General features: G+C 71.2%; 66 protein-coding genes and 1 pseudogene (2 of these 67 only partly in view). 32 read left to right on the forward strand and 35 right to left on the reverse strand.

Going from position 1 to position 52,971, the window contains the following annotated elements:
- The 11 genes from ACFYOJ_RS28145 to ACFYOJ_RS28195 form a co-directional block, all read right to left on the reverse strand.
- Positions 1-588, reverse strand: partial view of a DNA cytosine methyltransferase gene (locus ACFYOJ_RS28145; RefSeq protein WP_356555781.1) — the 5' portion only. Its footprint begins 738 nt before the window's first position; only the first 588 of its 1,326 coding nucleotides appear in the window; its start codon is at positions 586-588; the stop codon falls past the left edge of the window.
- 190 nt (positions 589-778) lie between these two features.
- Complete coding sequence (locus ACFYOJ_RS28150) at positions 779-1,309, reverse strand: hypothetical protein (protein WP_356555783.1); 531 nt, start codon at positions 1,307-1,309, stop codon at positions 779-781.
- A 27-nt stretch (positions 1,310-1,336) separates the two neighbouring features.
- A complete protein-coding gene (locus ACFYOJ_RS28155; protein ID WP_356555784.1) occupies positions 1,337-2,227 on the reverse strand; it encodes a hypothetical protein in 891 nt (296 codons plus the stop codon).
- Between the two features lie 67 nt (positions 2,228-2,294).
- Positions 2,295-3,131 carry a hypothetical protein gene (locus tag ACFYOJ_RS28160; RefSeq protein ID WP_356555785.1) on the reverse strand — a complete coding sequence of 279 codons (837 nt, stop codon included), beginning with the start codon at positions 3,129-3,131 and terminating at the stop codon, positions 2,295-2,297.
- Positions 3,132-3,250: 119 nt separating this feature from the next.
- The gene (locus tag ACFYOJ_RS28165; protein WP_356555787.1) at positions 3,251-3,508 is read right to left on the reverse strand and encodes a hypothetical protein; all 258 of its coding nucleotides are present in this window, start codon (positions 3,506-3,508) and stop codon (positions 3,251-3,253) included.
- Between the two features lie 89 nt (positions 3,509-3,597).
- Positions 3,598-4,047 (reverse strand): hypothetical protein, encoded by a 450-nt coding sequence (locus ACFYOJ_RS28170; protein WP_356555789.1) that lies wholly within the window; start codon positions 4,045-4,047, stop codon positions 3,598-3,600.
- A 94-nt stretch (positions 4,048-4,141) separates the two neighbouring features.
- On the reverse strand, positions 4,142-4,651 hold the full coding sequence (locus ACFYOJ_RS28175; RefSeq protein WP_356555791.1) for a hypothetical protein: 510 nt from the start codon (positions 4,649-4,651) through the stop codon (positions 4,142-4,144).
- Positions 4,652-4,729: 78 nt separating this feature from the next.
- Positions 4,730-5,167 carry a hypothetical protein gene (locus ACFYOJ_RS28180; protein WP_356555792.1) on the reverse strand — a complete coding sequence of 146 codons (438 nt, stop codon included), beginning with the start codon at positions 5,165-5,167 and terminating at the stop codon, positions 4,730-4,732.
- 176 nt (positions 5,168-5,343) lie between these two features.
- Positions 5,344-5,997: a hypothetical protein gene (locus tag ACFYOJ_RS28185; RefSeq protein ID WP_356555794.1), complete on the reverse strand. Its 654-nt coding sequence runs from the start codon at positions 5,995-5,997 to the stop codon at positions 5,344-5,346.
- Positions 5,998-6,043: 46 nt separating this feature from the next.
- Positions 6,044-6,313 (reverse strand): hypothetical protein, encoded by a 270-nt coding sequence (locus ACFYOJ_RS28190; protein ID WP_356555795.1) that lies wholly within the window; start codon positions 6,311-6,313, stop codon positions 6,044-6,046.
- Positions 6,314-6,399: 86 nt separating this feature from the next.
- Positions 6,400-6,984 (reverse strand): hypothetical protein, encoded by a 585-nt coding sequence (locus tag ACFYOJ_RS28195; RefSeq protein WP_356555796.1) that lies wholly within the window; start codon positions 6,982-6,984, stop codon positions 6,400-6,402.
- Positions 6,985-7,247: 263 nt separating this feature from the next.
- Here ACFYOJ_RS28195 and ACFYOJ_RS28200 point away from each other — a divergent pair, with 263 nt between their 5' ends.
- The 19 genes from ACFYOJ_RS28200 (at position 7,248) to ACFYOJ_RS28290 (ending at position 18,117) form a co-directional block, all read left to right on the forward strand.
- Entirely contained in the window at positions 7,248-7,559 is a 312-nt protein-coding gene (locus tag ACFYOJ_RS28200; RefSeq protein WP_356555798.1) for a hypothetical protein, read from the forward strand.
- Between the two features lie 139 nt (positions 7,560-7,698).
- Positions 7,699-8,148, forward strand: a complete 450-nt coding sequence (locus tag ACFYOJ_RS28205) for a hypothetical protein (protein ID WP_388598165.1) — start codon at positions 7,699-7,701, stop codon at positions 8,146-8,148.
- Positions 8,149-8,327: 179 nt separating this feature from the next.
- Complete coding sequence (locus tag ACFYOJ_RS28210) at positions 8,328-8,687, forward strand: hypothetical protein (protein WP_356555557.1); 360 nt, start codon at positions 8,328-8,330, stop codon at positions 8,685-8,687.
- 89 nt (positions 8,688-8,776) lie between these two features.
- A complete protein-coding gene (locus ACFYOJ_RS28215; RefSeq protein WP_356555558.1) occupies positions 8,777-9,727 on the forward strand; it encodes a hypothetical protein in 951 nt (316 codons plus the stop codon).
- A 170-nt stretch (positions 9,728-9,897) separates the two neighbouring features.
- Positions 9,898-10,308, forward strand: coding sequence for a hypothetical protein (locus ACFYOJ_RS28220; RefSeq protein ID WP_356555560.1), 411 nt, complete (start codon positions 9,898-9,900; stop codon positions 10,306-10,308).
- 79 nt (positions 10,309-10,387) lie between these two features.
- Positions 10,388-10,714, forward strand: a complete 327-nt coding sequence (locus ACFYOJ_RS28225) for a hypothetical protein (RefSeq protein WP_356555561.1) — start codon at positions 10,388-10,390, stop codon at positions 10,712-10,714.
- Positions 10,715-10,796: 82 nt separating this feature from the next.
- Entirely contained in the window at positions 10,797-11,141 is a 345-nt protein-coding gene (locus ACFYOJ_RS28230) for a hypothetical protein (RefSeq protein WP_356555563.1), read from the forward strand.
- Between the two features lie 53 nt (positions 11,142-11,194).
- Positions 11,195-11,983 (forward strand): hypothetical protein, encoded by a 789-nt coding sequence (locus ACFYOJ_RS28235; RefSeq protein ID WP_356555565.1) that lies wholly within the window; start codon positions 11,195-11,197, stop codon positions 11,981-11,983.
- Positions 11,984-12,107: 124 nt separating this feature from the next.
- On the forward strand, positions 12,108-12,431 hold the full coding sequence (locus tag ACFYOJ_RS28240) for a hypothetical protein (protein WP_356555567.1): 324 nt from the start codon (positions 12,108-12,110) through the stop codon (positions 12,429-12,431).
- A 27-nt stretch (positions 12,432-12,458) separates the two neighbouring features.
- Positions 12,459-12,587: a hypothetical protein gene (locus ACFYOJ_RS28245; protein ID WP_356555568.1), complete on the forward strand. Its 129-nt coding sequence runs from the start codon at positions 12,459-12,461 to the stop codon at positions 12,585-12,587.
- A gap of 24 nt (positions 12,588-12,611) precedes the next feature.
- Complete coding sequence (locus tag ACFYOJ_RS28250; protein WP_356555570.1) at positions 12,612-13,061, forward strand: hypothetical protein; 450 nt, start codon at positions 12,612-12,614, stop codon at positions 13,059-13,061.
- Positions 13,058-13,306, forward strand: a complete 249-nt coding sequence (locus tag ACFYOJ_RS28255; protein ID WP_356555571.1) for a hypothetical protein — start codon at positions 13,058-13,060, stop codon at positions 13,304-13,306. The genes ACFYOJ_RS28250 and ACFYOJ_RS28255 overlap by 4 nt, the downstream gene beginning before the upstream one ends.
- On the forward strand, positions 13,303-14,115 hold the full coding sequence (locus tag ACFYOJ_RS28260; RefSeq protein WP_356555573.1) for a hypothetical protein: 813 nt from the start codon (positions 13,303-13,305) through the stop codon (positions 14,113-14,115). The genes ACFYOJ_RS28255 and ACFYOJ_RS28260 overlap by 4 nt, the downstream gene beginning before the upstream one ends.
- Positions 14,105-14,425 (forward strand): hypothetical protein, encoded by a 321-nt coding sequence (locus tag ACFYOJ_RS28265; RefSeq protein ID WP_356555575.1) that lies wholly within the window; start codon positions 14,105-14,107, stop codon positions 14,423-14,425. Before ACFYOJ_RS28260 ends, ACFYOJ_RS28265 begins: the two co-directional genes overlap by 11 nt.
- Positions 14,418-14,882: a hypothetical protein gene (locus ACFYOJ_RS28270; protein WP_356555576.1), complete on the forward strand. Its 465-nt coding sequence runs from the start codon at positions 14,418-14,420 to the stop codon at positions 14,880-14,882. The genes ACFYOJ_RS28265 and ACFYOJ_RS28270 overlap by 8 nt, the downstream gene beginning before the upstream one ends.
- 46 nt (positions 14,883-14,928) lie before the next feature.
- Positions 14,929-15,711, forward strand: a complete 783-nt coding sequence (locus ACFYOJ_RS28275) for a hypothetical protein (protein ID WP_356555578.1) — start codon at positions 14,929-14,931, stop codon at positions 15,709-15,711.
- Positions 15,712-15,769: 58 nt separating this feature from the next.
- Positions 15,770-16,501, forward strand: a complete 732-nt coding sequence (locus tag ACFYOJ_RS28280) for a hypothetical protein (RefSeq protein ID WP_356555579.1) — start codon at positions 15,770-15,772, stop codon at positions 16,499-16,501.
- A 185-nt stretch (positions 16,502-16,686) separates the two neighbouring features.
- Positions 16,687-16,962, forward strand: a complete 276-nt coding sequence (locus tag ACFYOJ_RS28285; protein WP_356555581.1) for a hypothetical protein — start codon at positions 16,687-16,689, stop codon at positions 16,960-16,962.
- A 96-nt stretch (positions 16,963-17,058) separates the two neighbouring features.
- Positions 17,059-18,117 (forward strand): hypothetical protein, encoded by a 1,059-nt coding sequence (locus tag ACFYOJ_RS28290; RefSeq protein ID WP_356555582.1) that lies wholly within the window; start codon positions 17,059-17,061, stop codon positions 18,115-18,117.
- Between the two features lie 104 nt (positions 18,118-18,221).
- Here ACFYOJ_RS28290 and ACFYOJ_RS28295 read toward each other — a convergent pair whose 3' ends face one another.
- The 7 genes from ACFYOJ_RS28295 to ACFYOJ_RS28325 all read right to left on the reverse strand — a co-directional run bounded on the left by ACFYOJ_RS28295 (position 18,222) and on the right by ACFYOJ_RS28325 (position 23,798).
- Positions 18,222-19,148: a hypothetical protein gene (locus ACFYOJ_RS28295; RefSeq protein ID WP_356555584.1), complete on the reverse strand. Its 927-nt coding sequence runs from the start codon at positions 19,146-19,148 to the stop codon at positions 18,222-18,224.
- A complete protein-coding gene (locus ACFYOJ_RS28300; RefSeq protein WP_356555586.1) occupies positions 19,145-19,957 on the reverse strand; it encodes a ParA family protein in 813 nt (270 codons plus the stop codon). The genes ACFYOJ_RS28295 and ACFYOJ_RS28300 overlap by 4 nt, the downstream gene beginning before the upstream one ends.
- A 137-nt stretch (positions 19,958-20,094) precedes the next feature.
- Positions 20,095-20,814 (reverse strand): polyprenyl diphosphate synthase, encoded by a 720-nt coding sequence (uppS, locus tag ACFYOJ_RS28305; protein WP_356555588.1) that lies wholly within the window; start codon positions 20,812-20,814, stop codon positions 20,095-20,097.
- A gap of 34 nt (positions 20,815-20,848) precedes the next feature.
- Complete coding sequence (locus tag ACFYOJ_RS28310; protein ID WP_356555590.1) at positions 20,849-21,463, reverse strand: phosphatase PAP2 family protein; 615 nt, start codon at positions 21,461-21,463, stop codon at positions 20,849-20,851.
- On the reverse strand, positions 21,460-22,713 hold the full coding sequence (locus tag ACFYOJ_RS28315; protein ID WP_356555592.1) for an MAB_1171c family putative transporter: 1,254 nt from the start codon (positions 22,711-22,713) through the stop codon (positions 21,460-21,462). Before ACFYOJ_RS28315 ends, ACFYOJ_RS28310 begins: the two co-directional genes overlap by 4 nt.
- A 24-nt stretch (positions 22,714-22,737) precedes the next feature.
- Positions 22,738-23,277 carry a hypothetical protein gene (locus tag ACFYOJ_RS28320; RefSeq protein WP_356555593.1) on the reverse strand — a complete coding sequence of 180 codons (540 nt, stop codon included), beginning with the start codon at positions 23,275-23,277 and terminating at the stop codon, positions 22,738-22,740.
- A gap of 20 nt (positions 23,278-23,297) precedes the next feature.
- Positions 23,298-23,798 carry a hypothetical protein gene (locus tag ACFYOJ_RS28325; RefSeq protein ID WP_356555595.1) on the reverse strand — a complete coding sequence of 167 codons (501 nt, stop codon included), beginning with the start codon at positions 23,796-23,798 and terminating at the stop codon, positions 23,298-23,300.
- Positions 23,799-24,114: 316 nt separating this feature from the next.
- On the opposite strand from ACFYOJ_RS28325, the gene ACFYOJ_RS28330 reads away from it, so the two are divergent.
- Entirely contained in the window at positions 24,115-24,609 is a 495-nt protein-coding gene (locus ACFYOJ_RS28330; protein ID WP_356555597.1) for a hypothetical protein, read from the forward strand.
- Between the two features lie 50 nt (positions 24,610-24,659).
- Here ACFYOJ_RS28330 and ACFYOJ_RS28335 read toward each other — a convergent pair whose 3' ends face one another.
- Entirely contained in the window at positions 24,660-24,977 is a 318-nt protein-coding gene (locus ACFYOJ_RS28335; RefSeq protein WP_356555599.1) for a type II toxin-antitoxin system PemK/MazF family toxin, read from the reverse strand.
- Positions 24,974-25,204: a hypothetical protein gene (locus ACFYOJ_RS28340; protein WP_356555601.1), complete on the reverse strand. Its 231-nt coding sequence runs from the start codon at positions 25,202-25,204 to the stop codon at positions 24,974-24,976. The genes ACFYOJ_RS28335 and ACFYOJ_RS28340 overlap by 4 nt, the downstream gene beginning before the upstream one ends.
- Before the next feature lie 253 nt (positions 25,205-25,457).
- Between ACFYOJ_RS28340 and ACFYOJ_RS28345 the strand changes: the two genes are divergently transcribed.
- Both ACFYOJ_RS28345 and ACFYOJ_RS28350 read left to right on the forward strand, forming a co-directional pair.
- A complete protein-coding gene (locus tag ACFYOJ_RS28345; RefSeq protein ID WP_356555603.1) occupies positions 25,458-25,751 on the forward strand; it encodes a helix-turn-helix domain-containing protein in 294 nt (97 codons plus the stop codon).
- Positions 25,748-26,860: a helix-turn-helix domain-containing protein gene (locus ACFYOJ_RS28350; protein ID WP_356555604.1), complete on the forward strand. Its 1,113-nt coding sequence runs from the start codon at positions 25,748-25,750 to the stop codon at positions 26,858-26,860. The genes ACFYOJ_RS28345 and ACFYOJ_RS28350 overlap by 4 nt, the downstream gene beginning before the upstream one ends.
- Positions 26,861-26,910: 50 nt before the next feature.
- On the opposite strand, the gene ACFYOJ_RS28355 is transcribed toward ACFYOJ_RS28350, so the two are convergent.
- Together ACFYOJ_RS28355 and ACFYOJ_RS28360 are read right to left on the reverse strand one after the other, a co-directional pair.
- Positions 26,911-27,444: a hypothetical protein gene (locus ACFYOJ_RS28355; RefSeq protein ID WP_356555606.1), complete on the reverse strand. Its 534-nt coding sequence runs from the start codon at positions 27,442-27,444 to the stop codon at positions 26,911-26,913.
- Between the two features lie 179 nt (positions 27,445-27,623).
- Positions 27,624-27,881, reverse strand: coding sequence for a hypothetical protein (locus tag ACFYOJ_RS28360; protein ID WP_356555607.1), 258 nt, complete (start codon positions 27,879-27,881; stop codon positions 27,624-27,626).
- A gap of 249 nt (positions 27,882-28,130) precedes the next feature.
- On the opposite strand from ACFYOJ_RS28360, the gene ACFYOJ_RS28365 reads away from it, so the two are divergent.
- From ACFYOJ_RS28365 to ACFYOJ_RS28375, 3 genes are read left to right on the forward strand one after another with little or no spacing between them, the layout of a single operon-like run.
- Positions 28,131-28,796, forward strand: coding sequence for a sigma-70 family RNA polymerase sigma factor (locus ACFYOJ_RS28365; RefSeq protein WP_356555609.1), 666 nt, complete (start codon positions 28,131-28,133; stop codon positions 28,794-28,796).
- The gene (locus ACFYOJ_RS28370; protein WP_356555611.1) at positions 28,780-29,166 is read left to right on the forward strand and encodes a hypothetical protein; all 387 of its coding nucleotides are present in this window, start codon (positions 28,780-28,782) and stop codon (positions 29,164-29,166) included. The genes ACFYOJ_RS28365 and ACFYOJ_RS28370 overlap by 17 nt, the downstream gene beginning before the upstream one ends.
- Positions 29,163-30,803, forward strand: coding sequence for a hypothetical protein (locus ACFYOJ_RS28375; protein WP_356555612.1), 1,641 nt, complete (start codon positions 29,163-29,165; stop codon positions 30,801-30,803). Before ACFYOJ_RS28370 ends, ACFYOJ_RS28375 begins: the two co-directional genes overlap by 4 nt.
- A gap of 55 nt (positions 30,804-30,858) precedes the next feature.
- On the opposite strand, the pseudogene ACFYOJ_RS28380 reads toward ACFYOJ_RS28375, so the two are convergent.
- The 4 genes and pseudogenes from ACFYOJ_RS28380 to ACFYOJ_RS28395 form a co-directional block, all read right to left on the reverse strand.
- A pseudogene (locus ACFYOJ_RS28380) lies at positions 30,859-31,293 on the reverse strand (single-stranded DNA-binding protein); the annotation flags it as partial.
- 61 nt (positions 31,294-31,354) lie between these two features.
- Entirely contained in the window at positions 31,355-32,398 is a 1,044-nt protein-coding gene (locus tag ACFYOJ_RS28385) for a peptidoglycan-binding protein (RefSeq protein ID WP_356555616.1), read from the reverse strand.
- Positions 32,399-32,654: 256 nt separating this feature from the next.
- Positions 32,655-33,293 carry a hypothetical protein gene (locus ACFYOJ_RS28390; RefSeq protein ID WP_356555618.1) on the reverse strand — a complete coding sequence of 213 codons (639 nt, stop codon included), beginning with the start codon at positions 33,291-33,293 and terminating at the stop codon, positions 32,655-32,657.
- 23 nt (positions 33,294-33,316) lie between these two features.
- Positions 33,317-33,952 carry a hypothetical protein gene (locus ACFYOJ_RS28395; RefSeq protein WP_356555619.1) on the reverse strand — a complete coding sequence of 212 codons (636 nt, stop codon included), beginning with the start codon at positions 33,950-33,952 and terminating at the stop codon, positions 33,317-33,319.
- Positions 33,953-34,381: 429 nt separating this feature from the next.
- On the opposite strand from ACFYOJ_RS28395, the gene ACFYOJ_RS28400 reads away from it, so the two are divergent.
- The 7 genes from ACFYOJ_RS28400 to ACFYOJ_RS28430 all read left to right on the forward strand — a co-directional run bounded on the left by ACFYOJ_RS28400 (position 34,382) and on the right by ACFYOJ_RS28430 (position 40,893).
- A complete protein-coding gene (locus ACFYOJ_RS28400; protein ID WP_356555620.1) occupies positions 34,382-34,996 on the forward strand; it encodes a hypothetical protein in 615 nt (204 codons plus the stop codon).
- A gap of 52 nt (positions 34,997-35,048) precedes the next feature.
- Entirely contained in the window at positions 35,049-35,342 is a 294-nt protein-coding gene (locus ACFYOJ_RS28405) for a hypothetical protein (protein ID WP_356555622.1), read from the forward strand.
- On the forward strand, positions 35,339-36,415 hold the full coding sequence (locus ACFYOJ_RS28410) for a hypothetical protein (RefSeq protein ID WP_356555623.1): 1,077 nt from the start codon (positions 35,339-35,341) through the stop codon (positions 36,413-36,415). The genes ACFYOJ_RS28405 and ACFYOJ_RS28410 overlap by 4 nt, the downstream gene beginning before the upstream one ends.
- Positions 36,416-36,429: 14 nt before the next feature.
- Positions 36,430-37,251, forward strand: a complete 822-nt coding sequence (locus ACFYOJ_RS28415; RefSeq protein ID WP_356555624.1) for an ATP-binding protein — start codon at positions 36,430-36,432, stop codon at positions 37,249-37,251.
- Between the two features lie 147 nt (positions 37,252-37,398).
- A complete protein-coding gene (locus ACFYOJ_RS28420; protein ID WP_356555625.1) occupies positions 37,399-38,595 on the forward strand; it encodes a DUF2637 domain-containing protein in 1,197 nt (398 codons plus the stop codon).
- A 76-nt stretch (positions 38,596-38,671) separates the two neighbouring features.
- Positions 38,672-39,085: a hypothetical protein gene (locus ACFYOJ_RS28425; RefSeq protein ID WP_356555626.1), complete on the forward strand. Its 414-nt coding sequence runs from the start codon at positions 38,672-38,674 to the stop codon at positions 39,083-39,085.
- Between the two features lie 116 nt (positions 39,086-39,201).
- Positions 39,202-40,893, forward strand: a complete 1,692-nt coding sequence (locus tag ACFYOJ_RS28430; protein WP_356555628.1) for a hypothetical protein — start codon at positions 39,202-39,204, stop codon at positions 40,891-40,893.
- A 738-nt stretch (positions 40,894-41,631) separates the two neighbouring features.
- Here ACFYOJ_RS28430 and ACFYOJ_RS28435 read toward each other — a convergent pair.
- From ACFYOJ_RS28435 to ACFYOJ_RS28475, 9 genes are all read right to left on the reverse strand, one after another.
- Complete coding sequence (locus ACFYOJ_RS28435) at positions 41,632-42,456, reverse strand: hypothetical protein (protein WP_356555629.1); 825 nt, start codon at positions 42,454-42,456, stop codon at positions 41,632-41,634.
- A 331-nt stretch (positions 42,457-42,787) separates the two neighbouring features.
- Positions 42,788-43,111, reverse strand: coding sequence for a hypothetical protein (locus tag ACFYOJ_RS28440; protein WP_356555630.1), 324 nt, complete (start codon positions 43,109-43,111; stop codon positions 42,788-42,790).
- A 77-nt stretch (positions 43,112-43,188) separates the two neighbouring features.
- Entirely contained in the window at positions 43,189-43,617 is a 429-nt protein-coding gene (locus ACFYOJ_RS28445; RefSeq protein ID WP_356555632.1) for a hypothetical protein, read from the reverse strand.
- Positions 43,618-43,714: 97 nt separating this feature from the next.
- Positions 43,715-44,092 (reverse strand): hypothetical protein, encoded by a 378-nt coding sequence (locus tag ACFYOJ_RS28450; RefSeq protein WP_356555634.1) that lies wholly within the window; start codon positions 44,090-44,092, stop codon positions 43,715-43,717.
- An 8-nt stretch (positions 44,093-44,100) separates the two neighbouring features.
- Entirely contained in the window at positions 44,101-47,232 is a 3,132-nt protein-coding gene (locus ACFYOJ_RS28455) for a hypothetical protein (RefSeq protein WP_356555635.1), read from the reverse strand.
- 42 nt (positions 47,233-47,274) lie between these two features.
- On the reverse strand, positions 47,275-48,492 hold the full coding sequence (locus tag ACFYOJ_RS28460) for a hypothetical protein (protein ID WP_356555636.1): 1,218 nt from the start codon (positions 48,490-48,492) through the stop codon (positions 47,275-47,277).
- 1 nt (position 48,493) lies between these two features.
- On the reverse strand, positions 48,494-49,471 hold the full coding sequence (locus ACFYOJ_RS28465; RefSeq protein WP_356555637.1) for a hypothetical protein: 978 nt from the start codon (positions 49,469-49,471) through the stop codon (positions 48,494-48,496).
- 122 nt (positions 49,472-49,593) lie between these two features.
- A complete protein-coding gene (locus ACFYOJ_RS28470; protein ID WP_356555639.1) occupies positions 49,594-50,535 on the reverse strand; it encodes a hypothetical protein in 942 nt (313 codons plus the stop codon).
- Positions 50,522-52,971, reverse strand: partial view of a hypothetical protein gene (locus ACFYOJ_RS28475; protein WP_356555641.1) — the 3' portion only. 1,594 nt of this gene lie beyond the right edge of the window; only the last 2,450 of its 4,044 coding nucleotides appear in the window; the start codon falls outside the window, past its right edge; its stop codon occupies positions 50,522-50,524. Before ACFYOJ_RS28475 ends, ACFYOJ_RS28470 begins: the two co-directional genes overlap by 14 nt.

Raw genomic sequence — 52,971 nt, forward strand, 5'->3', positions numbered from 1 at the left:
GGCGCCGGACCGCTCGCGGTAGCCGACGTGGTAGCCGTGCTCCGCGCACATCGGGCACTCGTCCAGGTCGGGGTACAGGTCGTCGCAGTCGATGTCGGTGACGGGCATGGTCCCGGCGGCCTCGCTGACGTAGCCGATGGCCTCGCACAGGATGCCGATGTTCTGGGCGTCCAGGCCGGAGAGCTTGCCCGCGGGGGAGAACGTCGGGCACGGCGGGCTGATGATGACGGCGCCGGTGTGGCGCAGCGCGATGTGCTCGGGGTCGAGGGTGGTGATGTCGGCGCAGATCCGGCGGTGTCCGGCCTTGCGGGCGGTGGCGCAGGCGTCCGGGGAGATGTCCACGCCGACGGCGTCCACGGCCACGCCGAGGACGGCGGCGATGCCCTCCGACCAGCCACCGGGGCCCGCGAACAGCTCAACGACTCGGATCGGGTCGCCGGGGAGCGGGGCGAGGAGCCACTCGGCCGGCCACGGGGCGGCGGCCTCTTCGAGGACCGGGAGGACCTTCGCGGGGATGGGCAGTCCCGCCTTGCGCGCCAGGGTGGCGACGTGGACGGCGGTCTGGATCTTGGCCGGGAGGGTCATCATCGGGGCTTCCTTCGTTCGGGGCTCGGTGGTTGCTCTCCACCAACACCCCAAATAGTACAGCAAAGAGACTCGCGTAACGAGTGACCAGGGGAATCGCTACGCAGAGTCTCACGCCTGCACCAAGAGAGGTGAGGGGGCCGGGGCGCGACGGGGCGCTGATCTGCGACCAGCGCCCCACGGCCGGCCCCGGTCAGCCGACGGGCGCGGACGGCTCGGCGTGGCCGCGCGCCGGGCACTCGTCGCCGTGCAGCGCGCACACGGACGGGGCAAGCGGGATGCCCAGCGGGGTACGCCCTCCGTCGTCCTCCGCCTGGATCTCCTCGGCCGTGCGCAGCTCGCACGGCAGGAAGTCGAGGAACTCGTACGGGAACGCGGCGTCGATGCGCTGGAGCAGGTCGAGGACCTCGGCCGGGTTGCGCGGGTTGGTGTCTCCCCACAGGGCGCCTATGCGCTCCGGCACGGCCGGGAGCCGGTAGGAGCCACGGCCGTACGGGCTCAGTTCCTGCACAGTCTGGCCCTGGGCGTCCCGGACGGAGTGCAGCTCGACGGAGTCGTCGTCGTAGTCGCCGGACGGGCGGGTGAGCACCAGGTACGCGCCGGTGGGGAACTGATGGTGCAGCGTCGTGGAGATCAGGGTCAGCGTGCCGCGGGCAACGTTGTGCGCGTTGGCCATGGCGTCGTAGAACGCGGAGACCGGGAGCAAGAGAGAGGCGGTGGGCATGAGAGGGGTCCTTCCGGAGAACGGGGGTCAGCGAGCGAGCTGGGGGGCGAGGGAGATGAGGAAGTCGACGCCGACGCCGTGCAGGTCGACGGAGGACGGCGTCGTGTCGTGGGCGCGGGACTGCGGGTCGAAACCAGCCGCAACGTACCCGTACGGGCCCGGTCCGGCGCTGAAGATGAGTCCGCCCTGCTCGGTCTGCTCCACCCGCGCGTACCGGGCGAGGGTGGCTGCCAGGCGGCGCTGCAGGCGTCCCCGTATCCGCGCGGGTGCGGGCGCGGGCAGAGGGCCCAGGGACGGCGCGTACAGGCGGTCCGGGGCCGGGATAGGCAGGAACCGGGGCAGAGCCCGCTCGACGGCGCGCACCGGCCCCTCGATCTGCACGTCCGCTACCGGGTTCGCGCCGTGCAGGGACGCGGAGTACCGCAGCCCGCTGGAGGCCCAGGTGACAGTCGCCGTGCTCGCCAGCAGACCGGCCCGCTCGTAGGTGGCGGCCCCGGCCGCGCGCATCGCTGCGCCGATCTCGGCGAGCTGGGCCAGGCGCACGGGCGCGGCGTCGGCGGCCGGGGCGGTCCGGGCGGCTTCGTCGTCGAGGACGGGCAGCACCAGGCGCAGGATCTCCCGCGCGACACGGTCCGGGGCGAGCCGGTCGGTACGCAGGTCGGGCCGGTACGGAACGCGGTCGGGGAGCTGCCAGGCGATCTCTGTGCGCCACGGGTGCCATACGAGGATCAGGACGCGGTCGCCCTGGACGAGGCGGGCGGTCGGGGCCGTCGACCACCAGGAGGTGCACGCTTCGGTGGTCCAGGGCAGGCCGGCCCGCTCGGGCAGCAGGGCGGCGATGTCACCGGCGAGGGCCAGCGCGGGGCAGGACGGGCGGGAGAGGAGAGCGAGGCGGGCGAGGCGGGCGGTCGAGGTCATCGAGGGGCCTTTCACAGGGGCCGCACCCCACGCGGGGCCGTGGGGTGCGGCGGACGCGGGCGGGGTGTCAGACGAGGTGGGGCACGACGGTGAGCAGCAGATCGACACCGATGCCGTCGAGGATGGCCACCACCTGGCGGGAGTCGTCCGCGTGGTCGGTCGGCTCGTCGTCCTCGGGCAGCGCGATGAACCCGTTCACGTCGTCGAGGCTGCCGAACGCGACCTGATCGTCAGCGATGGCACGAAGCTGCGGGAACCGGTCCGTCAGATGCCGCGTGAACACGCTCCCCGGGTTGTGGGGCACCCGGATGTCGGCCGGGGGCAGCAGGACCGGCAGAACGCCGTACAGGCCGGACACGGGGCCCTCGTAGGACAGGGAGAGGATGCCACCTGCCCGGGGCACCCACAGGCCCCACCCGGCCCGACTGGGCGCGGTCCACTCGATACCGAAACTTCCGTCGGCGCGGTTGGTCGGCTCGACGTGCGCGCCGTGGTCGATGAGGTCGAACCCGACCTCGTTCATGAGCTGCGCCCCGTCGATGACGACCTGCTCCCAGCCGTGGGCGCGCATGGTGGCCTGCATGGCTTCCCCCTCCAGGCGGGGCAGGACGGTGCGCAGCACCACGGCGGCCAGCTCGGCAACGGGGTCGGGGCCGAGGTCGGTGAGGACGGCGTCCGGGGCGAGGGGCGCCAGGTCGTTACCGGGCCGGTCGGCGTAGACCTCGATACGGCCGGGCAGCTCGACGATGTCGAAGGCGCGGTCCCCCTGCCGGAGACGGGACATCGCGGCGCCCGCGCGGATGAGCTGAGGGGCGGGTCCGACCGTCCAGGGCACACGCCGGCGGTCGGGGAGCAGCGCGGCGAGCGGGGCGGCGGTCACGGTGTGGGCGATGGCAGTGGCCACAGGGGTGTTCCTCTTCTTCGGGACGTTCCGGCGCGGTGCTCTCCGGCCGGGTGATCTGGTCATGCGGGGGGTGCTTGCGTCGCGCGGGCCCGGGGCGCGGCGGCCCCGGGCCGGTGGGGTCAGTCGTCGGGCTGAATGCCGTGGACGTTGTCGATCAGGCGCCCGCCTTCGTCGCGCACGTACTCCTCGTACGCGTCCTGGATGGCCTGGCGGTGGGTGTCGAGGTAGAACGTGGCGGCCCACGCCATGCCGTCGGTGTCGTCCTGTCCGTTGACGTGGCGGTCGACGGCGGCCTGGTCCTCGTCGGCGACGGTGTGGGATTCCTCGATCGTGAGGTTCCCTCCGTGGTCCCAGCGGCCCAGCAGCAGAATCGTCATCGTCAGCTCTCTCGTGCGGTGCGGAGTGTGGGGCCGCGCCCCGGGTTGGCACGTGCGGCCGGCCCCGGGGCGCGGTGGTGCATGTCGGCTCAGCGGCGCACGGTGGTGGCGGCGTCGAGGTAGGGCTGTCCGCATCCGGCCGGCGCGTCGCCGGTGATGGCGCGGATGGCGGCGGCGGACTGCTCGGCGAGCTCGTCCAGGCCGTCATCGGCGCTGGCCAGTTCGAGGTAGGCCCCGGCGTCGCACTTGGTTGCGGGGTCGGGCAGCTCCGGGTCCTCGGGGAAGTCGTCGTCGGTCGAGGGTCGGTACGCGATGACCAGGTCGTCCTGTTCGTCGATGCAGAACGTGAAGTCGGTCGAGTAGGGGCCGGAGAGGGTGCCGGAGACGCCCCACGGGCCGGACTCGGCGGTCCAGCCAGGGCCGAGGACGCGGGCGGTGGCGCGGGCGATGTCGGAGATGCTGAACGGGTACTCGGTGCCCGGGGCGGGCGTGTAGTTGCCGTTCTCGTCGTACTCGGGCGTGACGGTCGTGGTGCTCATCTGGTGTTCCTTCGATTCGTGGTGTCCGGCGTGCTCTCGCTGGGGGAACGCCGGGCGGGCGTGTGCTGTGACAGGCCCGCCCGGCGTGGGGTGGTCAGTGCTGGTTGCAGGGGCGGGCGTTGTCCACGCGGACTTCGTCGGCGAGGCGCATGAGGCGCTGCCACAGGCCAAGGGCGGAGTACAGCCACTCGGCGGGGTGCTGGGCCTGTGTGGCGGTGTCGGCGTGCAGGGACCGGAGTCGCCAGGTGAGGGACTGCTCCCGCTCGGCGAGGGCCGGGCGGGTGGGGTTGAGGGGTTCGGGGGTCGGCAGGGGGCGGCCGGTGAGCTGGTGGAGGACGTAGTTCGTGAAGTCGGTGGGGAACCGGGTGGCCGGGTGTTCCTCGGCGAGCCTGTCCGCGTGCCACAGGGCTTCGGTCGCTTCGACGGGGACGGAGACGAGGGCGCCGGGGGTGTCGGTCTCCAGGTGGTGCGCGGCGGTGTCCAGGTAACCGGCGATGGTCTCCAGGACCGGGCGGGTGGCGGGCGGGGCGTAGCGGTCGCGGGCGATCTGCGCGATGACGCGGGCGCGCTGTGCGGCAAGGGCGTGCGGGGTGGTGGTGCTCATGGTGTTCTGTCTCCGGTGCGTGAGGGGGCCGGGGCGCGGCGGGAGGGGGGTGCCGCGCCCCGGCGGTCTGGGGGTGGGTCAGGCGGCGGCGCGGGTGGCGGCCGGGTGGCCGAGGGCGAGGCGGGCGAAGAAGTCGGCGATCTCGGCGTTCTTCGGGCGGTAGCCGGAGAGGGCGACGGCCATCAGGTCTTCGCGGGTCCACAGGGCGACGGACAGGACGCGGTGACGCTTCTTGCGGGCGAGGTCGCCGGTGCGGGAGACGGTCAGGCCCTTCTTGCCCTTGCGCTTCTTCGTGGTGGTGCCTTCGCCGGGGATGCGGGCGAGGCCCTTGGCCTTGCGGGTGACGGCGCCGGAGTAGTTGTGTGCGGCGAGCGGGGAGACGCCACCGGCCACGAGGTGGGCCGACATGGGGGCGGGTCCGGCGGTGACGGCCTTGACGGCGTTGCGGACCTCGCGGTTGGCGCGGGTGCGGTCGCGGAGGATGGCGGCGGCGCGGCGGGTGGTGGCAGTGGCCATGAGTGGTTCCTTCGTTCGGGACGTTGGCGGTGCTCTCCGCCAACACCTTCATAGTACAGCAATAAGACTCCTGGGCGCCAATCCGCCGGGCATCTGATGCCGTTTCCCCAGGTGGAACGGCGCGCACCATCGTGGGCGGTGCGCGCCGTGAATCTCACGCCTGAACTATGCGAGGGTCAGAAGAGGGCGCCGGTGTCTTCGGTGGGCGCCGGGGCCGGCGTGCGGGGCCGGGTCCGGCGCGCGGGGGCCGGGGCCTCCCCGAACAACGGCTCCGTGCCGCACGGGTCCGGGACGGCGGGTACCGGCCGGCTCACCTCGTCCGCGTCCACCAGGGCGAGCGGGGCTTCCTCGTCGAAGTCGGCGCGCCCCATCCTGGTCCAGTCCTGCCCCGGCTCCCCCGTGCGGGTCGGCTCCTCCAGCCGCCGGGCGGGAACGATGACCAGCAACTCGTCGGCGTTGTTGAGCTGGCACACGGGGTCGAGGTCGAGTTCCCGGCGCTCCCACACGGTCAGCGCGATCGGGTCCGTGAGGTACGTGTGCGGGTCGCTGCGGTGCTGTCGGCACAGCTCGCACGGGCATGCCGGGTCCACGGAGCGCGGGGCGGCCTCGTACGGGGTGCAGCCGTACGGCAGGTAGCTGACTTCGGCGGCGCGGTCACCGGGGCCGCTGTTGTACGCCTCGCCGAGGACGACGTCGCCGCGCTCGATGCGGTCCGCTCGGACGATGCGGACGTGGGCGGGGTCGAAGGCGTAGGGCTGCGTGCCGTCCGGCCTGGCCGTAAGGCGAACCGGGCGGGTGGTGGGGTCGAGGTCGAAGAAGACGGGGGTCATGACGTGGGTTCCTCTCAGCGGTTCAGGGCGGCGGGGGCCGGGTGTGTCAGGCGGTGCGGGCGTCGGCCCACGCATGGATGAGCGCAGTCCCGGCCTTCCTGGCGGCCTCAGCGGGCGCCGCTCCGCTGTCGAGCGCGGCCAGGTAGCAGCGCGCGGTCCCCTCGACGGCCGCGGGCCGGGTGAACGTCGCAACGAGCCGTTCGAGGTTCAGGTGGGGGAACTGGGCGCACAGGGCGCGGGCGGCGTAGACGGCGATCCGGCCGACGGCGTCGCCGAGCTGCTCGGCCGGGGTGGCGGTGCGGGGGGTGCTGGTCATGGCGTGCGGTGTCTTCCTGGCGTGAGAGGGCGGGCGGGGCGCAGCACGGCGGGGGTGCTGCGCCCCGGACGGGTTCGGGTGCTAGATCAGCGCTGGGAGGCGTTTACGTCGCGGCCGTCGTCGGCGAGGGCGTCGGCCTGCCCGTCCTTCCAGCCGTCCATCCAGGCGACGGTGCCGGGGTTGCTGCCGTCGCCGGTGACGTTGGGGATCGTCGGCGCGGTGCCGTCGCCGAGGTCGCGCACGCCCGCTTCCCATCCGGCGTTGTACGCGGCGGTGACGGTTGCGTCCGTGGCGGGGTCGGTCTTGCAGGCGCCGGTGTCGGCGAGGTCGTGCTGTCCGTCGATCCAGCCCTCGTTGTAGGCGGTGACGAGGGGGTCGTCCGAGTCGGGAAGGGTGGGGATCGGCCCCGTGCAATCGGTGGCCATGAAATCGTCCTGCCCTTCGGTCCAGCCCTCGTTGTAGGCGTCGGCGATGGCCTTGTCGGTCACGGCCGGGGTGGCGGTGGGGGCCGGGGCGGTGGCGACCGTGGGGGTGGGGAGGGGCGTGCCGGCGTGCTGGTCGGCCGTGGCGGGACTGAGGACGGCGGCGCTCCCCAGGAACGCGGTGGCGAGGCCGGCGGCGAGGATCGCGGCGGGACGGGGGCGGCGGGTGAGGAAGCGCGGCATACGCATGGCGGTGTTCCTTCGTTCGGGACTTCCCGGGGTTGCTCTCCCCGGGGCGCCGGTCGGCGTGGAACAGAACGTACAGACCCCCCGCAGAAAAGTACAGCCGTGAGACTGAAGCCGGTGGGTTGAAGTCGCCCCACCTGGCATTACGTGGGTTTTTCGAGGTCTCATGTTGCACCCGAGTCTCATTGCTGTACTGTTCTCTTCAGCGGTTCACCCCGCCGCCCCGGAGAGCAACCGGGGCACGTCCCGACCGAAGGAACCCCGCCATGCCCGTGTCCCTCGACAAGATCCCCGCGCCCCGCCCGGAAGACATGGACCGCGCCCCCTCCTACCGCGTCGAACTCCGCAAGTTCACCGCTGGCTTCTTCGTCGTCGCGGACTTCTACCGGCTCACCATCACGACCGTGGAACGCGCCGCCGACAACGACGTGGAGCGCAGCCTCCAGGAAGCCGCCCTGAAGGAGCAGGCCGCGGCCCGCACCCAGTGGGAGCACGTCTACATCGTCCGCGCCGAAAACGCGGCCCGCGCCGCCGGGCTCATCCGCCGGAACTTCTGGGGCCTGCGCCCCCTCGGCTGACCACCCCCGCACCGCCCGCCACCCCCGGCGGGCGGTGCGCCCCGCCCCCAGGCCGGCCACCCGCCGGAACGGGCGCAGGGCGCACCGCCCCACCCCAGTCCCGGAGAGCACCGGGACGCCCCGAACGAAGGAACACCACATGACCACCGCCACGCCCACGCTCACCGTCGCCGACATCACCGTCACCACCGACAGCATGGGCCGCCCGTACGTCATCGTCCCGGACGACGTCGCCCGGCTGCTGCGCACCGCCTCCCTCGCCGGTATCGACCCCGAAGCGCGCGGCATCCACTTCGAGTCCACCCCGCACCCGGCCGACTCGTGGGTCGCCACCACCGTCCGCACCGTCTTCAACGCCGTCCTCGCCTCGCCCGTCGCCGACGAAGACCACCACGCCCACGGCCTGTGGCAGTACCGCAAGTGGGACGGCGGCACCTTCTACGGCTGGATCATCGGCGAAAGCGCGTGGAACGCCGACACCCGCTGGTGGCGCGATCACCGCCAGCACACCGACCTGATCTCCCGGGGCGCGACCATCGCGTCCAAGGACCGCGGTCGTCTCGCGGGCACCTGCACCTTCGTCTCCTGACCCCGACCGCGGCGCCGCCCACCACGCCCGTGGGCGGCGCCGCCGCGCCCCGTACGCGCACGCGCGCGTGTTGGACAGTCCCAAAAGTGCCAAAACCCCGTCTGCCTGCCCTGCTGCCGCTGTTCCGGCGGCGGGCCTGTGTGTGGCTTGTCCGCCGCTTCGAGGAAGGTTCCAGTCCCATGCCGCTGCCGTCTTGGCTCCGTGCCCATCTGCCCGCTGTGTCGCCGAGGTGGACGTTCGAGTCGTTCGCGGACGAGGTGGCCCGCCTGTTGGGGCTGCCCCCGGTCCCGTACGTCGGGGCGTTGTCGCGGAGGTTCGACACGGAGCACGTCTGGCTGCTGTGGAAGCCGGTGCGGGGTGGGGCGAGTGTTCTGGTGGAGCGGCCGTACGGGGAGCTGCGTGAGGCGGTGATGATCACGGTGCTGTGGCATCAGTCCCCGGACCCGGCCGATGTTGCCGCGATGATCCGGGCGTACGAGCGTCGTGGCCGTCGCCGGTCCCTTCGGTCCCTGTGCGGTCGGTTGCTGCGCCGCCGCTGACCCCCCTTTGAGTGTGCTGGTCGCCATCCCGCGGCCGGCCTTGTTCCTGCGGCGGAGAGCTACCGCCGTCCCGATGGAAGGAAGAGCGCGTGAGCGCGTACGTAGAGATCCCTCGCCCGTACGAGTCGGGCCCCGGTCGGTTCACGGTGGAGCTGCGGTTCCCCGCGGCGTCGAAGCGGCGGGCCGTTCAGCACCACCACGTGGCGTGGCACCTGGCCGGCGTCCACGGCGTGGAGGCGTCGACGCCGTACGCGGTGAACCCTCGCTGGTCGGTGTACGAGGAGAACTGGGGGAACGGGGAGCGGCACGGGTGGCTGGATGAGCGGCGGCTGCGTGTTGAGGGCGCGCCGCGGGCTCTGGCCGGGTACCTCGCGGTCCTGGGCCGGGTGCTGGACGAGGTGGAGGCCCTGGCGACCCGCGCGGTCCGGGTGTTCGGGGCGTGGAAGCGGTCTGCTGCCGCCGAGCCGTTCCTGGTGCACGAGGACGCGTCCACGATGCGCGCCCGGGTCCGGGAGTTCCGTGCAGATGCCCTGCGTGCCCTCGTGCGCGGTCTGGGCACGGCCGGAGGGGATGTTCCCGGGCGGGATGCGTCCCGGCCGCTGTGGGAGCAGTACAAGGCCGTTGCCGGGGAGGTGTGGGCCGCCGCGGGCGGGATCGACCTCGAGGGGGCCGACGACGAGGCGGTGTCGGCGCTGGTAGCGCGGATGGCGCCCGCGGTCGTCGTCGAGGCGGAGCGCCTGGCCGTCCTTGAGGCCGCCCGGGTCGAGGCGGAGCACCTGGAGGCGGAGTTGCTGCGGCCGGCCGGTGCGGTGCCGGTCGAGGAGGCCGGCGAGGCAGACGCCGGGCAGGGCGCGCTGTTCCCCGTGTCGGATGCGCGGCCGCCGCTGGTGGTGAAGCCGCGCCGGTTCCCCGGCCGCCGGGGTCGTCTCCGGCCGGAGGTGCACGCGGTCCCCGCTGAGGCGGTAGAGCGGCTGTACGGCGGGCGTTCGTCGGTGCTGGGGGTGGGCGCGGACCGCCGGCGGTTCGTCCCCGTGGCCTGACCGGTTCGGGTTCCGCCAGTCCCCCGCGAGTCTCGTTGAGTACAGCTTCGAGACTCGCGGGGGTTTTCCGTTGCATGTTTCCTGGGGTCACTCCCCCCGACGGTCTCATTGCTGTACTATATGAAGTGTTGGCGGAGAGCACCGCCGACGTCCCGAAGGAAGGAAGCACGATGAACGCTGCCCTGGTAATGGAGACCACCGCGCGGTTCGCGGAGATGCGCACCGTCCTCCACTCCGACGCCCCCACGGACATCCCGCGCGAACAGTCCGACGCCTACAGCTTCAGCATCCTGGCCGGGAAGACCCTGCGGGAGTCCGTCATCAACGGCGGCGACGGTCACCCGGACCTGATCGTCCGGTGCGTCGAGTACATCGACCCCGTCACCCAGAAGACCCGCTACGGCGTCGACTACTGGTCGGTGCACCGCTACTGGTCCAGCGACCACGGCTCCCGCGCCCTGGCCGAGATGTCCTACGAGAAGGCGGTGCGCGACGAGTTCGCGAAGCCGACGCTGATGCTCACCCGGGCGCGGTTCACCGCCGGTCTGGCCAGCTTCTACGACGCCACCGACGTCATCTGACCGGTCCCCTCTCGCCGGGGCGCGACGCGCGCCCCGGCACCCGCCCCAGCTCGCCGCACGTTCACCGAGGAGACCCGTCATGAGCACCACCCCCACCGTCGAGCGCCCCGTCTACCCGGAGTGCCGCCGCTCCTGGATGCAGGACAGCGACGCCCCCACCTGCTTCGCCTGGATCACCAAGCGCGACATCTTCCGCGCCGAGCAGGCCCAGCTCCGGGCCGACAACGCGCTGCGCTCGATGAACACCGACCGCGCTGAGATCCGCTACTGGGCCGCCCGCCCGGAGGAGCGCAACGCCCGGCTCGCGGCCCTCGCGAGCCAGCGTGACGACGCCTGGACGGAGGCCGGCGCGCTGCTCGCCCGACAGGCCGAGTGCACGTGCACCGGCCCGGACATGTGGCGCTGAACGGCCCCTCCCGCCGGGGCGCGACCGTACGCGCCGCGCCCCGGCACCCTCCCCAGCATCCCTTCGTTCTCTGGAGACCCCGTTGCTGTCCCTGCCCCTCACCCCGCCGCGCGTGGACCACGCACCGGCGGAGGCCATCGACCGGGCACTGTTCGCCATCGCCGACTACCGCAGGAACGGCCGCCGCGCCCACCTCCGGCCCGGCCCCAACAGCACCCCGAACTACCTGCTGCGGACCCTGGTCGACCTGATGACCAGCACCGACCGGCGCGAGGTGTACTACGACATGATCACCGCGACGGAGATGGTGGCCGAGCTGATCGCCGAATCCGGCGGCACCAGCACCCACCGAGAGGCCGTGCTGTGCCACGTGGCGGCGGACCTGCACGCCGCCCGCAAGCACCACCCGATGCCGCCGGCCGCCTGACGCTTCCCGTCCCCCTTACCCGCTCACCACTCCATCAAGGGAGAACCCACGACATGCCCACGAACACCACCCTCGACCAGTCCGCGCCGCGCCCCCTCGGCTGTCTCCCCGGAAGCGCCGACGTCCCCCAGGTGAAGGCCGCCGTCCGTCTCCTCACGCACGACGGGCAGCCGCTCGCCGCGTTCAACGAGCGAGGCCAGTGCATCAGCGCCGGTGCCTACCTGGACCCGCGCCGGGCCACTGGCGAAGTCGTCCTGGCCTACTGCGGCGAGGACGGCACGACCACGGACGAGCACGAGCGGCGCGACCGCGAGCTGACCACCCGGGCCTACGCCGACCTGTTCGCCACCGCCGGGTGGGGCGTCACCGAGTACCGGGACCGCGACCAGGCCGGCGTCGAGCGACTGGCCCGGCTGATCCTCGCGCACCCGCCCGTCCGGTTCCCCGTGGACACGGCCGCCGTGTACGTGCCCGACCCGGCCGAGGACTACCGGGACGTCGTCATCATCCGGTCACTGCCCGCGGGCAGCACCGTGGAGGCTCTGAGCGCCCGCCACGGCAAGACCATCCGCGTTGCCCTGGACAAGCTGCAGCCGCTGCCCGAGCTCGCCCCGGCGCCCGAGGGCGAGATCACCGACTGGTGGACGATCACGGACGCCCAGGGCCAGGAGATCACCCGCGTCCAGGCGTCGGACAACCCCAGGGCCCGGAAGGCGGCGATGCGCGAGGCTCGCGTCCGCGCCGTGGTCCGCCGTGACAAGGGGTTCGCCGTCCGGCGTCTCCGCTCCTCCGAGCTGGCCGTGCCCGTCGGGGAGCTGCGCTGCCCGTCCCGTACCGCGTAGCAGCTCCCGCCGGCCGGGGCGCACCGTCCGCGCCCCGGCCGAGCCGTTCTGACACAGCTTCCGCGGCGTGACGTTTCTTCATACGTCCGCCTGGTCACTGTTCCACCCCTGCAGGAGTAGCGAGATGACGCCGTACGAGCGCCTCATGGCCGAAGAGTGGCCCACCGGCAAGTTCGGCCGCGCCGAGCACGTACCGCGTCATCCGCTGCCGCCCCTGCCCGAACGCCCCCCGGAGCGCCGCCCGATACGGCCCTGGACGCCGGAGGAGCAGGCGCAGCACCGCGCCGACCTCCTGGCCGCCCTGGAGACCTGGCAGCCCAAGGGCGAGGCCGCCAACCGCAAGCGCGCTTACAACCGCGAGTACACCCGGCAGACCACGCGCCTGCGCCGGCATCTCCGGCTCGTCCCCCGCCCGCGCCAGAACCGCCCGGACACCGAAGCCGCTTGACCACCACACACCCAGAAAGGCACCGCCATGCGCTGGATCGTCACGCCCCGCCGCCGGAAGCCGAACAGCCACCGATGGGTCCCCGACCGGGCCGAGTTCGCCCGCTGGCCGTGGCCGCTCGAGGTCGCGTCCCTGCCCGTCGCCCGCCCTGCCTGACCAGCCATCCGAGAACGGAACACCATGCCCAACCAGCTCGCTGTCGTCCGGTCGCTCCGCCAGGACGTCATCGGCCCCCAGCATCACTACTCGTTCGGGGAGATCGCCACCATGCCGCCGGAGGCGTACGACGCCGTCACGGACGCGATGGCCGCGATCCTCGAGCGGGTCGCCGTGGCCGTCGACTGGCGGCGCCTGCTCGTCGAGGCGTCGTGGCGGCACATGACGCTGCACCCGGACCGCAAGGAGACGCTGCTCCGGTACCAGAGCGAAGCCGCCGGCGTGTGCGGCGAGTGCCTCGCCGAAGCGCTGCTGCAGGAGCGCACCGGCGCCCCGGCCTGGGAGCGGCACCCGGAGGCCGAGTTGCGACACCAGGGCGTCGACTGGGCTGAGACCGTCGCCGAGGTCCTCAAGCACCGTCGGGGCGTCATCGAGCACCACTACCGGACGCCGCACCGCGGCCGGACCGTATGAGTGCCCGTATCACCCTGCACTGCGACCGCACTTGGCGTTACGGGAGCTGCACCGGCCAGATCCTGACCGATGCCCTCACCGTCGACGAGGCCCGGGCCGCAGCCGGCCGCCGTGGCTGGCACTGTCGCCCCGACGGAAGGGACTACTGCCCCACCTGCTCCGGGCAGGGCCCGCAGCCCGCGGCCGCCGCCGTCGCCGTCCTTCACCCCGACCGCCCTTCCCACACCACCAGGAGAAGACCATGAACACCCACATCGGCCGCTCGTTCCCCGGCATGGAGCCGCACCTCGAGGCTGCCTGCCCGTGCCCGAAGGCGCCGTGCGGACTCGTCGTCGAGGAGCAGGCCAGCGAGGCATGCGGCCAGCACCACTACACGGCGGCGAAGACCATGCGGCAGTCGCACCCGGCGGACGAGTGCCCGGCCGTCAAGCCCGAGCAGCCCACGTACCCGTACTGCTACACCGACGCCCAGAACCACCGCCTGACCCTGCGCACCGCTCTCGACGCGGCCCGGGCCCCGTACGTGTCGGTCCAGGCCGAGAACCTCGCCCAGGGCGGCGCCGACGTGTCCGTCTGGCTCACGGTCGAGCAGACCGACGCCCTTGATGCCGCGCTTCACAGCGGGAGCCCGTTCCACGTGGCCGACCACACCGGTGACACGCTCGCTGTGCTGCCGGGTGGTACGTGGACCACGTTCGAGGTGACCCGGCAGCCGGTCGACGACGAGGAGGGCGCCGCGGTGCGCGTCGTCGTCCTCACCGGCCGGCTGCCCGAGCTGCGTGACGCGCTCGCCACGGCCGCCCGGTACGCGCAGATCCGCGCCACCGGGGACGAGCAGAAGCCGCGCGTGCTCACCCCGGCTGAGCATGACCGGGCGTGGCACGCGATCGAGGGGGCCGCCGGGGAGCCGGGGGCCGACCCGGGCACGATCCTGAACGCCGTCCTCGCCGCGCTCGGGATTCAGCCGCCCAGCGCCGAGGACTGGCAGGCCGCCCGGGAGGAGCTGCACGGCCGCCTGGGCAGGCAGGACGGGGCGCAGCGCCGTGGCCGGTGAGACGAGCGAGGCCCGTGCCCTGGTCTGCCACTGGTGGGAGGACGGGCGCGGCGGCCGGTACCTGATCCCCGGGTGCTACGCCCGGGTGGAGAACCCCGACCTCGAGGTCTGCCACTGCCCCACGGTCGAGCAGCAACTCGAGGCCGCGCGCCGCCGGGACGCCGCGGCGGGCCGGGCGCTGCGCGGTCTGCAGGCGTGGCACGACGCGATCGTCCGGACCGTCTACGACCACCCCGACGGGATCGCCATCATGAAGGCCGCCGCCGGCCTGGCCGAGCGCGGGTACGGCAGGGAGGCGCGCCGTGGATGACTGGTCCGGTACCGACCTGGGCGACTGCGATCTCGGCGACGACTACCACTCTCCCACTCCCGTCGACCACTGGTCGGAGTTGCTGTTCCAGCCGACTTGGTGGCACGACCCCGACGGGAGCATCTGGCGCCTGGACGAGATGGACGAGATGCGGTGCAGCCGCGTCTACGGGTTCATCGCCGGGCGCGAGGACGAGACGGGGACGCGCCTGGCGTGGGAGAGCACCCATGGCCCGGGCCCGCACGGGGACGTGGCGACCGACGCGTACACCCGCGCTCTCGACCAGCTCTTGGAGATGGTGGGCCGCCGCGGGTGGATCCATGACACCGAGCTGATGCAGGCGTTGCGGCGCCGGATGCGGGGCCTGCCGGCGGTCGAAGGCACGTGCTTCTGCGGCTACCCCGTGGAAGTCGGCTGGGATCACTCGGCGTGCCACGCCGGCATGGAGATCGCCTAACCCTGGGACTTGTAAAGCACCTTACGTATCCCGTAAGGTGCTTTACATGACGGAGATCGAGTACACCGCGAACTACGTGACCCAGGTCGAACTGCGCCGCGCCTACGACCGGCTCGGCCACACCTCCACCGCCCCCGCCTGGAGCGCCGTCCTGCTGATCCGCCCCACCCTCACCATGGCCTGGGCCTGCCCCGTCCTGGCGTCGCCCGAGGAACGCGAGGAGCGCCCCAGCCTCTCCGACTGGCACGTCATCGCCGAGGCCGGCGAGCTGGACTGGCCCCCGCTGAAGCCGGAAGAGGAAATCTGGCCGGCGCTACTCGCGAAGCACCCGGTGCCCACCGGGGAGGAGGCGGAGCGCTCGGCCGCCATGTGGGGCCAGAGCGTCGAGGAGATGCACCGCGACCACCTGCGCCGCCACTACCTGAGCGACGCCCACATCGGCGGGATGAAGCGCAACAAGACGGACGTGAACTTCGACCCGGTCGTACGCGACTGGGACGTCACCGCCCGCGAACTCGCCGAGTTCATCGACACCCACCGCCCGCCGCGCCTGACCACGGAGCAGCGGGTCATGGCCCAGGGCGTGCGACTGGCCCGGCTGGAGGCGCAGGTCGAGATCGCGAAGGTGAGCCTCGCCCGCCTGATGCGCAACGCGGCCCGCGACCAGGGCGAGAAGCTGCGCCACGGCTTCAAGGCCGACATGGTGGCCTGGTCCGGGAAGTCCCGGCCCACCGTGGACGCCTGGCTGGCGGACAGCGGCTGCTGCGAGGGGGCCGTCCCCGACGAGGACGGTGTCTCGCTGCCCGACCACGCCCCCGCCGGCCACTGACCCTCACACACCGACGGGCGAAGAGCACCGCCCGCGTCCCGAAGGAAGGAACACCCCGATGGCGAAGTACGACGTGACCCGGAAGTGCGGACACGAGGAGCGGGTCGACCTGATCGGACCGCACAGGAAGCGGGAGCAGACCCTCGAACGGCTGGAGAGCAGCGACTGCTACAGCTGTGTGGAGGCGCAGCTCGAGAAGGAGAACGCGAAGAACGCCGCGGCGGCGAAGGAGGCCGGCTGGCCCGCGCTGACCGGTACCGTGCGGCAGGTGGCGTGGGCGGAGACGCTCCGCACGAAGGCCGTGGAAGAGCTGCGGGGGACCGCGGGCTGGTGGGCGGAGAAGTACCCGGAGGCGCTGGGGGACCCGGGGCCGTTCATCGAGACGGCGATGCTGGCCGTGGAGTCCGCGTCGTGGTGGATCGACAACCGGAACGACCTGGTTGCCGCCGGCGTGGGCAAGGCAGGCGCGGACGTCGCCAAGAGCCTCGGTCTGCTGAAGCCGCTGGCCCGTGAGGATCTCGGCCCGCACGTCGTCGTCCGGCCGGTCATCGAACTGCCCTCGATGGGCTCCCCGTGGAGGAGCCGGAAGTTCCGGGTGGCGGTGTGCTCGTGTGGGTGGAAGGCGCCGCACCAGTACAACGCGGCAATGGCCGCGGCCGAACACATCGAGGGCCTGGACGACGACGTGAAGGCGGAGATCCGGCGGGCGCACCCGCAGGACGAGCCGCACGCGTGCACGGAGGACCTCGGGCTGCGCCGGTGCGCGATGCGGCCGTTCCTGCGGGACTAGGCCTGGCCAGGCGCCTGCCTGACTATCGTGGGCGCTACGGCGCGCACCGGCTGCTTCGGTGCGCGCTGGTCTTCCCCGCAGCAGCGGGGTTCTCTACGGGCCTGGGGCCCGTTCCTCCCCCGTGGCCGGGGGACACGCCGCACCACGGCGTCACCGGACCCTCCAGAGCCTGAAAGGCCCCTGCCATGAGTGCACCCGTCATCATCCGCGACGACATCCGGCAGCTCCTCGCCAGCACCGGTGAAGACCCGGTCCTGTACCTCAAGGCCGGCCCCGACGACGAGGGCGGGTCCCTCGAGGTCGACGTGTGGGTGTCCGCGTACGTCCACCGCTCGAAGGTCATCGTCCACCGGCACGAGGTCGTCGACGCGCTCGGCGACTCCCCGGACGATGACGAGGTGGACGACTACCTGACCATGCTGGAGCAGACCGTGGAAGACGTCGCGGCCGGCCTGGCATGACGTGAAGGCGCCGCGCCTGTCAGTGCGGTGCGGAAGAGTACGTGGGGCGGAGCCACTGAAGCTGACTCCGCCCCACGCCAGTATCAAGGAGACCTTGTGAGTGACCGCGCGTACCCCCCTCAGTGCACGCATGAGCTGTGGCTGCCGACGCTGGACTTCGTCCGGTCCAGGGCTGCCGTGGCGTGGGCGTACATGATGGATCAGGGGGTCCGGTTTGTGGTGCCGCCGCACGTGGCCGCGCTGCCCCGGGTCGAGGACCGTGCCGCGGCCCTGGCCGACGCTGAGCGGGAGCGCCTGGAGACGGCGGACCTGTACCACTTCGACACGGCGGCCTGCGAGGCGACCGACGCGGTCGAGCTGCGGCACCAGGTGCTGGAGCAGCTCCTGCCGTCCGCGTCGGGGTTCCTGGTGTGGGAGCGGCCCCCGATGCACCTGCGCAGCGGGATTCCGATCCGCGCGGCTTCCTGGGGCGTGGCGTACGACGGTGGGACGTGGGTGTCGTGGTGGAGCGACACACAGGTCGCGCTCGACCTGGGACTGTGCGGGTATGACACGCGGCTGGTCAACGGGCCGCTGACGTTCCACGAGGAGGTGCACCTGCCCCGGCAGGCATGGCCCGTCCAGGCCACCGACCCCGCCAGCGCGGAGGCGGAGTACGGCATGTTCCGCGGCCTGTTCAGCGCGTGGGCGGCGATCGACACCGGGGCCGTGGAAGAGAAGCTGATGCCGGCGCTGCCCCGGACGCGGAAGACCGCGCGCCGGGAGTTCCAGCTCGAGGCGCCGCCGGTGCGGTGCTTCACCCCGTCGACGTCGGGCGGCACGACGACGTCTCCGCAGACGATCGTGCGGCGCACCCTGGCCGGCCTGCTCCTCGATCGCCCGTACCCGGGGGAGCTGCCCGCCGAGCTGGCGCCGTGGCACTGCTACACCAAGGACGGCGGGCACTCTCTCCTGGTGGTGCTGGATCCGGTCGAGGAGGGCTACAAGGCGTCGGCGGGCGGCCCGGCCCGGATCGAGGACGCGTGCGTGCCGGTCCCGGTGAAAGCCGTGCTGCGCGCGGGCTGGCGCATCGGAGACGGTGGGTACGTCCGTACGTCCGTCCCCTACGACCCCGACCTCGGCGTGATCACGGACCCGGAGGACGACGAGTTCTGACGCCCTGCCCGACGGTCAGTGACCTGCCCTATCCTGCGGGGGAGGTACGAACACGCGAAGCCCCGGCCACTCCCTATGGCCGGGGCTCCGTGTGTTCCGCGCGGCTACGACCGTCGCTTCTTCTGTTCCTTCTCTTCCCGCTTCATGCGCTCGAGGACGGCGTTGAAGACCGTGGGGTCCTTCTCGTCGGCGAACGCCTGCAGGAGGTGGAGCTGCACCTGGGCCCGCGGGATGCGGCCGCGGTTCAGCTCGTCCGCCAGGGCGATGGCGCGGGCGTCGACGGCGCGTTTCACGGCCGGCGGGATCGCAGGGACTCCGGACGGCGGCAGCTCCCCGAGGAGGACGCCCTTGATCGTCATGGCGAGGACTTCGGGGTCCTCGTCGTCCTCGAGCTTGAGGTCGCCCGGCATGAGCTTGACCGTCTCACGCAGACGGGCGGCCGTCACCTTGTCCGGCCCCTCCACGTTGGCGACCAGGACGTACACGGCCACCGCGGCGTTGAGGCTGTAGGCGTTCTTCACCGGGACAAGTTCCCGGATCTGGCCCGGGTTCACCTCGAAGCCGCGCGCCATGAGGACTTCACCGATCGGCCAGGCCGCGCGCCACTGGTTGCACTTGGAGACGCTGATGCCCTTCTCGACCTCGGCCCACTCCTCGATCGTGGAGTAGCAGCGCTCCGGCTCGAGCTTGTGGGGCGTGGCGCGGAACAGCCGGCCGACGGCCATGGTGTCGAGTGCCTTGGCCGCCATGACCCACGCGAGATCGTGAAGGTCGATGCTGTCCTTGCACTGCCGGAGCCGTTCCTCCTCCTCGGCGGTGAGCGCGCCCTCCCCGGCGGGCTCGACCGGGTCGGGGACCTTGTGCAGGCCGGGCCGGACTTCCTCGACGGCAGCGGCGATCTGCTCGGCGATTTCCTTCTCCCGGGCCCGCTTCCGTTCTCTGGCGACCTTCTCCTCGGTGCGCGAGAGAGCGGTTGCGGTCTTCTTCGGATCGGTGGCGTCGTCCCAGCCGACCTCGAACGTCTTGCTCACGCTGCCTCCACCAGGCGGGCCTTGATGGCGATGTCTCGGAAGAATCCGGCCGTGTCCGAACGGGGCCGGAAGAACTGCACGGGTTTGCCCTCCTCGCGGGCCTCTTTCAGGTCCGCGGAGCGGATCGGGATCTCACCGAGGTAGGGCAGCCGCGGGTGATTCTGCAGCGCCTGGTAGACGGCCCGGTCGAAGTCGCCCATGGACTTCATGACGCGGCCGATGACGATGCCCAGGTGCTGCAGCGAGTCCTCGGGCAGGCCGAGGTCGTCGATGACCTTGATGTGTGCGGCGAGCTGCCGGGAGACGGCTTTCATCGCCCACCGGTCGACGTCGACCTGGACGATCACCCTGTTCGCGGCGACGGCCTGCGCGTTGGTGTCGGTGTCGATGGCCGGCCGCTGGTCCAGGAGGATCGTGTCGTACTCGCCGTGGAAGTGGGCGAGCATCCGCCGGTAGCGGTACTCGCCGCCGGTCAGTTCCCGCAGCCGGGACGGCAGATAGATCATGTCCAGGTCGGCGGGCAGGACGTGGATGTTGTCGAAGGGCTTGGCGACCAGAGGGTGCGGGTCGCTGCCGTCGATGACGACGGTGCCCTGGGTGGGGCCTTCCTCCTCGTCGAGCATGTCGACCTTGAAACCGTCGGTGGCGTTGCCCTGGGGATCGCAGTCGACGACGAGGACGCGCTGGCCGAAGTGCGCCAGTGCGCCGGCCAGGTTGATGACGGTGGTGGTCTTGCCCACGCCGCCCTTGTAGTTCGTGACGGCGACGATGTTGGTGGCGGGCGGGGACGTCCCTGCGGTATCGGTCATGAGGGGACGATAACCAGGGCGGCGGCCCGTTTTCGGCGGTGTGCCCGTATCGAGGCCGGGGCGCCACGTGGTAGGGCCCCGTACGTCACTCGTACGGGGCCCCGACAGCTTGCACAATTGTGCAGGTTCGATCTTGGTCAGCAGCCGTAGGTGCGGTGCTGGGCGGCGTGCGCGGTGATGGCCTCGTCTACGGCGGCCGGGCCGTAGTCGGGCCAGTACCGGTCCTCGAAGTGGATGGTGGCGTCGGCGGACTGGTAGAGCAGGAAGCCGGACAGGCGGCGCTCCCCGGACGTGCGGATGATCAGGTCGGGGTTCGGCAGGCCCCAGGTAGACAGGAAGTAGTCCACGGGCAGCGTCCGCCGGCCGTCGTAGTCGGGGGCGTCCAGGGCGCGGGCGACGGCCTGGCGGACGTCGGCGCGGCCGTCGTAGCCGATGCCCAGGCAGACGGTCATTCCGGACCGTTTGCGCGTGCTGCCTTCGGCCCGGTCCATGGCGGCCAGGAGCCGGGCGGGCACCAGGTAGTTGCCGGAGAAGTGGGACAGGATGCGGATCGGACCGGTGGACGCGGCCGCCTCCGTGTCGAGCAGGTCGACCAGGACGTCGGCGAGGGCTTCGACCTCCGCATCGGGGCGCCCGAAGTTCCGGTCGGACATCAGGAACACGGACGCGGTCTGGACGCCGATGGTGCGGCAGTGCTCGAGGACCTGGTGGACGACGGCCGCGCCCTGCCGGAAACCCTGCTCGATGGTGGTGCTGTGGGCGCGGGCCCAGCGGCGGTTGCCGTCGGCGATGAAGCCGATGTGGCGGGGGACGTCGGGGAGGTCAGCGGCGGGCGCGGGAGCGGTGGTCGTCTGCATGACCGGGAGGAGTACAGACACGGGGGCCCTTACGTCATGCGGTGAGCGCGGCGAAGACGATTCCGGCGGTGGCGGTGCCCGCGGCGGCGCCGGCGATGGTCTGGGCGAGGGTGTGGTCGCGCAGGGCGATCCGGGACCAGGCGATGACGGCGACGAGGGGGTAGGCGAGCCAGACGAGCGGGCCCCAGGTGAGGGCGAGCATCGCGAGGGCGCCGCCGGCGACCGCGGTGTGTACGGAGATTTTCCAGGTCCACAGGGCGGTGGGGATCTGCAGGGCCGCGAGGGTGGCGACCATCGCGGCGGCCAGGGCGACCATCTGCCGGGGCGCGTCGAGGACGAGCATGCCGCCGATACCGACGGCGACAGACCCCATGATCGCGGGGATGAGCCGCTTACGGCGTTCGACCTGGCCGACGTGCCTGTCGTCCCACAGGCCGGCGCGTTTGCCGCGCTGGATGAGCAGTAGGGGTATCACCGCGGCGAACAGGACGGCTTCCAGGCCCCACAGGGCGCCGGTGAGCGGGTTGGTCTGGGCGAGGCCAACGCCGAGGCTCACCGCGACGATGACCTTGGCGGGGTCCATGCCGTCGGTGACGAGGCGGGCTGCGCGGTTCTCGACGGTGGTGGGGGTGGGGCTGGTGATGGTCATGCGGCGACTTCCAGGGCGGTGTGGCCGGCGAGCCGGGTGGCCGCGGCGGCGAGGTGGGGGGACGCGTAGTGGTGGGCGACCCTGGCCAGCCACTGGGCGTTGGAGAGCAAGTCGTTGCGCAGGGACAGCACTGTCTCGGCGGGGTGGGCGGCGCACGGGGCGCCGTCGACGGCGTGCATGCGGGCGACGCGCAGGCAGAGCGCCTCGCGGGCAGCGCGGGCGTCGGCGCCGTGCAGACCTGCGGCACGGGCCTCCTGCAGGGCGCGCCGGTGCAGGTCCTCGCTCACCCACGGCAGGAGTTCGAAGCAGGCGTCGGAGATGTCGACGACGCGTTCGTCGAGGCGCCCGTACAGGTCGCGGCAGCGGCGGCGTTCCTCGCGGGCGGAGGGGGTGGTGTGCAGGCGGCGGCGGATGACGTCCGGGGGGAGGACGGAGACCAGTTCTTCCCACAGGGGGCGGATCGCGATCAGGCCGCGGCGCTTGCGGGCCTTGCGCAGGAGCAGCTCGGCGGCCCGCACGGAGCTGCCGGCGATGACGAGGAGGATCGTCACGAGCTGGATGAGGGACCCGCCGCGGTGGAACGCGGCTTCGTCGAGGGGGTAGGTCCAGCCGGTGAACCCGCACAGGAGGAAAGAGAGCCGGTAAACGGGGTACAGGGCGCCCGCGCCGGCGCCCGCGGCCATCAGGCGCATGCACACCGAGAACAGCCGGTCGTCGGTGCGTCGGGCGACGGTGAGGCAGAGCAGCGCGGAGGGTACGAGGGCGGCGCCCATGCTCAGCAGGTACAGGGCCAGGTGGGTGGTGCCTGCGATGTCGCCGTACTGCGCGGACATGTAGTCGCGGGACCCGTCGGGGGCGAGGACCGACGGGGCGGAGTAGGGGAAGGCGACGGTGGAGATGATGCTGGCGACGGTGAGGGTGGCCAGTCGGGGCTTGAGGGCGACCCAGCGCCGCCAGGCGGGTTCGCGGTCGCCGTGGGGCACGACGTCCTCGACCCAGCCGACCAGGAGGGTGCAGGCGATCATCACCAGGAGGTGCTTGGGCAGGACCGCGGCGTCGGCCATGCCGGTGATGCCGTTCAGCCAGTCCTCGAGGTAGGACAGGCGCAGGGTCGCGCCGACGGTCAGGGCGGTGAAGGTGTAGAAGATGACCCGCTTGCCGGGGGTCTTCGGCCAGTAGTAGGCGCGGACGGCGACCACCAGCCACAGAGGGATGGTGGTGCACAGGTCGATGAGGTCGTCGGTGGGCACAGCTTCCTGCTGACGTGGGGGGGATTAGAGACGGTGATGCAGCCGGCCGACGAGGGGATCGTCGTGCCGGGTTTCGCGGGCCTGCTCGGCGGCGGCGCGCCGCAGGAGGTACGCGTACCGCTCCGCCTCGTCCTCGATCTGCTGGTGCTGCGGGTCCTGCGGGCCCTCGTGGGAGCGCGCGCGGCCGAGGAGGCAGCCGCCGAGGAAGGCGGGGCTGAGGAACTGGTACTCCTGGGGAGGCTGGGGCCGGGGTGTGGGGGCCGGCAGGACGAGCGGGGTGTGCCCGAGTTCGATGTGGCCGTTCTCGTGGCTGAGGCTGTGGGTGCCAGCAGCTCCGGTGAGAGCCGGGTCGAGCCAGACCACATCGCTGTCGGCGTCAGGCCGGGTCAGCCACAGGGCGTTGGCGTGGAGGCCAGGGATCGGCGAGGGGCCGCGCCACAGCTCCAGGGGCCGCCAGTAGCGCTGCCGCATCACCTCGAAGAGGCTGTCGACCGTAAGCGGGTTGGGGACGGGGAAGGCCGCAAGAGCTGTGCGGATCTTGCGGTCATGGGGGTTCTGGATCACCGGAGCTGAACACCTGGGGCTTAGTCGTGGGCCACGCGAGCGCGGGTCTGGTTCTCGAGTTCCTCGATCTGCTGGAGCTGTTGGACGAACCGCGCGGCCCGCGCCTGGCCGTCGGGTGACAGGCGCCGGGCGGTTCGGGCGAGCACGGCAACGGTTGGTTCTGGTTCGCTGCTGAACATTTGACGTCTTGAATCAACAAAACGTTGCGCTTCGGTCATGACCTTCTCGGCGGTCTCGCTGACGGCGTTGAAGGTGTCCAGGGGGACCTGGAAGACGTCGGCGAGGACGGAGGCGTACTGAACGCTGGGGCTTTTGATGTCGCCCTTGCGCAGGCGGCGGATGTACTCGCCGGTGATGGTGCCGGCGCCGAACTTCTTGTTGATGGCGTCGGCGATCTCGGCGTTCGTGTACTCGACGAACGTGCCGGGCTTGGTTGGGTCCTCCTTGGCGCTGGCCTCGAACAGGAGGTTCAGGCAGTCGGCGAAAGTGCGCGACGCCTGGGCATGAGGGTCTGCGGTCACAGTGGTCTTCCTTGGCGGGATGGCGAAGGCATCACCCTACCCGGCGTCAACGGATTGTTTGCGGACGGGTAACTTTGAGCATCGGATCGTTTGACTATTGCCCGGTCGACCATCTTTGATGGTTCCGGAGCGCAACCTTCCGGCGACCATCGGTCACCGGCATGCGTGCCTGCGCGCCGCGTATTGCCGCACGTCAGCCCTAGAGAGGCCCCCATGCCATCGCTTCACCCTCCCGCCTTCCCGCCCGAACCGCCCGCCCCGGCTTGGGCGGCTTAACCCTCCACACGCTACTCGTACTCGAACTGACATTCGAGGCGTGTACCTGACGGAACGGACCACCGTGACGATCTCCGACGCCGCACCGCACAACTGGCCACCGCGCACCCCCGTCCTCACGGGGCAGAGCACCGACACGACCGGCCTTCTCGGCACGGAGAGTGCGCTCAGCTTCTCGATCGGCCCCGAAGTGTCACCCATCGAAGCGATGGAGCAGGTCGGGACGATGACGGCGATGACTCTGCCCCGCTTCCTGACCGGGGCGCCGAACGCCGCCGAGGTGTGCGCGGCGGCCCAGGCGGTCCTCACGGAGCTGGTGGACGTCACCGCCCGCCACAGGGTGAGCGCCCACCTGGTGGGCCGGGTCGCGTATGACGGCGCGCACGTCACGGTGTCGGTGGGGGACATGGGCCGCCCCCTGCCCGCGCCGGAGGAGGAACCGGGCCTGTACCTGGTGCACCGGGTCGCCGACGAGTTCGGGCAGTACGCCGGCGACCTCGGTGGCCGGGTCACCTGGGCCGCGGTCGCGGCATGACAACGCCCCCCGGCCGGGCTCCGGCAGGGGGGCGTGCAGACGACAGGGCCCTACAGGTCGAGGACGGCACGAACAGCGCGGTCGACGCGCTCCATGTCCGCAGCGGAGAGGTAGCCCTCGTGCTTGCCCTGCTCGAAGCGCAGGGGCCGGAACGCCGCGATGTCGGGGGCCATGACGACACCGCGCACGGGGTGCTCGATCGGCACGGTGACCAAGGTGTCCCGCGCGTCGTCGGCCTCCTGGACCACCGCGCAGAGGATGCCGCCCGGGTGAAGCCGGATCACGGCGTTGTTCTCGATGACCACGACGGTCCGTTCCCGGCCCACGGTGGGGATGCGCCACACCGCCCCCCGCTGGATCTGGCTCACGCGGCGGCCTCGATGTCTGCCTCGGCGGCCTCGTACACGTCGTCCGCGGCGTCCCGGGCGCGCAGCCGTGCGTACTCCAGCATCCCGTCGTTGATCAGCTTCTCCTCGAGGGCCTGTTCCACGAAGGCGGAGAAGTTCGAGCCGCCGGCACGCTTGGCACGCTGCTCGAGGTCCTGGGGCAGCGTGATGCTGACCTTGCTCCTTGCGGGCGTGTTCGGTGTCGTCATGCCATCCATCCTACCGTCGGGATGACTCAGGTGTAAGGTGTGATCGCCGACACGAAAGTAGCGGCAAGCACGCAGAAGGGGCGCCAACCTGGCCCGGTCGACGCCCCGACTTCCTACCCGGTCCTCAGCAAAGGGGGTAGGGACTGCTTGCGACGAGCATACAGGCTGTCCGGCGCGGACCGCTCGGTTCCACGCCAGCTTGTGGTATTCGCGTTGCGCAGTTCCTGCTCTCTGCACCACAGAGAGAGATCACATGAGCACCATCCACATCGGCGCCGCGCTCGACGAACCCGCCGACCTCACCCCCGTAGAACGCCTCCTCCTGGTCCTGATCGCCCGGGACGCGGAGGAGGACGGCGCGGTCTTCACCAGCGCCGTACACCTCGCCCGCTCGGCGAACATCACCCCGAGGACCGCCACCCGCTCGCTGCACCGCCTGCACGAGGCGGGCCTGCTCCAGCGCGCCCGCGGCATCGGTGAAGCCGGTGCATGGGCCTGGCGCCTGACGCTCCCGGCCCCGGCCGGCGCCGAGGAGCCGCAGGCATGACGATCAAGCACATCGCGATGGCGCTCGAGGCGGGCGGCCTGGACGGCCCGGAGAAGCTGCTGCTGATCGCCTACTGCAACCGGACCGACGATCACGGCTACTGCTGGCCCGGGCAGCAGCGCCTCGCCGACGACTGCGGCACGTCCCCGGCGACGGTCAAGCGCGTCAAGAAGAGGCTGGTCGACAAGAAGCTGATCGTCTCGGTGCGGCGCGTCGACCCGAAGACCGGCGAACCGATCACCAACCTGACGCGCGTGAACATCGAACTGCTGGCCGCCATGAAGCGTGCGCCCGCCGACTACGACGACAACATCGTCGAGAAGCTCACGTTCGACGCCGACGCCCCTCTGCCCACCAAGAAGAAGAAGGCCCCGAAGAACAGAAATCAGGGCGCTGACCAGGTGAGGGCTCAAGATGAGCCCGACCCTGTGGACAACCCCGGCACCCCCTCTGACCTGCTGAAGGGTCAAGATGAGCCCGGCCCTGGGCTCAAGATGAGCCCGACCTCGGGTCAACTTGAGCCCGACCACGGGCTCAAGTTGGGCCCGACCTCGGGTCAGGTTGAGCCACTAAACCTCAGCCACCCACCACAGAACCCTAAGGAAACCGTCCGTCCCTCCGTAGGTTCCACGGACACCCCCTCGACGGACGGAAGGACGGACGGAACGAAGCCCCCCACCCGAGAGATCCCCCTGACCGAAGGCGTGCGGTTCCTCCAGCAGCTCGGCAACGCGAACCCACGGCTGATGATCACCGGCAAGCCGCTGCAGGATCAGGGCCTGGTCGTCGACGAACTGTTCGCCCGGGGCTGGCAGGACGAGGTCCTGTGGGAGCTGCTGACGCGGCCTCTGCCGCAGCCGCTGCGCAAGGACGTCAGCGCCATCATCGCCAAGCGGCTGCGGGACGCCCTGGCCTCGCCGCTGCCCAGCCCGCGCCCGGCGTGGGAGGACGAGCCGACGCCGACGCCCCGGAAGCACGTTGCAGGCGCGGACCCGGTGATCCGGCGGAGGTACGAGTGCCAGGGCGACCAAGGGCTGTGCGGTCGCCCGGTGGAGTGCGAGGGTGATCTGTGCCCGCAGTGCGCGAAGGCTTCGGCCCCAGCGTGGTAAGCGGCCCCCGCGACGACGCAGCCCGCCCCGGAGAGGTCCGGGGCGGGCGGTCAGCCGGTCTTGCGCAGGCTGCTGGCGCCGTCGGCGGTGAGTTCGGCGAAGTCCCGGTCGTAGTACCAGGCGACGGGCTTGCCGTCCTCGAGGTCGACGATCGCCCAGGGGCACAGGCGGCCCTGGAAGCGCTTGTTGTCCTCGGGCCGGTGGCGGACGACGAACCGGGCCGGCGGGGCGTCGTCCTCGGCGCGGCCGCCGATCCGGGCGAAGCGTTCGGCGATGCTCTCGTGGACCGCGGCCGCGGCCGCGGGCGGGGTCGGCGGGGAGGGCCGGCCGCCGCGCGGGGGCATCGGCAGGTCGCCCTCCCGTACGCCGAGCTCGACCAGGACCTCGGGCAGGGTGCCCAGGCGCCGGGCGATGATGTAGGCGTTCTGCTCGTCGCAGGTGCCGGCCTCGCGGTTGCCGAGGCGGGTGTAGGCGGCCAGCAGCTCCTGCAGGGCCAGACCTGCGGCCCGCTCGTCACCCGCTGCACGGGCGGCCCGGACGGCATCGAGGAGCGGCGCGTTCTTCGCGGCGAACGAGTCGGACACGTTGGGGCTCCTACCCACGGTGGGACCGGCAGGAACGCCACGCTACTACCTCCACCCACAGCCTTTGATAACGGGCCAGGGCGCCCCCTCCCCCTAAGTGCTTTCGTGCGCGCGACCCTCCGCGCCTCGCGGCGCGGCTGGCAAGGAGGGAGGGGCGCCCTGGCCCGTTATCAAGAAATTCAGGAGGTAGGAACCGGGGTCCGGGCCGGGTCGTGACGGACCCGCATGACGCGGACGCCTCCGGCTGTGCGGTGCAAGCGCAGCACGCCGCGGCGCCGGCCCTTGCGCACCGCGGCGGTCAGCAGGTGGCCGGGGACCCCCGCGGCCCGCAGGCGCCGCGCGGCCTCGGTCATCGGGATCCAGTCCCCGAAGGGGATCTCCATGAGGAACGCGTCGATCCGGTCGACGCCGGCGGGGGTGGTGAACGTGCTGGTCACGGCTGCTCCTTCGGTCGGGACACCGCAGCCCGCCCGGGGTGCTCTCCCGGGAAGGTCTGCAGAACGGCGAGATTACAGTACAGCCGTGAGAGTGAAACAGTGTTCGACCAGCCGGTGACCGGCCAGAAGTGGCCGGTTATGCTGCATTCGCGCCACAGCGGAAGACGATCCTCCATTATCCCGTCGGATTACTGGCACGTCCGTACGCAGGCCGGGCGCTCTCACCGGCACATGGGGGGACTCCACGCCGTGACCGACAGCACACAGACCCTTGACCAGCTCGTCGTCCTCGCGGCCGCGGGCGACCACGACGCCATGCGCGCCTTCTACCGGCGCATGAACTCGACCGTCAACGGCTGGGTCCGCCAGTCCGTGCCCAACCCGCACACCGCCGAGGACCTCTCCCAAGAGGTCTGGATCAAAGTGGCCCAGAACCTGGAACGCTTCCGTCCCGGCACCAACCTGATCGCCTGGCTCATGACCATCACCCGCAACACCGTCGTCGACTACCTGCGCACCGCCCAGCGGCGCCCCACCGAGGTCCTGCAGGCCGACCACCTCGCCCTCGACCGGCCGCGGCCGGGCCTCAGCCCGCACCAGTACGCGGAACGCCGCCTCCTCGCCCAGGCGATCGCCGCCCACATGGAGAAACTCAAGCCGGAGCAGCAGCGCTGCCTGCGCCTGCGGTTCTTCGACGGGTGCTCCCCGACGGATATCGCCGAGATCATGGGGAAGACGAATGCTGCCGTGCGTGCCCTGACCTTCCGGTCGCTGCGCAAGCTGGCCAAAGCACTGCCAGGAAACACCTCAGCCGAGACACTCGAGGAACTGCTGACCGCTTCAGCGGGCAGAGGGAACGTTGTCGGTGTTCGGCTGGAGACACGAAAGAGGGCGCAGCATGTGGCGACGCGCTAAAGGATCCGAGCGCCTGGAGCGCGCCCTGGAAGGCGGCCCCCTTCCGCACGACGCCGAAACCCGGCGTCTCCTGGCGGCCGCGGGCGCCCTGGCCCCCGGGTACACCCGGGACCCTGCCCGGATCCAGGCCACCGAGGACGCGATGATGCTCGCGTTCGAGCGGGCCATGAACCCCCTCAAGAAGCGGGAGGACGCCGGCACCGACGACGGCCTGGAGGAGACCGAGCTCCACCGTGAGGAAGTCGCCCTGCCCGGCGGCGGCCGCATGGTCGTCTCCGACCTGGAGCACATCACCCCGGACCGTCTCGACGAGGCCACGCAGATGTACGCCGACATCCTCGCGCGGAAGTCGAAGGACCGGCAGAGTTGAGCACCCCGCCCATCAACCGCATCGAGATCGAGGTCGGGGACTTCCCCCTCGACAGCTCGTTCATCGAGCACCAGGGCACCTACACCCTGTTCCTGCGGCCGCAGACCTTCGGCAGCGCCGTGCAGCACGTACGCAACGTCCTCCCGCACATCACGCTGGAGGCCGCGGAGACGATGGTTCGGGAGCAGTGCCCGGAGTTCCCCGACTTCGACAAGCTGATGGGGCTGGACCTGCCCCCCGCGCCGAGCATCGAGCGGCCGGCCCCGCAGCCGGTGAAGGAAGACCCCCTCGAGCCGGAGCGCCGCAAGCGGCGCCGCCGTGCCGCCCTCGTCGCCGCGCTCCTGCCCGCCCTGGCCGCGAGCTGGGCCGTGGGCCGGTACACCAACGTCGCCGAGACGCCCCCCGACAGCCGGGCCGCGGCCGCCGCGCCCGACGCTTCCCCGGATGCTGCGAGCGCGGGCGCCGACGAGGCGCCCTTCACCGAGCCGAAATTCACGCACTTCGCCGGCGCCAGCAACATCGACTGCAACCCCATCAGCCCCCTCGAGGCGGAGTGCACCGACGCCGACGGCAAGGTCATGTCGACCAAGGCCGCCACCGGGCCCGACAGCACCCTGTTCACGTTCTCCTACGGCAGCGAGCGCATCGGCCTGCGGATCTTCTACGACGACGCGTACGCCAAGACGTGGGCGCGGCAGGACGGCACGCAGGACCTCTACCCGAACCTGCAGATGCACGGCCGGTACGCGCTGTGGGGCACCGACCCCGAGCGGATCAAGGAGTACGGCACGCTCATCGCCGAGTCGGACCGGGGCACGGTCACCCCGATGGGCGGGGCAGAGCCTCTTCCGCCGCGTCTGGCCGCACTCACCCTCGGCACGCTGGGCCTGGACCAGGGCGAGGTGCATCAGATCATGGCGAAGACGCCGGCACCGGTGCCCGCAGCGACCCCGGTCATCATGGCGGCCCGCCTGGTACTGGGCCTGGACCAGGCGCCGCCGGCTCCGGCCGGTTCCGGCACGCTCGGGGGTGACGACATCGTGGCCATCGTGGCGGGCATCGAGCCGTCGCCGAGCCCGGCCGGCAAGACGCAGCCGGAGCCGAGGCCGGAGCCGTCCGAGTCGATCAGCACCGCCCCGACGGGGGATGCGGCCACCGGGGGCACGGGCACGAAGCCCGCCTCCCCCAAGCCCACACCTACGCCCCCGACGACGGCGAGCACCAAGCCCCCTGCAGAGCCGTCTCCCAGCACGCAGGAGCCGACCGCGCCGCCGACGGGGAGCACCAAGCTGCCTGCCCCGACGCCGCCGCCCCAGCCGAGCAAGCCGCCCGCGGAACCGGCACCCCCGACGGATCCCGCCCCGGTGGAACCCTCGCCTGCAGATTCCAGCGGGTCCGCGGAGAAGCCACCGGTGCCGCCCGCCGAGGAACCTGCCGAGAAGCCGGTGGAGTCTCCCGCCGAGGAGCCGTCAGCCGTGGAACCGGCGACGCCGGCCGCCCCGCCCGCCGAGGAACCGCCCGCCCCGGCGGATCCGCCGACCGAGGAACCGCCCGCACCGGCGGACCCGGTACCCGGCGAGGACGGCACCGGCGACGACCTCCTCGTCCTCGACTCCGCCTGGACCGTCAGCGTCTGAACACGGAAGGGGCCCCGGAAGTCCGGGGCCCCTTCCGTGTGGGCGACGGTCAGAACGGCGGTTCCGTCGCCCACACGTCGTCAGCGACGGGACGGCCCTGCTGCGCCGCGGCCGGGCGCTGTGTCCCGCCGGTCTTGGTGACCTTCGCCGTGGCGTTGCGCAGGCTCGCGCCGACCTCGTCGACGTCCAGCTCGTACACGGTGCGCTTGACGCCCTCGCGGTCCTCGTAGGACCGCTGCTTCAGCCGGCCCTGCACGATCACGCGCATGCCTCGCTGGAGGGACTCGGCGACGTTCTCCGCCGCCTGCCGCCACACCGCGCACGTCAGGAACAGGCTCTCGCCGTCCTTCCACTCGTTCGTCTGCCGGTCGAAGGTGCGGGGGGTCGACGCGACGCGGAACTTCGCGACGGCCGCACCGGACGGGGTGAAGCGCAGCTCGGGGTCGTCGACCAGATTGCCGATGACGGTGATGACGGTCTCGCCTGCCACAGGGAGCGCCTTTCAGGACGGGGCCGGCCCGCGCGGGTGCGGACCGGCCGTGAACAGGGTGTCAGGAGAACAGCCGGGACCAGGTCTCCGGCCCCGGGTAGCCGTCGGCGGAGCGCCCCGTCCAGCCCTGGGCGCGCTGGAACGCCTCGACGTTCTCCCGGTCGGCTTCGGACCACTTCGGGCCGGGGCCGCTCGTGTAGTGCTTGCCGTAGCCCTTGCGGACGAGCTGCTGGCCGAGCAGCGTGATGTGGCCGTTGGACTTGCCGGGCCCGAACTTGTCCCGGCCCGGGAACGGCGGCTTCGGCTTCGCGGCGGTCCTGCCCGGCAGGACGCCGAGCAGCTCCTTCAGGGACGACTCCCCAGGGATACCGTCAGCGGCCTTGCCGGTGTAGCCGAGGGACTCCTGGAACTCCTGGTAGTTGAGGGTGTCGGCGTCCGTCCAGCGCGGCCCCGGCCCGCTCGTGTAGTGCCGCCCGAAGCCGCGCTTCGCCAGCTCCCGGCCGACCCGGGTCACGTGGTCGCCGTACGCCCCGTAGCCGTACTCCAGGCCGTTGATGGTGACCTTGTAGCGGGCCACGTCGACGCCGCTGGGGAGGGCGCCGCCGGGGTCCGGGGCGGGCTTGTAGTTCCCGGCCGGCATGCCCGCCTGCACCCACGCGTACAGGATCGTGCCGGGGCACAGCGTGGCGAAGCCGTCCTTGTGGCCCTTCGGGACGAGGTCCCGGCCGGCCCTGCGGCAGGCTTCCTCGTACAGGGCGCGGCAGGAGGCGAGCGCCGCGGCGCTGGGCTCCTGGTCCCCGCCGATGGCGAACTGCACGCCGAGGCCGGAGATGTTGTGCTGCGGGCAGTGGGCGCCCTGCAGGTCCCAGCCGCGGCCCTCGTAGATGGTGCCGGCCTGGTCGATCACGAAGTTGTAGCCCACACCTGCCCAGCCCTGGCCCAGGTGCTGTGCCTCGATGGCGCGCATGATCGCGTAGCCGGTGCGGGTGACGTGGTGGCCGCCGTCGTAGTGGACGAAGAACTCCGTCCGCCGGGTCGGCTCGACGGTGCCCGGAGTGCCGTGCCACGGCTTCGCGCCCCAGGCGGCGCGAGAGATGATCTTCATGGGGGTGGTGCCCTCCCTGTCGGTGGTTCAGGGAGGGCACCGTGCAGGGCGCGGCCGGTTAACGTCGCGCGCTGAAGAAAAGACCTTGAAAAAGCAGGTGGGCCCAGCTGTTGACGCAGCCGGACCCACCGAGGCCCAGGCATCCGGTCCCCACGCCCTCCCTTTGCACCGGGAGCGTGGGGCCCGCTTTCGTGATCAGGCCCCTACAATCGCCGCCCAGCATAGCCGCCGATCTCATGCGAGGCGAGGGCCGCGGTCAGTCGACGACCTCGGCGTCGACGACGCTGCCGTCCTCCAGCTCGGGCGGGTACTTGACGGAGAACAGGCTCTTGTCCAGGCGCTCGGCGAGCGCCGTGAGGTCGACGGACTGTTCGTCCTCGCCGGCGGCCGGTCCGTCGAGGCCGGTGATCTCGACGGCGAGGGTGGCGTCCTTGCCGTAGTGCTCGCGGTGCTGCCGCTCGAGGTACCAGGCGTCCGCGCGCCAGTCGGGGGCGGTGCGGTCCTCGACGGTCTCCTCGACGATCTCGCCGGTGACGGAGTCCCGGAACTTGCGGGTGGTGACCTTGGTGACGATCCCGCCGTCCGCGACGCGGCGGATGTTCGCCATGGCGCGGGCGGCCGCGGTGGCACGGGCGGTGCGGACTTTCTCGTACAGGGCCGCGTACTGGGTCTCTTCCTCCTCGGGCGGGTCGCCGTTCTCGCGGGCCTCGACCTCTGCGCGGCCGCGGGCCATCCAGCGCAGGAAGGTGGTTCGGGAGATCCCCGCCATCTCCGCGGCCAGCTCGACGGCGACGCCGGTGCGCGAGGCAGCGACGAGCCGCGCCTCCACCTCTTCGGAGAGGAGACGCGGGCGGCCGGGCGGGTTGGGCCGGCGGGCCTTGCGGCGGGTGGACATGGGGTGACCTCAGCGGCGGTTGGTCAGCGGCCGGTGTTGAACAGGTGGCCGCAGGCGGGGCAGGCGGTGTGTGCGGCGCGGCCGTCGTCGTCGGGGCTGAGGCCGTCCCCGCGGTCGCCGTCGTCGGGCAGGTGGAGGGTGGCCGGTTCGTCCTCGCGTATGCCGCCGGGCAGGGTCTCCGGGTCGACCTGGCCGAGCAGCTTGTCCAGCTCGTCGGCCGGGATGGCGAGGGAGTCGAACAGCTCCGCGTCGCCGGTCGCCAGGTCCTCGAGGACCGCGGCGAACTCGCGGGGGTCCCAGCCTCCTTCACCGGGGAGCCGGTTGAGTTTGATGGCCAGGGCTTCGGCTTCGGCGTCGGAGCGGGAGGCCCAGCCGCGCAGGACGGGGACGAGCCAGCCGCCGTCCTCGTCCAGGACCACGCCGCCGGGCAGGCGCATCCCGCGGTTCTGCATCTCGATCAGGGCCTCGCGGCGGCCGTGGCCGTGCAGGACGCACTGGGTGCGTTCGTCGGCGACGGGGACCTCCACCAGGCCGTGCATGCGGATCGCGTCGATGAGGAGTTCCAGCTCGTGCCGCTTCGGGTTCCGCGGTGCCGGCGTGAGGTCGGTGAGCGGCACGTAGGCGATGTAGCGCGGGGGCCTGGTGATCGTCTCGGTCACGGCGGGTGGTCCTCTCCCATGCGTCGGTGTCCGGCGACGGGCGGGGACTGCGAGCCCGCGGACTTCAACCGCGGCGCCCCGCCTCGCAAGCGGGACAGGCCGTCATGGCCGGTCTCCGCCCGTCGCCGGGCCGGTGCTGCCTTGTTCCGGATGGGGCAGCGCCGGAGTCCTGCCGGCTTCCGGTGACGTCGCTGGAAGTGGCAGAACCGCGAGGGAACGTAGGCAGACACGCGCCTAACGTCGCCTTCTACACACGGCGGTCTTACTGCTGTACTATTCGATGCGGTTGGGAGAGCGACCCAGCCACCCGGGCCTAGGTGTAACAAAAACCGGCGGTTGTCGTACTTCCATACGACGCCCCCGAGACACCCCGCCCGGGACAGTCCCAAACCCTGGGCCCTGGCGTCCGGGGAAAGGAAGGAACACCACATGGCGAACGACGCCGCCGCCGAGGAAGCACAGGCGGAGCAGCCGGCCGAACTGCCCCTTTCCGACGTCGGCCTGATCGGTGCCCTCGCCCGCCTGCTCGACGAACGGCTCGTGAAGCAGGAGATCAAGCCGCGGATCGACGGGCCGAAGGTCCCCCTCCTCAAGGCGTACGAGACGGGGCAGTCCGAACTGGTGGTCCGCATCGGGGATGACCTGATCGGCCGCTACAAGGTCAACACGGCGCAGCCCAAGATCGTCGTGGACCCCGACAACGAAGCGGACCTCAACGAGTACGCCGAGGACCACGGCGGCCTCGAGGTCATCATCCGCCGCAACCCCAAGTGGGAAGAGGCCCTGCTCAAGTACGCCGAGTATGACGAGGACACGGGCCTGATCATCGACACGCGGACCGGCAACGTGGTGCCGGGCCTCAAGTACGAGAAGGGCGGCGGCCCCACGGGCGGCGTGACGTGGACGTGGGAGCAGAAGGACGTCGGCAAGAAGCGGTTGGCGCGGCACTACCAGAACGGGGCCCTGGACCACCTGCTGACGGACACGCCGGCGTTGATGGCCGGCCCCCGGCCTACGCCCGACGAGGACGACGCCCAGCACTGACCCGCCCCGGGCCCGGCCCACGGCGGCCGGGCCCCGCTTCCAAGGACTTCCGATGAGCACTCCCACGACCGTGCTGGAACCGGCACTCGCCAGCAGCATTTCCGACCGCGCGTTCCGGCTCTTCTGCCTCCTCGTCCTGCGCACCGACGGATGGGTTCCCATCCCGCCCGTCGCCGCGATGTGCGGGCTGACCCCGCACCAGGTCCGCCTGGCCCTCGCCGAGCTCCGCAACGTCGGCATGATCGAACGTGACCGGCGGTACGAGACCGGGGACACCGGCCGCAAGACGTGGCACACGTACATCCGTCTCACCGGTGACGAGGGCCAGCGGGAGAGCGCCGCATGAGCCGCCTGAGTCGCCGCGAGGGCACCCGAGTCAACCAGCGGATCTACACCGTCCCGATCGAGTCGGACACGGCCAATGACGAGGAGATCAGCTACAGGGCGCTCGGCCTGCTGGTCCACATGCTCAACAAGCCCGCCAACTGGCAGATGCGCTCCGAGCAACTGTCCAAGGGGAAGAAGCGCGAGGGCCGCGACGCCGTGCGGAAGATGCTGCACGAGCTGGCCGCGGCCGGGTACTACCGGCTCGAACGCCGGCAGTTCCGCGACGGCAAGTACGCCATGGGCACCGCGATCAGCTTCTACGCCGTGGAGCAGTGGAAGAAGGACTACGTCACCTTCGGCGGAGAACTGACCATTCCTGTGGTCGAGCAGGAGGACGGCTCGTTTCTCGTGCGGTACCCCGACGGCTCGACGGGCGGTGACGGGTTCGACTACAGCCAGACCGAGTCTCCCGCCGACGACGTGCCGGAGGATGCCGCCGGCGACGAGCCGGAGGATTCGACCGACGACGAACCGGAGCCGCCTGCCCCGCCCGCCAAGAAGGCCGCTCCTCGCAGGAGGACCCCGCCCGCGGCGAAGAGGGCAGCGGCCGCCGCGAAGGAGTCGTCGGCGCCCGCCAAGAAGACCGCGGCGCCGAAGAAGACCGACGCGGAGAAGGCGGCCGCGGCCGCCGAGAAGGAAGCGCAGGAGAAGGACCTCGACGAGGCGGCGAACAAGGTCGCCACCTGGTGGTGGTCGCACGCCGAGCAGCACCTGGGCAAGTACGCCGGCCAGAGGGGCGGGTTCGTCGCCGTCCGCAAGATGGTCCGGCGCGCACTCGCTGTGGGCTACAGCCAGCAGGAGTGCGCCAAGGCCCTCCAGCACGCGCGGCGGCACTTCCCCGCCGCGCAGCAGTGGCAGGACGCCCTCGGCATCGTCACCAACCACATCGCCCCGCAGCAGCGCACCGGCCGCATCCCGTACAGCGACGCCGCGACCTGGGGCACCACGGGCGACGCCTCGACGGCCCCGACCACGCCGACCCCTGACGACGACGCTGACGACGCCACCTTCGGCGTCATCGAACGGCCGTAAGGAGCGTGACCCTGATGTCTCTCACCACGAACGCCCCGGCGGTTTCCGCCCCGCCTCGCGGCCTGAACCCTCTCGGCGCGCTCAGCGAGCACCTGCTGGCCGTGCTGGAGCGGGGCGGCGCGGACATGTCCAAGCTCGGCATCCCCGCGCAGCCGGAGCCGGAAGACGACCTGTGGACAGACGTGGCGGTGCCGCAGGCCCGCGCACGGCGGAACCTGTGGAAGGGCAGCATGAGGGACGCGGCGCACGACGAGTACCTGCACTTCCGATTCGAGCACCTGGACCCCAGCCAGAAGCCCAACACCCTGCGGAACTGGCTGGGGTCCTTGGTCGAGGCGAAGAAGCGCGGGGCCCGGCCGGAGACCCTGAACATGATCGTGCCGGGGAACATCGGCAGCGGGAAGACCGCCGCGGTGGCCGCCTTGGGCAACGAGGCTGCGGAGCAGGGCCTGGTCGTGCGGTTCGTGAAGCACGCCACCTACCTGACGTGGCGCCGCCCGGACTCCGCCCCGCACAACCTGACCGCGCACCAGGTGCGGGAGCGGTTCGTCACCTGCGATCTGCTCATCCTCGACGAACTGTGCGGCGAGATGGACATGACCGCCACGGAGTTCGCCCGCAAGGAGACGATCGACCTGATCGACTCCCGGCTGGCGGCCGGCCGCGCCACGGCGTTCACGACGAACCTGCGCAGCCGCCGGACGCCGGATCACCCCGGGATGGGCATCGTCGACATCCTCGGGGAGCGGCTGTTGTCCCGGCTCGAGGCGTCCGCCCACCTGCTCAGGATCGAGGGCCCGGACCGGAGGAAGCCCGCACGGCCGCTCGACTGGTGACCCCCGCAAACCCGCCGATTACCGGCGCAAACTGACGTGCTGTGAGCGGCGTCAGGGCATGTGGAGGCAAGACGCTATATCGTTTGGTCGACCCGGAAGGCCATGAGCATACGCCGACCGGGGCGACCCGAACGAAGGGATGGTGTCTTGCCGAAGCTGTCGTTTTTCCGTGCCCGCAGGGGCGGCCGGATCAAGCCGTTGAAGCCGCTCACCGAGTCCGGAGTGCCGCCGTTCACCGGCTGGGAGCGCGTCGGCGCTGTCCTCACTTCGCTGCTCGGCGTCGCTGTCGGCGCCCTGGGCTTCTACGCGTCCTTCGACGGCGTCTCCCTCAAGGCGGAGACGTGGGGGTTCGACGACCCATGGGTCCTCCCCGTGGCCATCGACTCGGCGATCCCCATGTTCACCGCGGCGAACCTCTACCTGATCCGCATGGACATGGCTCTGGCGTGGGTGCGGTTCGTGCCCTGGGCGCTGAGCCTGATCACCTGCGCCCTGAACGTGGCCGCGGGCAACTCGCTGTGGTCCAAGATCGCGCACGGCTCCATGGCCCTGCTGTGGGTCGGCGTCTCCGAGATCGCCGCGCACATCTACGCCGTCCGCATCGGCGCGGCGACCGGCCGGCGTCGCCGCCTGGACAAGGTCCGCTGGTCCCGTTGGCTGCTCGCCCCCTGGCCCACGTTCCTGCTGTGGCGCCGCATGAAGCTGTGGGAGCTGGAGTCCTACGACACCGTCCTCGAACTGGAGCAGGAACGGCTGGTCTACCAGGCCAGGCTCCGCGGGAAGTTCGGCCGGGCCTGGCGCCGGAAGGCCCCGGTCGAGGCGCTGCTGCCCCTGCGCCTGGTCCGCAGCGGTATTCCGCTCGCCGAGACCGCCCCGGCGGGCCTGGCCGCGGCCGGCCTCGACGCCGACGGGCCGTTCACCGCACTGCCCGCTCCCACGGAACCGGCCTCCAAGCCGCTCGCACCGAGCCCGGCCGCGCAATCCGCGCCCCGTCGGGTGACCGCGACCATTCCCGCCCCCACCCCGGCCCCCGCGCCCGCCCCGGCCCCCGCCGCGCAGCCGCCCGCTTCCACCCCGGCTCCGGCACCCGCCCCGGCCCCGGCTGTGCTCACCGAGGCACAGGTCTACGAGATGATCAAGGACGCCATCCAGGCCCGTGACGCGGACCGCTTCAACAGCGGAGACCTGACCGGCTCGGCGATCGGCCGGGCGATGGGCCAGACCGCGCAGAACGGCCGCAAGGTCCGCCGGCGTCTGCTCAAGACGTACGCGGCCAACGAGTCGGGCCAGATCCTGCCCGAGAACTTCACCGTCGAGGACGTGATGACCACAACGCACCCGTAGGGCATCCTGCCCCCACCCGCACCACGCGGCGGGCCCCCTCCCCGGGGTGCCCGCCGCCTCCATGATCGGACCCACCATGAGACCGGAGATCCTGGCCCGGATCACCGCAGCCCGCGCCGCCCGCGACCTTTCCGACCTGGCCCGCCAGGCGGTCGGCACCGCAGCCGAGACCACCAGCCCCGCTGAACGCATCGAGCGGGCCCGCCGCCTGCGGCAGATGGCCAACGCGTACGTCGACACCATCGTCCTCGCCGAAGCCCTGGCCGGCACCGACTGGGCAGAGATCGCCCAGGCCCTGAACCGGCGCGACCCGGACACCGTGGCGGAGGAGTTCGCCGACGACGTCGCCGAGTGGAGTGCCCTCACCGAGGAGGAGGCCGCCGGCGCCGCCGCCGACACCGAGGACCTGGACGCGTGGTACGCCCGGCACCGCGAGGACCACGACCCTGACCTCGAGCAACCTGTCGCTGATCTGCTGAACAGGCATTGAGTACAGCCTTCGAACGGGTAGAATAGTGCAGCAGTGAGACCAGCGGGAGCTTAGAGCTGTCGCTGTCTCATGCTGCGCGGGAGAGCAACCCGCGCGTCCCGAACGAAGGATCACCGATGCCTGGAATCACCACGCCCCTGCGCGAGCGAAAGTCCCGCCGGCCGACCGGACTGCCCAACCCGCCGATGATGCTGCTCGTCGGCCCGGAGAAGTCCGGCAAGAGCTACGAGGCGGCTGCAGGCTCCGGTTCCGACCTGATCGGGATGACGTACTGGATCGAGATCGGCGGTTCCGAGGGCACGGCCGACTACTACGGCCGCGTTCCCGGCGCCCGGTACGAGATCGTCGAGCACAACGGCACCTACCAGGACATCCTCGACGCCATCCGGTGGGCCGTCGCCCAGCCGCCCGTGAACGGCAAGCCGAACATGATCGTCGTCGACAACGTGACGGTACTGTGGGACATGCTCAGCGATGAGCAGGCCCTCTACGCCCGCCGCCGCGCGGAGCGGAACGCCCAGCGGGACCGGCGCCGCGGCCCGAACCTCGACGACCCGGTCGTCGTGGACCCTGACCTCTGGAACCGGGCCAAGGACCGCTGGGGCGAAGTCCTGTGGATGCTGCGCCGCCACTCCGGGCCCACCCTCCTGCTCGCCCGCCAAGAGGTCGTCACCGCGTTCGAGAACGACAAGCCGACCCGGGACAAGACGCGGAAGATCAAGGCCGAACGGAACCTCCCCGCCGCCGTCGACGCCATCGTGGAGCTGCACGCGTTCGGCGAAGCGCACCTGACCGGTGTCCGCACCCTGCACTGGGACGTCAAGCCCGGCCAGTCCATGCCCTTCCCCGACTTCTCCGTCGACACCCTGCTGCGCCGTCTCGGCTTCGAGGAGGCCGCCGCCGCCCGGCAGGTCACCGAGACCCGACCCGAGGCGTACCTGCAGGAGGAGGACCAGCGCGCCCAGCAGCAGGCCCCCGCCCGCCAGCAGCAGGGCCCGGCCCGCCAGGGGAACGCGCCGCAGGGCCTGAACGGCAAGCAGGCCGTCAAGCTGATCCACCGGGCGCTCACCGACGAGAACAACCCGCTGGAGTGCCTGCGGGCCATCCGCGAGGAGTGGGGCGTGCGCACCCTCCGAGCGATCCCCACCGAGACGAAGATGTGGGGCCGACTGAACGCGGACGACCTGATCACCAGGTCCCTGAACTTCATCGAGGAGCAGGCGAAGAAGCGCGCGGAGGAAGCCGCCGGAGGAGAGAACCCCGGGGCCAGCACCCCGCCGGCCACGGTCGAGCCGGAGCAGGCCCGCGAGCACCACGAGGCCCCGCCCGCCCAGCCGGAGCACGCACAGGCGGAGCCGGAGCAGGCCCCGCCCGCCGAGGACACCCCGCCCCCGCCGCCGGACCCCCAGGCCGAGGAGCCCCCGCCCGGTGAGTCCCCGGAGGAGACCAGCGCGGCCGAGGAGCCGCAGGACCTCCCGCTGCAGCAGCCGGAGAAGCCCGCCCCCCGGAAGCGGCGGAAGGACCCGATGGAGATCGCGCGCCAGGGACTGCTTGAGGAAGCCGAGATTCAGGCCCGCCTCAAGTTCACTACGCTGCGTGAACACCTCCAGCCGATCTCCGAGGACGGGGAACCGGGCCTGTCCAAGCTCCGGGACTACGTCAAGGCGCAGCGCGCCGAGGCCATCGCGTACCTGGAGGAGAACGACCTGCCCGCCCTCGCCGACACGTACCGGCGCGCGCCGATGCCGGATCTCCACCTCAAGAAGAAGTTCGCCCCCTACTTCGACAGCGCGCCCGCCGGGCAGTGAGGTGACGTGACGTGACGCGCGCCCGAAGGGTTCTGGGCGCGCCCCACGGCTCCGGCGCCCCTCCCGTCCCACCTCACCTCACCTCCCGGGGCGCGCCGCGCACCCAGACTCCTCCTGCAGGCGCGCCCCCGAACCGACGCGCGGCGCGCGCTCTCGTCCTGTCCGTGGCGCGCGGCGCGGGCGCGCGAAGGGATGGCGCGCGCCCGCGCCGCGCGCCGGACGCGCCCCCCGACGCGCGCCGCGCGGTGATCATGGCGCGCCTGCCCACCCGCGCGATGGCGCGCCAGGACCAGGGCGCGCCCAGCTCGACGCGCGGCGCGCCCACCGACCCGCGCGGCGCGGCGCGGCAGTTCTGGGCCGGCGCGCACCGCGCCACTGTGCCCGCGCGCTCAGGCGCGCCCCAGGCGGCGCGCCCCGCGCCGGGGCAGGCGCGCGCCCTCCGACCTGCGATTTCACCGAGGCGCGCCCCCTCGGGTAGTTGGCGCGCGCCCGCGCGGCGCGGAGCGATCGGGACCGCGGCGGTAGCGCGCGCCTGCCCCGGCGCGGGCCCTCGAGCACGCCGTCGACCACACGGACCGGCCGCGCCGCGCGGCGCGGGGCACCAGTCGAGCGCGCGCCGGTTCCCCCTCGGCGCGCGGCTGGCGCGCGCCGGCCGCACCGATCGGGCGCGCCCGGGAACGACGAAGGGCGCGCCTCAGGCGCGCCCTGCTCCCGCGATCCGGCCCGCGCCGCCCGACCCTACCGCGCGCCCTGCCCCGCGGCGCGCCGGACCGCGCGCGCGTCTCGGCGCGCCTCCTTCTTCCCCTCGGACAGCTCCTCGCGGACCTGGCGGACGAGAGCCATCAGCTCCTCGGGGTGCCGCTGGCCGAGGAGACGAAGCGCGCGCAGCCGGACGTTCGGCTCCGCCGGCATGCGGCCGTGGCGGGCCTCGGCGTACTGGATGGCATACCGCAGGAACCGCGCCTCCGAGACGACCCGGTCGCGGAACTCCTTGACCCGGGCATCGTGCACCTTGCGGCCCTCGCCGGGCGCGGCCGCCGCCATGAAGCGGGCCGGCTCCTCCACCATCAGGCGACAGGCCGCCTCCGCCCGGGCCGCTACTCTCGGTGACCGGAAGGCGAGGGCCTGGACGCGCCGCGGGACCGGCCCGGTGGCCGGCTCGTCGCGGACGAACGCCGCCCACCGGCGGGTGAAGGTGGCGTCGTCGAGCGCAGCGAGCTGCTTGGCCTCCTCATGGGCAAGGTCGTCGACGACGTCCTGGTACGGGCCCTGGGCCGCCTGCAGCGCGGCCCTGAACGGGGCGAGGCGGGCTGCCTGCTGGCTCTTGCTCTCGCCCTCGAGGCGCGGCAGGAAGCTGCGGGCCCTCTTGATGGCCAGCTCCAGCGCGTCGAGCGTGCGCGGGGCCAACTGGGGAGAGGCCAGCGCCGCGGCCTGGATGTCCCGCGGGGCGTCTCGCTTGTCCGGGGCCCCCCTGACGTGGCGGACAACCGCGTTCATGAACTCGTCAGGGCTCATGCCCGACAGGCGCTCGATCGCCGCCTCGATCCCCTGCGCTTCGGCCATGCGGTCTGTTCCTCCGGTTCGGGTAGGGCCCGCTGCTCTCGGGCCGAAAGTGCGCGTCGTGCTGTTGGGACAGCAAGAGGTGGCCGTACCAGCCTTGCGACAGCGTGTGCCGGATCGTCGCAGGAGCAACCGCTCCCCGGCCCCGAGCGCTCTGCACGCACCCGGTGGTCTCGACGCCTGGTGTCAGGCGCGTCCCTGGGGAAGCGACACCGCAGTGCCCGTATACCCAATGACGCCTGACGGCGATCTCAACGCTGTTCGCGGCAGCGGTACGGCCACCTCGAATGGTGATGGTACCCGCCGGCCGGAGACCGGTCGGGTGCCGCAGGTGCTATTCGGCCTGCTGAGGCGTCTTCCGGGCGGTGATGGCCTCCAGCCACGGCGCGACCTTGCTGGGCTTCCAGACAAGGTCGTAGCTGGTCTGGGAGGCCGCCAGGACACCGAGGATGGTCACGGTCGTGAGCTTGCCGTGCTGGAACTGGTCCCATCCTCCGTCCGCCGCCACGGCGATGACGCCGGCGACGAGAGAGGCAACGACCGCCACGATCTTCTTCCACCGCGCCGACCAGGCCGGCCGCTGCACCACCGCGGTGAGCAGCGGGAGTACCGCACCGACCTGGACGCCGGTCGACAGGGATTCGAGCGTTGCAGACATCAGGGTCCGCCCTTCCGTACGAGGTTGTAGGTCGGGCGGATGCTGCGCGCGGCCCGGGCCTTGCGTCGCCTCCTGGACTACGGTGCCTCGTCGCCCAGGTCCTCGGCGATCTCGCGGGGAGGGGACGGCGGGGGCCCGGTGTAGAGCTTGGCGAGCATGGCGCGGAGCTGGTGGATGTAGTCGACCGCCGCGGCCTTCCAGCGGCGCCACTGCCGCTGTTCCTCCTCCAGGACCTCCACCTTGCGTTCCAGCGCGGTCTGCTTGGCCTCCAAGGTGGTGACCCGCTCGAGAGTCTGCGCGTGGGTGGCGCGCTGCTGCTCGAGAAGCTTCGCGAAACCGTCCGTGACCGTCTGCACGGAGGCGACGTAGGTGTTCGCCTCCGCGGCCTGCTCCTCCTTCTTGTTCTTGCGGTTCTCGCGGCGGTGCACCAGCCAGGCCCCGCCCAGCACGCCCGTCATACCGCACAGGGGGCCGAGGACAGGCGCCAGGGAGATGAGCCATTCCATGGCGCCTCCTAGATCGTCAGTCGGGTGGGGTGCGCGGGAGCCGGGGCCCGAAGGCCCGCGGCTCCCCGCATCCGGCACGCTGCACGACCGGAGGGCTTTATGTCGTCGGCTGCTCGGTCACCGTGGCCGGGCGGACCCCGGAGACCGGGTTCCAGCCCAGCCGGATCGCGGAGAGGAGTTGCTCGTCGGTGATCGCTGCCGCCATCGCTGCCGGGTCCGTGGTCCCGGCGGCTGCGGCCGCCTCGAGGAGGAGCGGGGAGACGACCAGGCCCACCGTCATCGACGCGGCCTGTGCCTCCGTAGGGCTCAGGACCGACTTCGCCAGGTTCCAGCGCAGCGGATACCCCGGGGTGTCCGGCGACTCCACGAAGACCTCCTGCGCAACCACCGCGATGGCCATGCGCACGCGGGGAAGTAAAGAGGGCTCGCAGGCCAGGGCACACATCGTGTCCAGCGGCAGGGGGAGAGCAGGCATGGGCATCCTCACTTGGTGTAGGTGACGCGCAGTTGGGGAGGGTTGGTCTGGCCGTAGCCGCGGGCGCGGCCGTAGTACGTCGACGACGAGCTGTTCGGGTCCAGGGCGACGCCCCTCCACCGTGTGCTGTCGAAGACGTTGGTGATGTCGACCCACTTGCCCTCGTTGCGGGCCCAGGAGACCGTCTGGGATTCGCCGTCCGCGGAGAACGACGCCGGCCGGCTGCCGTGGCTGTGTGCCTTGATGACGGCCCGGCCGCCGGCGTTCGCGTACCAGTGATCGAAGTACAGGTACACCTTCGCTTCCAGGATCGTCGCGCCGGCGAGATCGGTGGCGAGCGACGAGGGGAATCCGATCAGGCTGGCCTGCACACCGTTCGTGGAGCTGTAGTAGCCCTGGTAGCAGGAGTTGCCGTAGTGGGCGTTGTACGAGCCGCGCTGCGAGTAGGACCCGGACCAGGCGCAGGGGTACGTCTTGGTGTACTTCTTCGGCGACGGGGCGACCGTCCCACCTCCGTCATTGTATGAGCCGGTTTCAGAAATGAACGGGCCTATGTCCTCGATGTAGAAGTAGCCCGGGTTGTCACTTGCTCCGTACATTTGGGTGGTCTGCGTAGACGGGCCGAGCGCCCCGTGGAACGTGATGAGGAACCGGTGCAGCCCCGCCCCGAACCACTTGCCGGAGCAGGTGAACTCCATTCCCGCGGTGAAACTCGTGGCCACGGGCATGGGATGGACCGCGATGTACCGCTGCGGCGACGCGATGGTGGGCACGTTGGGGCCGCCGTCACGCAGCCGGATCCGCAGCTCTCCCCCGGCCTCGGAGGGGTCGGCGCGCGCCGCGAAACGGATCCGGTACATGCGGCTTTCGTCGATGTCCGCCGCCAGTTCGACGAAACCCATCTCCGTGCTCGCCGCGGTACGGCTGCTGTACTGGTAGCAGATGGCCTGTACGCCCCGGGGCACCTGGTCGAGGAGTCCGCCCAGCGGGGTGCCGCCCACGGTCAGGGTGTCCGCGACGGCGAGGCTCTGGAACTGGCCGTTGCCGCCCTGGTCGATCGTCGCGACCGGCAGGCCGGCCGTGTAGAGCGTCAGGTAGTTGGGGCGGCCGGTCATCAGCGCGATGGCTTCTTCACCGGAGGCGTCGAACAGTTGCATGCCGAGGGGGGAGAGTTCGGCGCGTGCACCGGCCGGCCCGCTCGCGACGACGACACGGGCGATGACGTTGTCGAACGCGACCGTGCCGGCGGTGACGTCGTCGCAGGCCAGTTGGATGACGGCGCGGACCGCACCCTCCGGGGCCGCGGTGCTGGTGATGCCCTGCAGACGGGACCAGGCGCCTCGGACGACGCTCATGTCCTCCAGATTGACGTTGCCGTACCCGAGGGTCCCCCCTGCCGCGTTCTCCCACCGCGCGTACGCCGACAGCTGTCTGCCCGCCCAGTCCGCTGAGGCCAGGTAGTCGACACCGAGGAAGAACTTCGTGCCGGGCAGGACACCAATCTGCGCGACCCGCAGAGCGCGGCTGACGGCTGTTGCGGAGACACAGTCGACCTGAACGGCGCGCGGGGTGCCGTTACCGGCGGCGAAGCTCAGGTAGGGAACACCGGCGATCCGCTGATCGCTGATCTCCCCCTCGAAGGAAGGGTCGGCGGCGACGTTGCCGTCGGTGCCGAGCGCGAGCCTGTCCGCACTGATCGATCCGGCCTTGATGTGGGTGGCGTCGATCGCCCCGGCGAGGATCTTCGTCGCCGTGACACTGTTCGCGGCCAGCTTGTCGGCGGTGACGGCGAGCGCGTCCAGTTTCGCCGTGGTCACCGCACCCGCGTCGATCTTCGCTGCGGTCACCGCCCCGGCGAGGATCTTCGTGGCCGTCACCGAGTCCGCCGCCAGCGCGGCCGTCGTCACCGACCCCGCCACCAAGTTCGTGGAATCCACGATCCCCGTTTTCAGGGCCTCCACGGTGACCGCATCGACCTGCATCACGCCCGCAGCCGGCGTCCCGCTCTGGTTGTAGTTCAGCCACACGTACGGGGCGATGTAGCGGGTGTCCGTGTGCAGTGGAGCGGGCGCCCTCGGATCCGTGTACGGGCCCGCCCCGCCGGTCGCCGCCCTCCCCTTCAGGTAGCCGGTGACCACCACCCAGCCGTCCGCCGTACCGATCGCACGAGAAGACGCCGCCGCATACGTGTGCGAGTTGGGTGAGTTCGCACCGAACCGGTTTACGGGCGTCGCCTTGTCCGCGGCCAGCCCCAGCACGCCCACGTACACGGCGTCCGGGACGGCAGGTTGCACCGTGGCGCGGATCCGGGCAGACACCCGGTACAGCACGTCCGGGTCGTACGGGATGGGCGTGGTGCCCACCATGCGGATGTAGCCGACCGCCTCACCGACCGTCCCCCCGGTGGGGGCGTCCGCGGCCGCCCGCGGAACCGTCCACGACGCGCCCGGACCGGAGGCGTTCACAGCCCACGTGGACGGGTCACCCATGGAGTCGACCCAGCGCTGCGAGGCGGTGTCGGCGAGCCCTTCGGTGAGCGCGTTGATCGTCACAGCGCCCTCGGCGATCTTCGCGGCGGTGACGATGTCGTCGATGAGGTCCTGGGACACGGCCTGCCGTGCCTGCCCCTGCACCGCGACCGACGCGGGGCCGGTGGCCAGCCCAGTGTTCTGCGCGACCAGCCGCACCCACACCGGGTTGTAGTGATCGATATGGACGGTCACCGACCCGCCGAGCTGCGCGGTGATCGTGGCGACCTGCGTGGCCAAGCTGGGGGTGAAGTCCGGGCTCGGCCCGACATGGACCTGGACCAAGGAGAAGTCCGTGGGCGTCTGATAGGAGTCGTCCCACTGCCCGTCCCAGACCACCAGCAGACCCGCGAGCTCCGAACCGACGACGGGAGGCGTAGGGGTGGGCGGCGGCGTGGTGTTCACCGGGATGAGAGCAACCCCGCCGTCGGGCTGGACACCGACACTGCCCTTGAGGACGCCCTCATCGTCGTAGATGTCGAGGGAGCCGCCCTCGATGCTCGTGAAGCTGGCCTGCGTGGTCCGCTCCAGCGCCTGCAGGCGCAGCTCGTACTCGGCGAGCACTTGCGCCAGGCGCTTCGCGTCGGTCTGGTCGTCGAGGAAGTTCGCCATGGCCGCGGATGCTGGACGACCAGACCGGTTACCGTCGCGCGGTCAGTAGAGGAAGCTGTCCGACCGCTTCAGGGTGAGCGTGCACAGCCCGTCGGCGCTGATCTCGTCACCGATGATGCGGTGCCACACGTCGACGTCGCCCACCCACGGCACGTGGACCTGGACGCGGATGTCGTCACCGAGGGACCACGCGCCGAACCGGGCGTTGGGATGGTCGATGATCTGGATGGCGGGGATCTGCAACGCCTGCGTACGGCCGGCCAGCTCCTGGTTGCCGCGGGTACGCAGGGCACTGTCCGACGACAAGGACTTGTCGGTGACCGTGGCCACCCGGCGCAGCCGCCCGTCGTACCGGTACACCTGGGCGCGCGCCATTTTCTGGCCCTCGCCCTTGCCGAGCACGACGATCTCGTTCGCGAAGCTGTCGCCCATCCCCTGCGGTTTGGCGATCGCCGCGATGTTCTCCCCGTCAGCGAACCGCAGATCAGTCCGCTTCCGGCCGAGCCGTGGCTTGCCCAGGATCAGCCGGTGCTCGATGCGGTTGGTGTTCCCCACCCAGGCGTGGTTCTCGAGCCAGTCGAACGGCGTGTTCTTGGCCAGCGCATCCAGGGCCTGCCCGCAGTCGGGGTTGTTCCACCAGGCCAGTTCCCACGGATCACTGCCGTCGGCGGCCCCCAGCAGCTCCCCCAGGTCGTGAGTGTCGATCGTGAGGCCGAGGTTCCCGTAGGGCCGTGACTGGACGTGGTCCCAGATGTTCCGGAACGCGTCGTAGGCGTCGATGCGGGGCCCACCGTAGGGCTTCGGCGGTTCAGGCACCCGCTCCTTGCCTTTCTTCCCGTCCACCCACCCATCGTGGTTCTTGTCCTTGCCTTCGTAGGGGTCCTTCGGCTTGATCAGCTTCCCGGAGATCATGTGGTCCTCGTACGGGATGCCGTGCGGGTAGGAGGTGAACCCCTCGCAGCTGATCGTCGCCTTCGGCCCGTCGTACGCGGTCTTGGCGACGAGGCCACCCCACCGGATGATGCCGTCGATCTCCAGATACAGCTTCGTGCCCCACTCCTGCAGGATCGGCTTGCCGTCGTCGCCGAGCATCCGCGTGTACTCGGGCTCGATCGTGCCGTCCAGGGTCCCCGGCCCGGACAGGACCCGCTTCGGGTTCGAGGACAGCGCGAGCGGCACCTCCCAGTCCAGGATCGGCTCGTTGCCGACGTCCTCCCCGCCGGTGGCACGCTGCGCGATGTACCGCCAGCCCGCCGGCATCTCAGACCTCCTCTTCGTCCGGGGCCTCGACGAACTCCACGTCGGCGATGATCGATGTGGAGCCGTCCACCGTGAGGTCCCCGGTCTCCGCCTTGGACATGTACGTCTGCAGGTACAGGGACTGCGTGGTGCCGCGCTTCGCCGCGGGCACGTACATGTTGTCGGCGATCACGACGGTCGACCGGCGGGTACCGGACCCCTGGTCGTCGTCGATGGTGGTGTTCTGGCCGAGGGTTCCACCGAAGACGTGCTGCATGGCGGCGTAGACGTTCGCCCTGGAGAACCGGAACCCTGCCAGCGTCGTGACGATCTTGACCCTGGTCGCCCAGAGCGGAACGTCGATGTTCCACCTCGCGGGCTCCCCCGGCCAGTTGTGCCACTTGTTGTCGGAGTAGGTGAGGGTGCTGCCTGCCGCCGGGAACGCCGTGTAAAGAACCCGCTCGCGCCGCGGACTGACCATCGACCGCAGATCCGTGATCATGGCCTGGGTGACCGAGGACGTGTTCGCCGGCAGGTCGATACGGGCCAGCGCAATGGCACTGTCCCCGGGCCGGACTTGACTCACCCGGGTCGTGGTCTTCGGCACGTTGCTGAGCACGCGGGTGAAAATGTACGGGCCGACCTTCGGGTCCGACGGGTCGGGCCACGTCTCGCCGTAGGAATGCGGATTCTCGACGCGCGCCACAACGAGATCGGAACGGGCCGACACTCCGGTCGCAGCGACCTTTGCCCGGTCAGCCGTCGGTAGCCGGCCCGCGTACGCCTGGTACGCCGCCCCCGCCGCCCGGTTCACGATGGCGCATGCACCCGCCGTCACCTGCACTTCCGCACCGGGAGACGACAGGGCCCTCACCCGCAGGTCACCGGCGCCGACTACGCCCTCCGCGCCGCCGAACGCCGCGTACGCGAGCAGCCGCGCCACCTCGCTGGAGTGCACGGCGCCGCCCTCGGTGAACCACGGCACGCTGTCCCACGGCATCTCTCTTACCTCCGCTGGTTACTGGATCGAACCGGCGGAGTGTCGAGCGGCCGGGAGGCTTGCGTCGCGCGCTGAATCGACGCCTTGCCCAATTGGGCAAAAATGATCTTGGCCGGGTGCGGTCAGAGGTAGCCGTGGGCGTCCCGCCAGGCCACCGTCATGTACGCGGTACCAGTGGCGTCCGTGCCACGCAGCACGAAATCCTGACGGCCCGGAGGCAGCCGCATGTCCTTCAACCGCGGTGTGTCCCGGGTCAGCGCCCCAGCCACCGAAGCGCTCCCGTTCCGCAGAACCGTCCGCGCCCACGGCCGCGTGTCGACCACCACACGCTCCCCCTCACCGATCGTCAGGTCGAGAGAAGCCTTCCACCGGCCGATGACATCGCACACCGGCCTGCGGATCGGCCCGTAGAACGTGATGACCGGCCACGTCGGCCTCGTCCCCTGCACCACGACGTCACCGGCGACCTTCCCGGAACTCTCCGCGGTCATCGTCAGCGGCGTCGTGAGCGGCCCCACCAGACCGTAGTGATCGGGCGGCACCAGCCCCACCCGCACGATCTGCTCCACATCGTCGTACGCGGCGGAATCCACGCACACGAACGTCGCGACGACCGGCGTATAGCCCTGCCGTGTCAGCACCGACCCGGCCGGAGCGATCTTCCGGGGCCGGCCGTAGAACCGGCGCGCCCTGCCGCCCTGCACGGTCCGGAGCACGGCAGGAGTACCGAAGCGCCGGCGGACCGCCTCCGCGTCCCACGCCTGCAGCATGACCGACACCGCATCCAGGTTCGCGCCGTGCCGACCGAGCTGGGTGGGAGCCGCATCGACAGTGTCCACCCCCACCTCGAACGTCACGGTGGCCTGCCCCCGGTAGTCCTGCCCGAACCGGGCCCCGTCCTCCTGCGGCATCGGCACGTCGCCCGCGTCGATGTCGCCGTAGGTGATCTCGTACGGCTCGAGCAGGTAGTAGCCGGACGCGATCGTCCCGAACGTGAAGTCCGCGCCCGGGTGCACGCCGTTCCTGCCGTAGGAGAGGTTCCATTCGCCTTCACGCAGTGGCATGTGCGCCTCCTCGGCGGATGCGACGCAGTTCGAACATGGCGTCGCTCAGTGCGGCTCCCGGGGTCATCGGCGCGCCGGTCATGGTCAGGTTCAGGTCGCCGCCGACGAGCGCCGCGGCAGCCGTGGCCGCGGTCGACATGCTGCGGGTCGGGCTCGATGCGTTGGTGCTGCGGACCCCGCCGCCGGCGTACTGGCGTAGGGCTCCCTGGGCGAAATACACCACTTGGCCGCCGAACATTTGGGCCACTTGGTTGAGAATTGCCTCAGAACGCTTGCGTTTTGCCGGGCTTAGAGGTATGTACGCTTCGCCCTTTGTCTCAGGTTCATTCCATATTCGTATTTCGCCTGGTTTGCCGATTTGTGCGATGTGCCGTTCGGCGCCGGCCGCGAACGCCTTGATGCGGTTCGTGGCCGCACGGATGCCGCCGTTGGCGTAGTGGACGATGCCGCCGTCCGCGTGCGTGCGGACCACGGACGGCTTCCCGGACTCGTTGTACTGGACGGTGACGTGCACCGTCCGGCCCGTCAGGTTGTTGACCGCGGTCTGGATTCGCTGCACGTTGGTGAGCGCATCTCCGGTCGGAGCGGTGATCTTGACCGTCTTGCCGCCCTTGTCGACGTTCTCGATCTTGAAACCGAGGTCCTTCAGCGCCTCCTGTGCCGTCTTCGTCGGGGCCTTGACCTCGATCGACTTGCCCTTCATCCCGGCGACCTGCGTCTGCACGCTCTTCAGGTCACCGGTGGCCTGCTGGATGATCGCCTCGACCGTGACCTTCTTCTTGTCCGGCGCGGCGGCGATGTCCTGCGCCAGAGCGGCCACGTTCGCCCGGGGCCCGCTGGTGGGGGCGGTGATGGAAATGTTCTTGCTGCCGGGGATCCGCCCGATCGTGAAGCCCATGGCCTCCAGCGCGGTCCGGGCCTCGATCGTGAGGGCCTCGACCTGAACCGACTTACCCGGAGGCAGAGCAGCCAACTGCCCCTGCAGGGCCAGGAACGCGGCGGTCGCCTCCGGAACGCCTCCCACCGACATGACGGTCGTGACGGTGGACGGGATGAACCCCATCTGGTTCGCGAGATTCTCAGCCTCGGTCTTCGAGAAACCGAAACCCCTCGCCAGCTCGATGGCCTTGTCGCGGGCCTCCTGCATCGCCGCGGTGCTGCGCTGCGTGGCCTCGGTCATCGAGATTTCCTGCTTCTCGCCGGCCTGCTGCGCGGCGGTGGCCACGGACAGCATGCCGTCGCGCAGCTCCATGAGGTTGGAGTTGAGGGCCTGGCCGTTCTTCGTGGAGGTGTCGACCAGCCCGTTGTTCGCGATGAGGGCCTTGCCCCAGCCTTCGGCGCGTTCGATGTCCGTCTTCAGGGTGTCGCCGACCTGGAGCATTACCGCGTTCAGCTGGGTCTGGGCGTCGTGGAGCCCCATGGAGTTCCCGCTGAGAGCGTCCAGGGCCCGCTTCAGGGAGTCGACGCGTTCGTCGGCGCCCTTCGTCTTGTCACTGAACGACATCACCGCGGCCTGCAGCCGGTCGTAGGCGGTGACACCGACGTCACCGGCGTCGTTGGCGGCGTCAGCGAGTTCCTTGTGCGCCTTCCGACTCTCCTCGAGCTCCCCCTTCACCGTGCCGAGGGCTTCCCTCGCACGCATCGCCGCCATGCCCTCGTCGGACATCGTCTGGACGAGTTGTGTACCGATGGTGTCCAGGCCCCGGCCGGCATCTTCCGTCGCCTTGAGCTGCTTCTCCAGGGCTCCGAGGTTCGTGCCCTGCTCGAGGTAAGCGCTCGTCAGCGTTCCAAGGCTCACCCCAGCTTCACGCATGACGTCGACGAGCTTGCCCTTGCCGTCGGAGAGCTTCGTGTCCTGAAGGAGCTGCGCGGCCGAGGCGCGGACGTTGGCGTCGATTGCCCCTCCGGACGCGACGAGGGCGTCCGTCAGGGACTTCACCCGCTCGTCGTGGGCCTGCGCGGCACGGGCGGCCTTTTCCTGGTGGGAGGCGTACAGGCCGAGTGCGATCGAGACGCCGGCGAGTGCGACACCGAGCGGGCCTCCCAGCGTGGACATGACGCCGCCCATGGTGCGGGCGACGGCCCCGTTCGCGGCACCGATCCCACGAAGGGTGCCGCGCAGCCGGCCGCCTTCGCGCGCGGCGCCCTGGTAGGCGACGCCCATGCGCTGCCACATGCTGATCTGCGGGCCCAGCACACCAGGACCGAGGCTTCCGGTCATGGTGGTGCCCAGACCGCGCATGGAGGTTCCCGCAGCCGCGATGGAGGTACCGAAGGACCTGAAAACGCCGGCGACGCTGCCGAGCACCTTCAGCGCGATCACCGTGCCCAGGAACGTGGCAAGCACCGTGTTCGCACCGGGAATCACGTTCATCAGCGTGTTGAAGACCTGCACCAGGCCACTGAAGGCGACGAGCAGTACACCGAGCCCGGACC

Source organism: Streptomyces sp. NPDC006384 (assembly GCF_042870695.1).
Lineage (GTDB): Bacteria > Actinomycetota > Actinomycetes > Streptomycetales > Streptomycetaceae > Streptomyces.

Excerpts from the sequence above, each read along its gene's own strand:
- ACFYOJ_RS28205 (WP_388598165.1), top strand. The coding sequence starts at position 7,699 with ATGACCACCGCCACGCCCACGCTCACCGTCGCCGACATCACCGTCACC.
- ACFYOJ_RS28345 (WP_356555603.1), top strand. The coding sequence starts at position 25,458 with ATGAGCACCATCCACATCGGCGCCGCGCTCGACGAACCCGCCGACCTC.
- ACFYOJ_RS28210 (WP_356555557.1), top strand. The coding sequence starts at position 8,328 with ATGCCGCTGCCGTCTTGGCTCCGTGCCCATCTGCCCGCTGTGTCGCCG.
- ACFYOJ_RS28385 (WP_356555616.1), bottom strand. The coding sequence starts at position 32,398 with ATGAAGATCATCTCTCGCGCCGCCTGGGGCGCGAAGCCGTGGCACGGC.
- ACFYOJ_RS28200 (WP_356555798.1), top strand. The coding sequence starts at position 7,248 with ATGCCCGTGTCCCTCGACAAGATCCCCGCGCCCCGCCCGGAAGACATG.
- ACFYOJ_RS28225 (WP_356555561.1), top strand. The coding sequence starts at position 10,388 with ATGAGCACCACCCCCACCGTCGAGCGCCCCGTCTACCCGGAGTGCCGC.
- ACFYOJ_RS28460 (WP_356555636.1), bottom strand. The coding sequence starts at position 48,492 with ATGCCGGCGGGCTGGCGGTACATCGCGCAGCGTGCCACCGGCGGGGAG.
- ACFYOJ_RS28245 (WP_356555568.1), top strand. The coding sequence starts at position 12,459 with ATGCGCTGGATCGTCACGCCCCGCCGCCGGAAGCCGAACAGCCACCGA.
- ACFYOJ_RS28170 (WP_356555789.1), bottom strand. The coding sequence starts at position 4,047 with ATGAGCACCACGACCGTCACGCCCGAGTACGACGAGAACGGCAACTAC.
- ACFYOJ_RS28370 (WP_356555611.1), top strand. The coding sequence starts at position 28,780 with ATGTGGCGACGCGCTAAAGGATCCGAGCGCCTGGAGCGCGCCCTGGAA.
- ACFYOJ_RS28275 (WP_356555578.1), top strand. The coding sequence starts at position 14,929 with ATGACGGAGATCGAGTACACCGCGAACTACGTGACCCAGGTCGAACTG.
- ACFYOJ_RS28280 (WP_356555579.1), top strand. The coding sequence starts at position 15,770 with ATGGCGAAGTACGACGTGACCCGGAAGTGCGGACACGAGGAGCGGGTC.
- ACFYOJ_RS28440 (WP_356555630.1), bottom strand. The coding sequence starts at position 43,111 with ATGTCTGCAACGCTCGAATCCCTGTCGACCGGCGTCCAGGTCGGTGCG.
- ACFYOJ_RS28150 (WP_356555783.1), bottom strand. The coding sequence starts at position 1,309 with ATGCCCACCGCCTCTCTCTTGCTCCCGGTCTCCGCGTTCTACGACGCC.
- ACFYOJ_RS28410 (WP_356555623.1), top strand. The coding sequence starts at position 35,339 with ATGAGCCGCCTGAGTCGCCGCGAGGGCACCCGAGTCAACCAGCGGATC.
- ACFYOJ_RS28175 (WP_356555791.1), bottom strand. The coding sequence starts at position 4,651 with ATGAGCACCACCACCCCGCACGCCCTTGCCGCACAGCGCGCCCGCGTC.
- ACFYOJ_RS28450 (WP_356555634.1), bottom strand. The coding sequence starts at position 44,092 with ATGCCTGCTCTCCCCCTGCCGCTGGACACGATGTGTGCCCTGGCCTGC.
- uppS (WP_356555588.1), bottom strand. The coding sequence starts at position 20,814 with ATGCAGACGACCACCGCTCCCGCGCCCGCCGCTGACCTCCCCGACGTC.
- ACFYOJ_RS28430 (WP_356555628.1), top strand. The coding sequence starts at position 39,202 with ATGCCTGGAATCACCACGCCCCTGCGCGAGCGAAAGTCCCGCCGGCCG.
- ACFYOJ_RS28260 (WP_356555573.1), top strand. The coding sequence starts at position 13,303 with ATGAACACCCACATCGGCCGCTCGTTCCCCGGCATGGAGCCGCACCTC.
- ACFYOJ_RS28235 (WP_356555565.1), top strand. The coding sequence starts at position 11,195 with ATGCCCACGAACACCACCCTCGACCAGTCCGCGCCGCGCCCCCTCGGC.
- ACFYOJ_RS28255 (WP_356555571.1), top strand. The coding sequence starts at position 13,058 with ATGAGTGCCCGTATCACCCTGCACTGCGACCGCACTTGGCGTTACGGG.
- ACFYOJ_RS28340 (WP_356555601.1), bottom strand. The coding sequence starts at position 25,204 with ATGACGACACCGAACACGCCCGCAAGGAGCAAGGTCAGCATCACGCTG.
- ACFYOJ_RS28195 (WP_356555796.1), bottom strand. The coding sequence starts at position 6,984 with ATGCGTATGCCGCGCTTCCTCACCCGCCGCCCCCGTCCCGCCGCGATC.
- ACFYOJ_RS28400 (WP_356555620.1), top strand. The coding sequence starts at position 34,382 with ATGGCGAACGACGCCGCCGCCGAGGAAGCACAGGCGGAGCAGCCGGCC.
- ACFYOJ_RS28300 (WP_356555586.1), bottom strand. The coding sequence starts at position 19,957 with ATGACCGATACCGCAGGGACGTCCCCGCCCGCCACCAACATCGTCGCC.
- ACFYOJ_RS28470 (WP_356555639.1), bottom strand. The coding sequence starts at position 50,535 with ATGCCACTGCGTGAAGGCGAATGGAACCTCTCCTACGGCAGGAACGGC.
- ACFYOJ_RS28165 (WP_356555787.1), bottom strand. The coding sequence starts at position 3,508 with ATGACGATTCTGCTGCTGGGCCGCTGGGACCACGGAGGGAACCTCACG.
- ACFYOJ_RS28285 (WP_356555581.1), top strand. The coding sequence starts at position 16,687 with ATGAGTGCACCCGTCATCATCCGCGACGACATCCGGCAGCTCCTCGCC.
- ACFYOJ_RS28250 (WP_356555570.1), top strand. The coding sequence starts at position 12,612 with ATGCCCAACCAGCTCGCTGTCGTCCGGTCGCTCCGCCAGGACGTCATC.
- ACFYOJ_RS28190 (WP_356555795.1), bottom strand. The coding sequence starts at position 6,313 with ATGACCAGCACCCCCCGCACCGCCACCCCGGCCGAGCAGCTCGGCGAC.
- ACFYOJ_RS28425 (WP_356555626.1), top strand. The coding sequence starts at position 38,672 with ATGAGACCGGAGATCCTGGCCCGGATCACCGCAGCCCGCGCCGCCCGC.
- ACFYOJ_RS28405 (WP_356555622.1), top strand. The coding sequence starts at position 35,049 with ATGAGCACTCCCACGACCGTGCTGGAACCGGCACTCGCCAGCAGCATT.
- ACFYOJ_RS28390 (WP_356555618.1), bottom strand. The coding sequence starts at position 33,293 with ATGTCCACCCGCCGCAAGGCCCGCCGGCCCAACCCGCCCGGCCGCCCG.
- ACFYOJ_RS28415 (WP_356555624.1), top strand. The coding sequence starts at position 36,430 with ATGTCTCTCACCACGAACGCCCCGGCGGTTTCCGCCCCGCCTCGCGGC.
- ACFYOJ_RS28155 (WP_356555784.1), bottom strand. The coding sequence starts at position 2,227 with ATGACCTCGACCGCCCGCCTCGCCCGCCTCGCTCTCCTCTCCCGCCCG.
- ACFYOJ_RS28185 (WP_356555794.1), bottom strand. The coding sequence starts at position 5,997 with ATGACCCCCGTCTTCTTCGACCTCGACCCCACCACCCGCCCGGTTCGC.
- ACFYOJ_RS28240 (WP_356555567.1), top strand. The coding sequence starts at position 12,108 with ATGACGCCGTACGAGCGCCTCATGGCCGAAGAGTGGCCCACCGGCAAG.
- ACFYOJ_RS28445 (WP_356555632.1), bottom strand. The coding sequence starts at position 43,617 with ATGGAATGGCTCATCTCCCTGGCGCCTGTCCTCGGCCCCCTGTGCGGT.
- ACFYOJ_RS28220 (WP_356555560.1), top strand. The coding sequence starts at position 9,898 with ATGAACGCTGCCCTGGTAATGGAGACCACCGCGCGGTTCGCGGAGATG.
- ACFYOJ_RS28455 (WP_356555635.1), bottom strand. The coding sequence starts at position 47,232 with ATGGCGAACTTCCTCGACGACCAGACCGACGCGAAGCGCCTGGCGCAA.
- ACFYOJ_RS28435 (WP_356555629.1), bottom strand. The coding sequence starts at position 42,456 with ATGGCCGAAGCGCAGGGGATCGAGGCGGCGATCGAGCGCCTGTCGGGC.
- ACFYOJ_RS28465 (WP_356555637.1), bottom strand. The coding sequence starts at position 49,471 with ATGCCGTGGGACAGCGTGCCGTGGTTCACCGAGGGCGGCGCCGTGCAC.
- ACFYOJ_RS28350 (WP_356555604.1), top strand. The coding sequence starts at position 25,748 with ATGACGATCAAGCACATCGCGATGGCGCTCGAGGCGGGCGGCCTGGAC.
- ACFYOJ_RS28310 (WP_356555590.1), bottom strand. The coding sequence starts at position 21,463 with ATGACCATCACCAGCCCCACCCCCACCACCGTCGAGAACCGCGCAGCC.
- ACFYOJ_RS28180 (WP_356555792.1), bottom strand. The coding sequence starts at position 5,167 with ATGGCCACTGCCACCACCCGCCGCGCCGCCGCCATCCTCCGCGACCGC.